Raw genomic sequence first — 57,671 nt, forward strand, 5'->3', positions numbered from 1 at the left:
CTTATGGGGGGATAAGCAGCAGCCGTTAAGTGAGTTATATAGAAAAGAAGTACAGGCGGCTATTCATAGTTTAGGTAGTCAAGCACTTCGAACAATTGCAGTTGCATTTAAGCCTTTAAAAGTCACGGATTCTATTGAACATGAAAGAGATGTTGAAAAAGATTTTATGTTGGTTGGGATACAAGGTATGATTGATCCGCCAAGGCCAGAAGTGGCGCAGGCGGTAAAAGAGTGTAAAGAAGCTGGTATTCGAACAGTAATGATTACAGGTGATCATAAAGTGACAGCAATGGCGATCGCTGAACAATTAGGAGTTTTACCATCAGGTGGACGCGTTGTTGAAGGAGTAGAACTCGCGAATATGGATGTAGAGGAATTAGAAAATGTTGTAGAAGATACGTATGTATTCGCTCGTGTATCACCTGAACATAAATTGAAAATTGTTAAGGCACTGCAAAATCAAGGGCATATCGTAGCGATGACAGGCGATGGAGTGAACGATGCCCCAGCCATAAAAACAGCGGATATTGGGATAGCGATGGGGATTACAGGGACAGATGTTGCGAAAGAAGCCTCTTCACTTGTTTTACTAGACGATAATTTTGCCACAATTAAATCAGCAATTAAAGAAGGAAGAAATATATACGAGAACATACGTAAGTTCATTCGCTACTTATTAGCGTCAAACGTTGGAGAAATTTTAGTCATGTTATTTGCGATGTTACTTGCATTACCACTACCGATGGTTCCTATTCAAATTTTATGGGTGAACTTAGTTACTGATGGTCTACCGGCGATGGCATTAGGTTTGGATAAGGCTGAGGGAGATGTAATGAAAAGAACGCCGCGCCATCCGAAAGAAGGAGTATTCGCTAGAGGGCTTGCGTGGAAAATAATAAGTCGAGGGTTTTTAATTGGGGCAGTGACGTTAGTAGCGTTTATTATTGCGTATAACCAACATCCAAATGAACTGAAATATGCACAAACTGTAGCGTTCGCGACGTTGGTACTTGCTCAGCTTATTCATGTATTTGATTGTCGTAGTGAGCATTCTGTCTTTCACCGTAATCCATTTGGGAACGTGTATTTAGTAGGGGCGGTTATCATTTCGTTACTACTCATGCTAGTGGTTATATATTATCCACCGTTACAACCGATCTTTAGCACAATGCCGATACAAGCAAGAGATTGGTTGTTAATTGGAGGTTTGTCGTCAATCCCGACTTTCTTACTAGTAGGTTCTTTATTAACAGGGAAAAAGGAGAAGAAGAAAAAGCCAGTGTTATATAAGAAGGGATTAAACTTGAAATAGTCAATTTTATGAAAATGTGATATAATTTACAGAAGGTAGTAGAGCCTTGTCTCTATTACCTTTTTCATTGAGTTATTTTATGGCTTGGATGTGATAAAAATGATTTCTAGTATGACAGGATTTGGAAGATCGAAAGTAGAAAGTGATACTTTTCAAATTACAGTAGAAATGAAATCGGTGAACCACCGTTTTTTAGAGATGAGTATTCGACTTCCTAAGCAAATGATGGTATTTGAGGACAAAATTCGTAAAATAATTGCAGAACAAGTTCGACGTGGACGCATTGAAGTGTCTATTAGTATAGCGGGTGAAGGGCTTGTTGAAAGAAAATTAAGTGTGAATTGGCAGCTTCTCAAGCAGTACCAGTCGATGATGGAAGATATAAAAGGGAAATTTCAATTACAAGATTCTATTACACTCGGGCAATTAATGGCAATGCCAGAAGTAACAGCAATTGAAGAAATAGAAAATGTAAATGAACATTTTGAGAACAGTTTATATGAGGCTGTTCGTCAAGCTGCTCATATGTTAAAAACGATGAGAGATGGCGAAGGAGAACGATTACATAAAGATATAGCGTATCGTTTACAAGAGATTAGCAATTGTGTAAATGCAATTATTCCACATGCACCAATTGTTACACAAAAATATCGTGAACGATTAGAGAATCGCTTAAAAGAATTACATAATCAAGATCTAGACGAACAAAGGTTACTAACAGAAGTTGCAATGTTTGCAGAGCGTTGTGATATTCATGAGGAGTTAGTTCGTTTGCAAAGTCATTTAGATCAATTTCGTGAAACACTGCAGATTGAAGAGCCTGTTGGAAGGAAAATGGACTTCATCGTGCAAGAGATGCATAGAGAAATTAATACGATTGGTTCTAAGGCAAATGACTTAACAATTTCAAAATATGTCGTAGAAATGAAAAATAACCTTGAAAAAATTCGTGAACAAGTACAAAATATTGAGTAGCTTTCAAAAAATATATAAAGTTATACGTGGTGGAGAAATCGGATAGACTTACTAGGAGGCGCAAACTATGGCCATGCGGTTTTTAAATATTGGATACGGAAATATTGTATCTGCTCATCGAATTATTGCTATTGTAAGTCCGGAGTCAGCTCCTATTAAACGAACAGTACAGGAAGCACGCGAACATAATGCTTTGCTTGATGCTACGTATGGGAGAAAAACAAGGGCGGTTATTGTTATGGATGATGGGCATGTTGTATTAAGTCCAATTCAGCCAGAGACGATTGCACATCGTTTGAATAATAAAGAAGATTTAAGTGAGGAAGGGTAGGTTTTACATATTTATGAGAAGTAGAAGAGGATTGCTTATCGTTCTTTCAGGGCCTTCTGGGGTCGGAAAAGGGACGGTTCGTAAAGAGCTGTTTAGCCATGAGGATACACGTTTTCAGTACTCTATTTCAGTAACGACACGTAAGCCGCGTGAAGGTGAAGTAGATGGTGTGGATTATTTCTTTAAAGAGAGAGAAGAATTTGAGGAAATGATTCGTAATGAAAAATTACTTGAGTGGGCTGAGTTCGTCGGTAATTATTACGGAACACCGATTGACTATGTTGAAAAAACATTACAAGAAGGAAAAGATGTATTCTTAGAAATTGAAGTGCAAGGAGCAATTCAAGTTAAGAAAGCTTTCCCAGAAGGTGTATTTATTTTCTTAGCACCTCCAAGTTTATCTGAACTAAAGAGCCGAATTGTCGGACGTGGTACAGAGACTGAAGATGTTATTGAAAATCGTTTAACTGTAGCGAAAGAAGAAATCGAGATGATGGACGCTTACGACTATGTAGTAGAAAACGATCAAGTTGAATTAGCTTGTGATAGAATTAAAGCAATTGTGGTTGGCGAACATTGCCGCCGCGAAAGGGTAGCAAAATATTATAAAGAAATGACGGAGGGTCTATAATTATGTTAAATCCATCAATTGACTCATTACTACTAAAAATCGATTCTAAGTACACATTAGTAACAGTAGCTGCAAAGCGTGCGCGTGAAATGCAAATTGTTAACAATTGTGTTATTGATCAACCTGTTTCTCATAAATGTGTAGGTAAAGCATTAGAAGAAATCGATGCGGAAGTATTAAGCTACGTACCAAGTGAAGATAAAGTAGCTGAATAAGCCTTTGCCTTCGACAAAATAAAACATAGACTTTATAATTTTCTATGTAACGGTAACAACCTATTTACAAGTAGGTTGTTATTTTTTTACGAAAGGAATGAAATATTGGTACTGACGAGCTGGAAATTCTATTTCAGTATTATAAGTTTGAAAAAGAAAGAGGACGAGTCATATGCTAAAAGGGAAAAAGATACTTCTATGTGTAACAGGAGGCATTGCGGTTTTTAAAGCAGCTGCGTTAACGAGCAAATTGACACAATCTGGTGCTATTGTAAAAGTGATGATGAGTGAGTCGGCAATGAAATTTGTTACGCCTCTTACATTCCAAGCACTTTCTCGCCATGATGTATATACAGATACATTCGATGAGAAGGACTCAGCTGTTATTGCTCATATTGATTTAGCAGATTGGGCGGATGTTGTACTTGTCGCACCTGCTACAGCCAATTGCATTGGGAAGTTAGCTGGTGGTATTGCAGATGATATGATTACAACTACTTTGTTAGCCACTACAGCTCCGGTATGGATTGCGCCTGCTATGAATGTGCATATGTATGAAAATAAAATTGTTCAAAAAAATATGATGACGTTGAAAACGCTAGGATATACATTTATTGAGCCTGGGGAAGGCTTTTTAGCATGTGGATATGTAGCAAAGGGACGACTAGAAGAACCTGAAGCGATTATTGCACGGTTAGAGGAAGCTTTCTCAGCACACAAACCATTGCAGGGAAAAAGAATATTAATAACTGCTGGCCCAACACGTGAAAAGGTTGATCCAGTTCGTTTTATGACGAATTTTTCTTCTGGAAAAATGGGGTATGCGATTGCAGAAGTGGCGGCGAATTTAGGCGCTGATGTTATACTCGTTTCAGGACCGACAGCATTAAATCCACCGTTACATGTAACAACAATACAAGTGGAATCTGCACAAGATATGTTAGAAGCAGTTCTTCAACATTATCAAAACGTAGACGTTGTCATTAAAACAGCAGCAGTTGCAGATTATCGTCCAAAATATGTTCATGATAATAAAATGAAAAAGCAAAATGGTGATGCTGTAATTGAACTCGAGAGAACGGTGGATATATTAAAAACGTTAGGTCAGAAAAAGGATAAACAGTTACTTATCGGTTTTGCCGCTGAAACGACAAATGTAGAGGAATACGCAACGAAAAAATTACGTGAGAAAAATGCAGATATGATTGTCGCGAATGATGTAAAAGCGCAAGGAGCTGGATTTGGCACGGATACGAACATTGTAACAATGTATAGAAAAGATGGAAAAGTTATTGAGTTGCCACTTTTAATGAAAAAAGAGGTAGCTCGTGAAATATTAAAGCAAATTGAAATGATGTTAGAAGATGATCGTTTATGAAATTTGCAAGTGTAATTGTTGATGTACCTGCCCGTCAGACAGATCGACCATTTGATTACATTATCCCTAAAAAATGGGAAGATATTGTACAGACAGGAATGCGTGTAGTTGTTCCGTTTGGGCCAAGAAAATTGCAAGGTTTTATTATTGGGATTAAAGATTCGGTTGATGTAGAAAGTAAGAAGTTAAAGACAATCCATGAAATATTAGATGTAACACCGGTTTTAAATGATGAATTATTAAAGCTTGGATATTGGCTTACAAGTGAAACGTTATGCTATATGATTTCAGCTTTTCAAGTAATGCTTCCAACAGCGATAAAAGCAACGTATAAAAAACGTCTACAACTTTGTAAACAGGAAGAAATAGCACCTGAAATACTATATTTATTTCAGGATAAAGAAGCAATTGATTTTGAAGTAATCGAGGAACAGCCACATTTATACCGGACTATTCAACAAGAAATTAAAAATGGTACGATTGAAGTCGTTTATCAAGTGAAAGATAAAGTGCAGAAGAAGAAGCAAAGAGTTGTTCTGCCGGAGTTGCCAGAAGATAAATTGGAATTAGCGGCATTTGAACTGAAAAGTAAAAAACAACAAGATGTACTCTATTATTTTGTGGAAAATTATAAAAGTGTACCGTTGAAAGTAATTACAGAAGAGTTACAAATAACAGATGCTCCAATAAAAGCACTTGTTAAAAAGGGATTCATTTCAGAAAAGTATGTGGAAGTATACCGAAACCCGTATGACGATGATGATTTTGAACAAACGAAACCATTTCCACTTACGGAGGAACAAAAACAAGTCATTACACCGATTTTATCATCAATTACAAATGAAACTTATAATCCATTTTTACTATATGGTGTTACAGGAAGTGGAAAGACAGAAGTATATTTACAATCTATAGCAGCAGTGCTCGAGAAAGGAAAAGAAGCTATCGTTCTTGTTCCTGAAATTGCACTAACGCCCCAAATGGTAGATCGTTTTAAAGGTAGGTTTGGCTCGCAAGTTGCAGTTCTTCATAGTGCGTTGTCTGTTGGAGAAAAGTATGACGAGTGGCGTAAAATTTTAAGAAAAGAAGTAAAAGTTGTAGTTGGTGCGCGTTCAGCTGTTTTTGCTCCTTTTGAAAATTTAGGGATTATTATTATTGATGAAGAGCATGAATCAAGTTACAAACAAGAAGATAATCCGAGGTATCATGCAAGAGATGTAGCTGTGTGGAGAGGACAATATCATAAATGTCCTATCGTTCTTGGTAGTGCGACACCGACACTCGAATCGTTTGCAAGAGCGAAAAAAGGTGTTTATGAACTACTAACAATGGAAAAACGTATGAATGAACGAGCTTTACCAACAGTAGAGATTGTTGATATGCGGGAAGAACTTCGTGATGGGAATCGATCAATGTTTTCTAAGGCGCTGCATGAAAAAATAGCAAATCGATTAGAAAAGAAAGAACAAATGGTACTCTTTTTAAATAGAAGAGGTCATTCTACATTTGTTATGTGCCGTGATTGTGGGTATGTTGTACAATGTCCGCATTGTGATATTTCACTGACATATCATAAAATGAATCATCGTTTAAAATGTCATTATTGTAGTTACGAAGAGAATATGCCAACAGAGTGTCCAGCTTGTCAAAGTACATACATTCGTTTCTTTGGTACAGGTACACAAAAGGTAGAAGAGGAAATTACAAAACTATTTCCAGAGGCGCGAGTCATTCGAATGGATGTAGATACGACAAGTCGAAAAGGAATGCATGAAAAATTATTAAAGGCGTTCGGGGAAGAAAAAGCAGATATATTACTCGGAACACAAATGATTGCTAAAGGATTAGATTTTCCGAAAGTAACGCTTGTTGGGGTTTTAACTGCAGATACGATGCTTCACTTACCTGATTTTCGGGCGAGTGAAAAGACATATCAGTTATTGACGCAAGTAAGTGGACGAGCAGGTAGACATGAATTGCCAGGGGAAGTTGTAATTCAAACGTATACGCCAGAGCATTACAGTATAGAGTTAGCAAAGAACCAACAATATGATGTGTTTTTTGACCAAGAAATGCAGATGCGAAGAACGAGACAATATCCCCCGTATTACTATGTTGTACTCGTAACGGTATCTCATCCTGAATTATTAAAAGCGGTGCAAGTGACGGAAAAAATTGCCTCGTATTTACGAACGCATTGCTCACAGCAAACAATGGTGTTAGGACCAGTTGCTTCAGCAATTCCAAGGATAAAAGATAGATATCGTTATCAATGCATGATAAAATACAAACGGGAACCAAACTTAAAGAACGTGCTCAAAATGGTAAATGAACATTATCAAGCAGAAATGCAAAAAGAGCTACAAATCTCAATTGATTTTAATCCAACAATGTTAATGTAGCGGAGGGAAATATGGCAGTTTTAGAAATAGTAAAGCATCCAAATGAAGTATTAGAAACACCATGCGAAAGAGTAATTAACTTTGATAAAAAGTTAGTGAAATTGTTGAAAGATATGCATGAAACAATGTTAATTGCGGACGGAGTCGGTTTAGCTGCGCCTCAAGTAGGCGTAAGCTTGCAAGTAGCGGTTATTGATATCGGTGATGATACTGGGAAAATCGAGTTAATCAATCCATCAATATTAGAAAAACGTGGTGAACAAGTAGGTCCCGAAGGCTGTTTAAGCTTCCCGGGACTTTATGGTGAAGTGGAACGTGCCGATTATATTAAAGTAAGAGCGCAAAATCGCCGTGGGAAAGTATTTTTATTAGAAGCGGAAGGATTTTTAGCGCGTGCAATTCAGCATGAAATCGATCATTTACACGGTGTTTTATTTACATCGAAAGTGACAAGATATTATGAAGAAAACGAACTAGAATAGGTGTTAAAAGGAGCGGTTTTTAAATGATAAAAGTAGTGTTTATGGGAACACCGGACTTTTCAGTGCCGGTGCTTCGTCGTCTTATTGAAGATGGCTATGATGTAGTAGGTGTTGTGACGCAACCTGATCGTCCGGTAGGTAGAAAAAAGGTATTAACACCTACACCTGTTAAAGTTGAAGCGGAAAAACATGGTATCCCTGTGTTGCAGCCGTTAAAAATTCGTGAAAAAGATGAATATGAAAAAGTATTGGCATTAGAGGCAGATTTAATTGTAACAGCTGCATTTGGTCAGATTGTACCAAATGAAATTTTAGAAGCACCAAAGTATGGATGTATTAATGTCCACGCTTCTTTACTACCTGAACTTCGTGGTGGTGCACCAATTCATTATGCAATTATGGAAGGTAAAGAAAAAACAGGTATTACAATTATGTATATGGTAGAAAAATTGGATGCTGGTGATATCTTAACGCAAGTGGAAGTGGAAATTGAAGAGCGTGAAACGACAGGCTCATTATTTGATAAATTAAGTGAAGCAGGAGCACATCTTCTATCTAAAACAGTACCTTTATTAATTCAAGGTAAGCTAGAACCGATTAAACAAAACGAAGAAGAAGTAACGTTTGCGTACAATATAAAACGTGAGCAAGAGAAGATTGATTGGACAAAAACAGGTGAAGAAGTATACAATCACATTCGCGGATTGAATCCATGGCCAGTTGCTTATACAACTTTAGCAGGACAAGTTGTTAAAGTATGGTGGGGAGAAAAAGTACCTGTAACTGAACCGGCTGAAGCAGGTACGATTGTTGCAGTCGAAGAAGATGGTTTTGTTGTAGCAACTAGTAATGAAACAGGTGTTAAAATTACTGAATTGCAACCTTCTGGTAAAAAGCGTATGAGTTGTTCACAATTTTTACGTGGAACAAAACCTGAAATTGGAACGAAGTTAGGAGAAAATGCATGAGACAAAATGTGCGTGAATTAGCTCTTGATGGTTTAATTCAAGTGGAAAAAAGTGGTGCATATAGCAACTTACTTTTAAATAATCTAATTGAAAAAAGTGCAATTGATAGAAAAGATATTGGTTTATTAACTGAAATTGTATACGGAACGATTCAACGTCGTGACACATTAGATTATTATTTACAGCCTTTTTTAAAAAAGAAGGTTGAGGCGTGGGTAAGAGTATTGCTTCGCTTATCTTTATATCAAATGATTTATTTAGACCGAGTGCCAGAAAGAGCGGCTATTCATGAAGCTGTTGAGATTGCAAAGCGTCGTGGGCATAAAGGGATTTCAGGCATGGTGAACGGAGTATTACGTTCAATTCAGCGAGAAGGTGTACCTTCATTAGATGAAATCAAAGATCCAGTAGAACGTCTTGCAATTGCAACAAGTCATCCAGTTTGGCTTGTCCAAGAGTGGACTTCTGCATATGGTTTAGAGACTGCAGGGAAAATGTGTGAAGTAAACATGTTACCTCCTGTACCTACAGCACGTGTGAATATTGATAAGGTAACGGTAGAAGAAGCGATTGAGTTGTTGGCAAGTGAAGGTATAGAAGCAAAACGTGGTGACTTGTCAGATGATGCAATTCAGATTGAAAGAGGGAATGTAGCGCATACAGAAGCGTTTAAAAAAGGATTTCTTTCTATTCAAGATGAAAGCTCTATGCTTGTAGCACGCGCTTTAGAACCGAATACGGGAGATGCAGTTCTTGATAGTTGTGCTGCTCCGGGCGGAAAAACAACGCATATCGCAGAACGATTAAAGGGAACTGGTAAGGTCATGTCTCTTGATTTACATGCACACAAAGTGCGCTTAATTAAACAGCAAGCAGAGCGACTTGGTCTAGAAAATGTCGAAACAAAAGCGCTAGATGCTAGAAAAGTGCAAGAGCACTTTGCAAATGAAACGTTTGATAAAATATTGGTAGATGCACCGTGTTCTGGATTTGGTGTAATTAGACGTAAACCTGATATTAAGTTAGGAAAAGATAAAGGTGATAGTGAAAGATTATCGACGATTCAAATTGCAATACTAGAAAAAATAGCACCATTATTAAAACAAGGCGGTCGTCTTGTTTATAGTACGTGCACAATTGAAAAAATAGAAAATGAACAAGTAATAGAGAAATTTTTAAAAGAACATCCTGAATTTGAATGGGATACTACGATAAAAGAACGTATGCCAGAAAAATTAAGTCCGTATATTGATGAAGGTCAAGTACGAATTTTACCGCATTATTTTGCAACGGATGGCTTTTATATTGCTTGTTTAAGGAAGAAGGTGTAGCATCATGGAAACGACTGTAAGAAAACAAAAGAAAAATGTAGAAACGAAGAAACCATCAATTTACTCTTTACAACTTCATGAAATGCAAGATTGGTTAAAGGAACAAGGAGAACCGAAGTTCCGCGCTGGACAAATTTTTGACTGGCTATATAAAAAACGTGTGAAAAATTATGAGGATATGTCAAACCTTTCTAAAGGATTGCGTGATAAATTGTCGAATTCCTTTGATATTACTACTTTAAACACGTTAGTAAAACAAACGTCTTCGGATGGAACGATTAAATTCTTATTCCAATTATATGACGGATATTCTATTGAAACGGTATTAATGCGACATGAATATGGAAATTCCATTTGTGTAACAACGCAAGTTGGTTGTCGTATTGGATGTACGTTCTGTGCTTCGACACTTGGTGGACTGAAACGAAACCTAGAAGCTGGAGAAATCGTAGCGCAAGTAGTAGAAGTTCAGCGTGCGCTTGATGAAACAGAAGAACGTGTAAGTTCTCTTGTTGTTATGGGAATTGGAGAACCATTTGATAACTACGATAATTTAATGGGATTCTTACGCATCACTAACCATGAAAAAGGACTTCATATTGGCGCGAGACATATGACTGTTTCGACGAGTGGAATTATCCCGAAAATTTATAAGTTTGCTGAAGAAGAACTACAAATTAATTTTGCGATTTCATTGCATGCTCCAAACTCAGAATTACGTTCAAAATTAATGCCGATTAACCGTGCTTATAAATTACCGGATTTAATGGAAGCTATTAAATACTATGTAAATAGAACAGGGCGTCGTATTACTTTTGAATATGGATTATTTGGAGGAGAAAATGACCAAGTTGAGCACGCTGAAGAGCTTGCTGCGCTCTTAAAAGGTGTAAAATGTCATGTGAACTTAATTCCGGTAAACTACGTACCTGAACGTGATTATGTACGTACGCCACGTGAGCAAATTTTCTTATTCGAGAAAACGTTAAAAGATCGTGGAGTGAATGTAACGATTCGCCGTGAACAAGGTCATGATATTGATGCAGCCTGCGGTCAGTTGCGTGCGAAGGAGCGCAAAGAAGAGACGAGGTGACGAGATGAAAGCCGTATTTCTATCGGATAAAGGAAAAGTTCGTCAACATAATGAAGATAGTGCAGGAGTTTTTCACAATTTAGATGGAAATGTTTTAGCGGTAGTAGCAGATGGAATGGGAGGTCATCGAGCTGGTGATGTAGCTAGCTCGATGGCCATTCAATTATTCCATGATTATTGGAAGCAAACGCATAATATGAATGAACCGAAAAAAGTAGAACAATGGTTACATACTAGTGTTGGGATTATTAATGAGCGTATATATGAATACGCTCAGCAAAATGTAGAATGTAATGGTATGGGAACAACGCTTATAATAGCTGTTTGTACACCAAGTTTTGTGACAATAGGGCATATAGGAGATAGTCGTTGCTATATGGTATCAGAAGGAGAAATGACGCTTGTAACGGAAGATCATTCGCTTGTAAATGAGCTTGTGAGACATGGTGAAATTTCAAAGGAAGACGCAGAGTATCATCCGAAAAAGAATGTCTTATTAAGAGCGTTAGGAACAGAAGAAAAAGTTGGATTAGATGTTAAAACGTTGGTGCTTGAGGAAGATGATCAGTTGCTTCTTTGCTCTGATGGGTTATCAAACAAAGTTTCTATTGATGATATGAAACAAATTTTACAGTTAAATGAACAGCTTGAAGGTAAAGGGCAGCGTCTCATTCAATTGGCGAATGATCGTGGTGGAGAAGATAATATCACACTTGTTCTTATTGATTATGCGGGTTCGACAAACGAAAGTAGGTGAAGTGCAACGTGCTGATTGGAAAACGCTTAAATGACCGTTATAAGCTGCTGAAAATGATAGGTGGTGGCGGAATGGCCAATGTATATTTAGCTCATGATGATATACTTGGCCGAGATGTAGCGGTAAAAATATTAAGACTCGACTATTCAAATAACGAAGAGTTTATTAAACGTTTCCATCGAGAAGCGCAGTCTGTTACAACGTTGTCGCATCCAAATATTGTGAATATGTATGATGTCGGAGAAGAAGATGGTATATATTATCTTGTCATGGAATATGTACCTGGGCAAACATTGAAGCAATACATAATTGAGCAAGGGATGTTACCTATAGGAGAAGCTCTTGATATTATGGGGCAGCTAACATCCGCCATGGCACACGCCCATCATTTTGAAATTGTGCATCGTGATATAAAACCGCACAATATTTTAATTCGAGCTGATGGAATAATAAAAGTAACAGATTTTGGAATTGCGACAGCTACAAGTGCAACAACAATTACACATACAAATTCAGTACTCGGTTCAGTCCATTATTTATCACCAGAACAGGCACGCGGCGGGATAGCAAATAAACAATCGGATATTTATTCTCTTGGAATAGTTATGTTTGAATTGTTAACAGGAAGACAACCGTTTTCTGGCGAATCTGCTGTTGCTATAGCTTTAAAACATTTACAAAGTGAAATCCCATCACCAAAAAGATGGAATGAAAATATTCCGCAAAGTGTTGAAAATATTATATTAAAGGCAACTGCAAAAGATCCGTTCCATCGATATCAATCTGCCAATGCGATGAAGCGAGATATTGAAACTGCGCTATATCCAGAGAGGATAAATGAGCAACCATTTTACATACCGGAAGATATGGAAGCGACGAAAGCGATTCCGATTATTCAACAAGAACAATTATTTGGAAATGTAAGTGATGAAACGATTGTTTTAAAAGGGAGTAAAGCGGAGGAACCAATAAGAGCAGAAGCAGCTGAGTTAGATAAGAAGAAAAAACGGAGTAACAAGTGGCTTAAAGTTTTAATTTCAACATTTTTATTTTTAGCAATAGGAATAACATTAGCACTTACGGTTATTCCAGGATTATTTATTCCGAAAGATGTGAAAGTTCCTGATGTGGCTGGTATGAAATACACGACAGCTGTAAATACATTAGTAGAAAAAGGCTTTGAGGTGACGGAGCCTAATATTGTATATACAGATGATGTTGAGGTTGGGGATGTAATAAAAACAGATCCTGTAGCAGGAAGAGTCGTAAAAGAAAACGCTAAAATCACTATCTATCAATCAGGTGGAAAAAAGAAAAGTAAGATGAAGAATTTCACAGGACAAAACTTTGAGAGTGTAAAAACTGAGTTAGAAGAAAAATATAAACAAGTTACAGTAAATTATATTGAAAATGATAAGCCGAAAGGTGAAATTGTAGAGCAAATTCCGACGCCTGATCAAATGGTTATAGAAGCGGAGCAAGAACTGAAAATCTGGGTAAGTAAAGGTCCTTATCAAATTAGACCAGGTGATTTTTCGGGGTGGACCGAAAATAGTGTAACTGGTTATTTGAATGAGAGAAAACTAACTTCGGATATAAAACGAGAGTATTCAGATACAGTTGAAAAAGGACTTGTAATTTCACAATTTCCAAAGCCAGGTACACCATTAAAAGAGGGAGATAAAGTAACTATTATTATCTCTGATGGTCCGAAGCCTAAAGTGACTAAAACGGTAAAAGTGGACAATATTTCTGTCCCATATGAGCCTGCTGTAACAGGTGAGAAAAAGCCGCAAACAATAGAAATTTATAAAGAAGATATGCAGCAAAAAATGGATAGACCGGTTGAAACGAGAACAATTACTGAATCAGCGACTATTTCTTTAGAATTTGTAATTCAAGAAGGTTCAAAGGGACACTATAAAATTGTACGAGATGGAGTAACAATCATTGACAAAGAAGTACCATATCCAACTCAATAATAGTGAAAGTCTACTTATTATTATTGCCTGTTATGCTGTCTACAAAGTGGACGGTATAGCAGGCAAAAATATATGATTCAAAAAGCTAGTAAAGTGATGCAACTGTAAATGTTTTTTGCATTTAATGGAAGATTTATTGTATATTAGCGAAAGTATATAGGATAGGTATTGAAATCGTTATTTGAAAAATTTAAATCCATTCATTTTTAAATTCAGCATCACCTTATACGAAAAAGGAGAATTCTATGCCAGAAGGAAAAATTATAAAAGCTTTAAGTGGGTTTTATTACGTGCAGCATGAAGAAGGGGTTACGCAATGTCGTGGGCGAGGTGTATTTAGAAAAAATAAAATTACACCACTTGTAGGAGATCAAGTTGTTTTTCAGGCAGATAATCCAACTGAAGGTTATGTGCTTGAAGTATTTGATCGAAAAAATGAACTTGTTAGACCGCCTATTGCTAATGTTGATCAAGCGATCCTCGTGTTCTCTGCAGTAGAACCAGATTTTAATCCTGGACTGTTAGATCGATTTTTAGTGCTGATTGAATATCATAACATTAAGCCAATTATTTGTATTAGCAAGATGGATTTAGTGAATGAAAAGATGAAAGCAACTGTTGAAGCTTATGCGAAAGATTATCGCGAGATGGGTTATGATGTGTTATTTACTTCTATTAACACGTCAGAAAGTATTGATATATTAAAACCATACTTAGAAGATTGTGTTTCTGTCGTTGCAGGTCAATCTGGTGTTGGGAAATCTTCGATGCTTAATGTGTTACGTCCAGAATTAGAACTGAAAACAAATGATATTTCCTCACATTTAGGACGCGGGAAGCATACGACAAGGCACGTAGAATTAATTGCAATTGGGAGTGGGCTAGTTGCGGATACACCTGGTTTTAGTTCACTAGATTTCATAGATATAGAAGTAGAAGATCTTACATATTGTTTTCCAGAGTTGAAAGAAGCGAGTCAATACTGTAAATTTAGAGGGTGTACACATCTTTCTGAACCGAAATGCGCAGTGAAAGCAGCGGTTGAAGAAGGTAAGATTACAGAATATCGTTATAAGAATTATAAACAATTCGTAGAAGAAATTAGAGAGAGAAAGCCGAGGTATTAGTTATGATTAAAATTGCACCATCGATCTTATCAGCAGATTTTTCAAAATTAGGGGAAGAGATTAAAGATGTAGAAAAAGGCGGAGCGGATTACATTCACGTTGATGTAATGGATGGACATTTCGTACCGAATATTACGATTGGACCGTTAATTGTAGAAGCTATCCGTCCGATTACATCATTACCATTAGATGTACATTTAATGATTGAAAATCCTGATAACTATATCCCGACTTTCGCACAAGCGGGAGCGGATATTATTACTGTTCATGTAGAGGCGTGTCCTCATCTACATCGTACAATTCAGTTAATTAAATCTCATGGCATTAAAGCGGGCGTTGTATTAAATCCGCATACGCCGGTTTCAGTGATTGAGCATGTATTAGAAGATATAGATATGGTATTACTTATGACAGTAAACCCTGGATTTGGTGGACAGAAATTTATCCATTCTGTATTACCGAAAATTAAACAAGTAGCAGAAATGGTGAAAGAGCGCAATCTAGAAGTGGAAATTGAAGTTGATGGTGGTGTAAATGCTGAAACAGCAAGACTTTGTGTGGAAGCAGGAGCAAATGTACTTGTAGCTGGGTCAGCAGTATATAATCAAAAAGACCGCGGTGAAGCAATTCGCGTAATTCGTGGGTAGTGATGAACTTTTATCCTAGAAAAGTATTTATATGATAGGGTAAAAATATGTAAAAAGGCAATCTACCGAGTGGCAGATTGCCTTTTTACAATGGAAGGGGAAGAAAAATGATTATTCATATTTTAGCAGGAGGACCTTCGGAATATTACGCAGATTTTTCTCGATATGAGAGTGAGGAAGTAGTGTGGGCAGCGGTTGATAGGGGAGTATACCGTCTATTAAAGAAAGGAATTACTCCGGCTGTTGCGTTTGGAGATTACGATTCAGTTACTGAAGAGGAATTAGTATGGATGGGACAGCAAACGAACGAATTACATATTGTCCCGCGGGAAAAAGATCAAACGGATTTAGAAATTGCGATTAATTGGGCGTTAGAACAGAAGCCGGCACTAATTCGTATTTTTGGTGCTACCGGTGGAAGGCTTGATCACGGTTTAGCAAATATACAGATGCTTTTAAAAGGGTTAGAAGTAGAGATAGAAATGTGTATTGTGGACAATAAAAATGAAATAACTGTTAAAAAAGTGGGTACACATATAATTGAAGAAAATAAAAATTTCCCTTATGTATCTTTTGTGCCAGTTACTGAAATAGTGGAAGGGATTACATTACTTGCTTTTAAATACCCTCTTACTAATAAAACAATAGAATGGGGATCCACACTTTGTATTAGTAACGAACTCGTTGAGGAAAAAGGTACTTTTTCATTTACTTCTGGCATATTAATGTTGATAAGAAGCACTGATTGAAGAAACAATTTTGCTCCTTACATCATATAGTGACCAAGTGGAGTAATGGGGATTAGGAGGGAAACCATGAGATTTTATACAATTAAGTTACCTAAATTTCTTGGTGGAATTGTTCGTGCAATGTTAAATACCTTCAAAAAAGATTAAAAAAAGCACCTATTACCGGTGCTTTTTCCATTGGTATAGTAAAAAAAGAGCCTAGCGGCTCTTTTTTTTATTATTAAACACGTTCGATTTTGCCAGATTTTAATGCTCTAGCAGAAACGTAAACACGTTGAACTTTTCCGTCGATGCGTACGCGAACTTTTTGAAGGTTAGCGCCCCACTTACGTTTTGTAGCGTTCATTGCGTGAGAACGAGAGTTACCAGAACGAGCTTTTCTTCCAGTAATAGCACAAACACGAGCCATTTATATTTCCCTCCCTTGATACCTTACCATACGTAATTTTTCAATGTTAGTCTTTTATGCGATGCTAAAAACACTACTATAATTTAACACAACTAAAAAGAGAATGCAACACCGTAGAAAAAAGAAATCAAGAAAATTTACTTGACACTATATGTCAATGAAGAAAAGTTGAAATCCATAAAAATTGCTTGACATATTATAGTGGTACATGTTGTATAATAACAATGGACTATTTTGCTCATCATAAAAAAGTGTAATTTAAAACATAAAATATGAGAGTGAAAAGAAAGAACGATGGAATTTTCTTTAAAAAGATTATATGATAGTAACTAAAGTAGTCTAGCTCACTTTCACCATTTATGAAGGGGGAAACGAGATGTCAATTGAAATTAAAACGAAGTACGGTCAAATTGATATTAGTACAGATGTAATTGCAACAATTGCTGGAGGTGCCGCGGTAGATTGCTACGGTATCGTAGGTATGGCATCAAAAAATCAGTTAAAAGATGGATTAACAGACATTTTACGAAAAGAAAACTTCACTAGAGGTGTTATTGTTCGTAAAGATGAAGATGAAGTACATATTGATATGTATATTATTGTGAGCTATGGTACGAAAATTTCAGAAGTGGCACATAACGTGCAGACGAAAGTGAAATATACATTAGATCAAACTGTAGGACTAGCAGTAGATTCTGTAAACATCTACGTACAAGGAGTTAAAGTAATAAACTTGTAATGTGCATTAAGGAGGAAAATCTGTGTCAATTCAAAAAATTGATGGAAAACGTTTATCACAAATGATCATGCAAGGAGCGAATAATTTAACAAATAATGTTCAGCTTGTTGATGCATTAAACGTATTTCCAGTTCCAGATGGCGATACCGGTACAAACATGAACTTATCTATGACTTCAGGCGCGCGTGAAGTGAAAGAAAACCCTTCACAGCATGCTGGTAAAGTCGGCGTAAGTTTAGCCAAAGGATTATTAATGGGAGCTCGTGGTAACTCTGGAGTTATTTTATCTCAGTTGTTCCGTGGTTTCTCTAAATCCATTGAACAAAAAGAAGAATTAACAACAGTTGATTTTGCTGCAGCTTTAGAAGCTGGAGTAGAGGCAGCTTACAAAGCGGTTATGAAACCGATTGAAGGAACGATTTTAACGGTCGCAAGAGAAACGGGTAAATATGCAGTAACAGTTGCGAAAAAACAGCGCGACTTTGTTTTGTTTATGGAAGACGTTGTGAAAGAAGCGAATGCATCGTTAAATCGTACGCCAGATTTATTACCTGTATTAAAACAAGTTGGCGTTGTAGATAGCGGTGGTAAAGGTCTTGTTGTTGTATACGAAGGATTTTTAGCTGACTTAAAAGGAGAAACGATTTCTTCTGATGCGCCGAAGCAACCATCTATGAATGAAATGGTGCGCGCAGAACATCACCGTAGTGTACAAAGCCAATTGAGTACAGAAGATATTAAGTATGGATATTGCACGGAGTTCATGGTGAAATTAGAGCCTGAAAAAATGAAGGAACATAATTTCTCTGAACAAAAATTCCGTGAAGATATAAGTGTATACGGAGATTCCCTACTTGTTGTATCGGATGATGAGGTTGTAAAAGTTCATATTCATGCGGAACACCCTGGAGATCCTATGAACTATGGTCAACGTTACGGTAGTTTAATTAAGATTAAAGTAGAGAATATGCGTGAACAGCATACTGCTTTATTGGATGAACCTACTATGATTCCTGAACAACCAGCTCAATCGAAAGAAAAACAACCATATGGTATCGTAACTGTAGCTATGGGATCTGGTATTAAAACTTTATTTGAGAGCATCGGCGCAACGAAAGTTATCGAAGGTGGTCAAACGATGAATCCAAGTACGGAGGATATCGTGAAGGCAATCGAAGAAGCGAATGCTGAAAAAATCATTATTTTACCGAATAACGGAAATATTGTAATGGCAGCAGAACAAGCGGCATCAGTTGTAGATCAAGAAGTTATTGTTATTCGTTCGAAAACAGTTCCTCAAGGTATGGCAGCAATGTTAGCATTTAACCCAGTTGGAACATTAGAAGAGAATGAAGAAAACATGAAAGAAGCTTTATCTCATGTGAAAACAGGTCAAATTACGTATGCTGTACGTGATACGGAAATTGATGGTGTAGCAATTCAAAAAGATGACTTCATGTGTATTGCAGATGGGAAAATTGTATCTACAAATGCTGAAAAAGTAGGGGCTGCGAAGCAATTACTAGAAGCGCTTATTGATGAAGATTCTGAAATCGTAACGATTCTACAAGGTGAGGATGCAACTGACGAAGAAGTAGCGGAGTTAGTTGAATTTGTAGAAGAGAAATTTGAAGATGCAGAAGTAGAAGTGCATGCTGGAAACCAACCAGTGTATTCTTTCATCTTCTCTGTAGAATAAGATAAAATTCGTTTTGAAAATAAATGGATTACTTACTTGCTAATGGATAAGAAGTAGTAATATGAAGTTTATTACTAGTTTTTATTCAAAAGGCTAGCATATTGAATAAAGAAAAGAGCCTTGCTGCTAATAGTGAGGCTCTTTTTTACTTGTTTTATATAAGGGATTTGAGTAGTTTCTCTTAGAATGCCTATGATAGAATATATAAGGTGAAAGAGAGCGATTGCAGATGCTAATTGATACTCAAATAGAATGCAAGAAAGAAAATAATGTGACGGGGTGTGAGAATCTTGAATGATGTTGTACAAGTTCCTGTTACGGATGTAAAGGGAATCGGAGGAGAAACATCTGAATTACTACATGAGATGGGGATTTATACAGTTTCTCATCTATTAGAACATTTTCCGTACCGTTATGAAGATTATGCGATGAAAGATCTTGCTGAAGTAAAGCATGATGAACGTGTAACGGTTGAAGGGAAGGTTCATAGTGCTCCTTTGCTGCAATATTATGGTAAGAAGAAATCGCGTCTAACAGTTCGTGTTCTCGTCGGTCGTTATTTAATTACGGCGGTATGTTTTAATAGGCCTTACTATAAGGAAAAATTAAAGTTGGATGAAACGGTAACGATTACTGGTAAATGGGATCAACATCGTCAAACAATTGCTGTATCAGAACTTCATTTTGGGCCGGTTGTACGTCAACAAGAAGTGGAACCTGTTTATTCAGTGAAGGGGAAACTTACAGTAAAACAGATGCGTCGTTTTATTGCTCAAGCGTTAAAGGAATATGGAGATTCTATAGTCGAAGTGTTACCGGAGGGTTTGTTAGGCCGATATAAATTATTACCAAGATATGAAGCGCTCAGGGCGTTGCATTTTCCGGTAGGACAGGAAGATTTAAAGCAAGCGCGTCGCCGTTTTGTATATGAGGAATTTTTCTTATTTCAGCTGAAAATGCAAACGCTTCGGAAAATGGAGAGGGAAAATTCAAAAGGGACGAAGAAAGAGATTCCGTCAGTAGAATTACAAGAATTTATCGATGCACTACCGTTTCCCTTAACGGGTGCGCAACGCCGAGTTGTAGATGAAATTTTAAAAGATATGATCTCTCCTTATCGGATGAACCGACTATTGCAAGGTGACGTTGGTTCAGGGAAAACAGTTGTTGCTGCGATTGGTCTTTATGCGTCGAAATTAGCTCATTATCAAGGTGCTTTAATGGTTCCTACAGAAATTTTAGCTGAGCAACATTATCAATCGCTTGCTGAAACGTTTTCGCATTTTGGTATGAAGGTGGAACTGTTAACAAGTTCTGTTAAAGGTGCGAGACGTCGAGAAATTTTAGCGAAGTTAGAACAAGGGGAAATAGATATTCTTGTTGGAACGCATGCTTTAATTCAAGATGAAGTTATATTTCATAGGCTGGGTCTTGTTATTACAGATGAACAGCATCGATTTGGTGTAGCGCAGCGCCGAGTTTTACGGGAGAAAGGTGAAAGTCCAGATGTATTATTTATGACAGCGACACCGATTCCGCGTACGCTAGCAATTACTGCGTTTGGAGAGATGGATGTTTCGATAATCGATGAGATGCCAGCAGGTAGAAAGGTGATTGAAACATACTGGGCAAAGCATGATATGTTAGATCGCGTTCTCGGTTTTGTTGAGAAGGAGATAAAAAAAGGAAGACAGGCATACGTTATATGTCCTCTAATTGAAGAATCTGAGAAACTTGATGTGCAAAATGCTATCGACTTACATAGTATGCTGACGCATCATTACCAAGGGAAATGCCAAGTTGGATTGATGCATGGGAGATTATCTTCTCAAGAAAAAGAAGAGATAATGGGACAGTTTAGTGAAAATAAAGTGCAAATTCTTGTATCGACAACAGTTGTTGAAGTAGGTGTGAACGTACCGAATGCGACTGTAATGGTTATTTATGATGCGGAACGTTTCGGTTTATCGCAGCTTCATCAGCTTAGAGGGCGTGTCGGGCGTGGTAGTGAACAATCATATTGTTTATTAATAGCAGACCCTAAATCAGAAACAGGAAAAGAAAGAATGCGCATAATGACTGAAACAAATGATGGATTTGTATTGTCAGAAAAAGATTTAGAATTACGAGGTCCTGGGGATTTCTTTGGGAGTAAGCAAAGTGGTTTACCGGAATTTAAGGTTGCTGACATGGTACACGATTATCGAGCGTTAGAAACAGCAAGGCAAGATGCGGCGATACTAGTAGATTCAGAAGCGTTTTGGCACAATGATCAGTACGCTGCCTTGCGTACGTATCTTGATGGGACAGGTGTGTTCCAAGGAGAGAAGCTCGATTAAAGGGAGTCAACAAAAATTTTTGTTGCATTCTACTTTTAATGATTATATACTACTGTTAGTACCTAGTCATAAAAAATGGATGGTGCGGTATGAAAAAAAGAAGAAGTAAAAAAGAAAGACAAGAGTTATTACAACAAACAATCGAATCAAATCCTTTTATTACGGATGAAGATTTAGCGGAAAAATTTCAAGTGAGTATACAAACAGTACGACTTGATCGTATGGAATTGTCTATTCCTGAATTAAGAGAGAGAATTAAACATGTAGCTACAAAGCAACATGAAGAAGATGTAAAATCTTTACCGCTAGAAGAGGTTGTTGGAGAAATTATTGACATTGAATTAGATAGACATGCAATCTCTATCTTTGAAGTGAAGGTAGAACATGTATTTAAAAGAAATCAAATTGCCCGTGGGCATCATCTGTTTGCGCAAGCAAACTCACTAGCTGTTGCGGTTATTGATGAAGAATTAGCTTTAACTGCAAAGTCTACCATTCGATACATTCGTCCTGTAAAATTAGGAGAGCGTGTTGTTGCAAAAGCGCGCGTTGAAGATGTAGAGAATGATAAGGGACGGACGGTTGTCAAAGTGCGTAGCTTCGTTGGAGAAGAACTTGTTTTTACAGGCACTTTTGAAATGTATCGATCTAGTAATTATAGTGAGGAAGGTAACAACTTATGAAAATCGCAATAGATGCAATGGGTGGAGATCACGCTCCAAAGGCTGTCGTATTAGGGGCAATGAAAGCTATTAAGGAATATTCTGATTTACATATTACGTTAGTAGGGAAAGAAGAGGAAATTCGTCAATACTTAACGAGTGATGAACGAATTACTATTCTTCATACAGACGAAAAAATAGAATCGACGGAGGAACCAGTAAGAGCGGTTCGTCGAAAAAAGCAAGCTTCAATGGTACTTGCGGCACAGCAAGTAAAGGATGGAGAAGCAGACGCTTGTATATCCGCAGGTAGTACAGGAGCTTTAATGGCAGCTGGATTATTTGTTGTTGGTCGTATGGAAGGAATTGAACGACCAGCTTTATCGCCTACAATGCCAACTGTTGATGGAAAAGGTTTTGTTATGTTAGATGTTGGAGCAAATGTTGATGCAAAACCAATTCATTTATATCAATATGCAGTAATGGGATCTGTTTACGCTGAGAAGGTAAGAGGAATTGAAAATCCTCGCGTTGGACTATTAAACGTTGGAACAGAGGATGGAAAAGGAAACGAGCTTTCAAAGCAAGTATTTGCAATGCTTAAGGATGCGCCAATTAATTTCGTTGGGAACGTTGAATCAAGAGATTTATTGCAAGGTGTAGCAGATGTTGTTGTATGTGATGGTTTTACAGGGAATGTAGCGTTGAAATCATTAGAGGGAACAGCACTTGCGCTATTCTCTATGTTGAAAGAACAACTAATGAGTTCGTTTACGAGCAAATTAGCAGCGGCGGTATTAAAGCCGAAACTTATGGTATTAAAAGATAAAATGGATTATTCGGAGTATGGGGGAGCTGCATTATTTGGATTGAAAGCACCTGTCATTAAGGCTCACGGTTCTTCTAATGACCAGTCGATATTTAGTGCGATTCGTCAAACGAGAGAAATGGTAGCGAAAGAAGTAATTCCTACGATTTCAAGCGTAATGGAGAAAGAGTCACTCCAATAAGAGGAGGATTTGAAATGGGAAAAATAGCATTTCTTTTTCCGGGCCAAGGTTCACAGGCAGTTGGAATGGGTAAACAATTAGCAGAGGATAATAAAGAAGTTGCAAAAGTGTTTGCAAAAGCAGATGAGGTGTTGCAAGATTCACTTTCAGAAGTGATTTTTGAAGGGCCGCAGGAAAAGCTTACATTAACGACAAATGCGCAGCCTGCATTATTAACAACGAGTTTTGCTATTTTGACAGCCTTGAAAGAGTATGACATTACACCTGACTTTGTCGCTGGTCATAGTTTAGGTGAATATAGCGCTCTTGTAGCGGCTGGTGCATTAACTTTTGAAGATGCTGTATACGCTGTAAGGAAACGTGGCGAATATATGGAAGAAGCTGTACCTGGTGGAGAAGGTGCAATGGCGGCTATATTAGGTGCTGACCCAGGTATGCTGAAACAAGTTACAGAAGAAGTAACAAGTGAAGGATATGCAGTGCAAATCGCTAATATGAATAGTACGAAGCAAATTGTGATTTCTGGAACGAAGCAAGGAGTAGAGGTTGCTTCTCAAAGAGCAAAAGAAAATGGTGCAAAGAGAGCAATTCCGCTAAAAGTAAGTGGACCATTCCATTCTTCACTTATGAAGCCGGCAGCTGAGAAGTTCCAAAGTGTTTTAAATGAAATTACGATTCACGACACGAATATTCCTGTTATTGCAAATGTTACGGCGGATGTTATTACACGTGGTGCAGACATTCAAGAAAAGTTAATCGAACAGCTTTATTCGCCTGTATTATGGTACCCGTCCATTGAATGTATGGTGAACCAGGGAGTAGATACATTTATTGAAATTGGACCTGGAAAAGTACTTGCTGGACTTATGAAGTCAATTGATTCATCAGTGAAAGCATATGCGATATACGATGAAGAGACATTAAAAGATACCATTTCAAATTTGAGAGGAGAAAACTGATGTTAAAAGGGAAGGTAGCATTAGTAACTGGTGCTTCACGTGGAATTGGTCGCGCGATTGCGATCGATTTAGCGAAACAAGGGGCAAATGTAGTAGTAAATTATGCTGGTAATGAACAAAAGGCAAATGAAGTAGTTGATGAAATTAAGAAATTAGGTTCGGATGCAATTGCAGTAAGAGCAGACGTTGCAAATGCTGATGATGTTACAAATATGGTGAAACAAACAGTAGATACATTTGGACAAGTTGATATTCTTGTAAATAATGCTGGTGTAACAAAAGATAATTTATTAATGCGTATGAAAGAAGAAGAATGGGATACAGTTATTAATACAAACTTAAAAGGTGTATTCTTATGTACGAAGGCAGTATCTCGTTATATGATGCGTCAACGTCATGGACGTATTGTTAACATCGCTTCTGTTGTCGGAGTAACAGGAAACCCAGGACAAGCGAATTATGTAGCTGCTAAAGCTGGTGTAATTGGATTAACAAAAACATCAGCAAAAGAATTAGCGAGCCGAAATATTACAGTGAATGCAATTGCTCCAGGGTTTATTGCGACTGATATGACGGATGTATTAGATGAAAATATAAAAGCTGAAATGTTAAAGTTAATTCCTGCAGCTCAGTTTGGTGAAGCGCAAGATATCGCAAATACTGTAACATTTTTCGCTTCTGATCAAAGCAAATATATTACAGGACAAACGCTAAATGTTGATGGCGGAATGGTAATGTAATAAAAGAATCGATTTCAACTAGTTTTTTTGGACAATATTTAATATAATATTTGAGGGGAGGTGAATGGAATGGCAGATGTTTTAGAGCGTGTAACAAAAATCATCGTTGATCGTTTAGGTGTAGAAGAAACTGAAGTAGTACCAGCTGCGAGCTTTAAAGAAGATTTAGGCGCAGACTCCCTAGATGTAGTAGAACTTGTAATGCAATTGGAAGATGAATTCGAAATGGAAATTTCTGATGAAGATGCTGAAAAGATTGCTACTGTTGGCGATGCTGTGACTTACATAGAGAGTCATCTATAATGCTTAAGTGAAGTCCCGTTTTTTAGCGGGGCTTCTCGGCTTATATCTGGAGGGACCTATGCCGTACCGAAAACATAGAGAAAAAAAATACGAAACAAAATATCGTGAAGCATTTAAAGTATTTCAAGAAAAGATAGGTATTACGTTTACTGATGAAAAATTATTGATTCAAGCATTTACGCATTCATCGTATGTGAATGAGCATCGAAAAAAACCGCATGAAGATAATGAGCGTCTTGAATTCCTTGGAGATGCAGTATTGGAACTCACTGTATCGCAGTATCTGTTTCAAAAATATCCGACAATGAGCGAAGGCGAGTTAACAAAACTACGTGCAGCTATTGTATGTGAGCCATCTCTTGTTCGTTTTGCGAACGAATTGTCATTTGGTAGCCTAGTTTTATTAGGAAAAGGTGAAGAAATGACAGGTGGACGTGAACGACCAGCTTTATTAGCGGATGTCTTTGAAGCGTTTATTGGTGCCCTTTATCTTGATCAAGGGCTAGAAACAGTTTGGGAATTCTTAAAAGAAATTGTATATCCGAAAATTAATGAAGGTGCTTTTTCTCATGTGATGGATTATAAGAGTCAGTTGCAAGAATTGATTCAGCGTGATGGTAGTGGTAATGTTGAGTATCAAATTTTGCAAGAAAAAGGACCAGCTCACAATCGAGAATTTGTGTCACGTGTTACGTTAAATAACGTAGCTTTAGGTCTTGGTAGTGGTAAGTCGAAAAAAGAAGCAGAGCAACAAGCTGCTGCAGAAGCATTAAAAAAATTAAAAGAACAACTATAAGGAATCCCCCTTTGAATGAGGGGGATTCCTTATGCATAGAATGAAACTTTCTTTTTTTTGTAAATAAAAAGAACGTAAATCCGTATAATAGCTTGTTTTTGTATAGAGAACATTTATAACGACGGAGAATAGGAGGAAGGCCTTTCGTGTTTTTAAAAAGATTAGAAATAGCAGGGTTTAAGTCTTTTGCTGAGCGTGTATCTGTTGATTTTGTCCCAGGTGTAACTTCTGTAGTAGGACCTAATGGAAGCGGGAAAAGTAATATTACTGATGCAATTCGCTGGGTACTTGGTGAACAATCTGCAAAGTCATTACGTGGTGCAAAGATGGAGGATATTATTTTTGCAGGTAGTGATACGAGGAGAGCAGTTAATGTTGCTGAAGTAACATTAACTTTAAATAATGAAGATCAACGATTACCAATTGAATACAATGAGGTGTGTGTAACACGTCGTGTATCTCGTTCAGGTGATAGTGATTTTTATATTAATAAACAATCATGTAGATTGAAAGATATTATCGATTTATTTATGGACTCTGGTATGGGAAGAGAAGCTTTTTCGATTATTAGCCAGGGGAAAGTGGAAGAGATTTTAAGTAGTAAGTCAGAAGAGCGTCGAGGTGTATTTGAAGAAGCGGCAGGTGTACTGAAATACAAACTTCGCAAAAAGAAAGCTGAAGGGAAATTAGCAGAAACACAAGAAAACTTAAATCGTGTACAAGATATAATTCATGAATTAAGTAGTCAAGTAGAACCTTTAGAAAGACAAGCTTCTATTGCGAAAGATTATCTCGAGAATAAAGAAGAATTAGAGAAAGTAGAAGCGGCGCTTATTGTCCATGAAATTGAAGAATTGCATGAGAAATGGGAAGCGCTTCGAAATCAGTTTGGGCATAATAAAAACGAAGAAGTTAAAATGTCAACGAATTTACAAAAAAGTGAAGAAGAGCTTGAGGAATTACGAGGACAATTACAAGCCGTAGATGAGTCTGTAGACTCGTTGCAAGAAGTACTTCTTCTTTCTAGTAAAGAGCTAGAAAAACTAGAAGGGCAGCGCGAGTTGTTAAAAGAGAGGAAGCAAAATGCTACGACGCATTGTGCGCAACTTGAGCAGTTAATTGTTGAATTAACAGAGAAAGCTAAAAGTTATGATGGTGAAATTGAGTCAAGTACAGAAGCTTTAATGCAATTTGTGAATGAAGTAAAAGAGTTGGAGCAAAAATTGCATGATAATGAGCAATTGCTCGCTACTTTTGCTGACAATTTAGAGGAACAGATTGAGAATTTAAAAGGTGACTATATTGAACTTTTAAATCAACAAGCTAGTCATCGTAATGAATTATCTATGATCGAAGAACAATCTAAACAGCAAACGTCTAAAAACGAGCGTCTGGATGAAGAAAATGCGAAATATGTAGAAATGCGTATGGAAATTACAGCGAAAAAGACGAAACTTGTAGAAAGTTACGAACAAGTGAAAGAAAAAGTAGCTGGCATTATCTCGAACATACAGAAGACAGAGGCGGCGCTTGGGAAATGTAAGACGCAGTATAGTGAAAATGAAACAAAACTGTATCAAGCATATCAATTTGTGCAACAGGCACGTTCTCGAAAAGAAATGCTTGAAGAGATGCAAGAAGATTATTCTGGCTTCTATCAAGGTGTACGTGAAGTATTGAAAGCTAGAGAAAATAGGTTGCAAGGTATCGAGGGTGCTGTTGCGGAACTGTTAACGGTACCGAAAGAATATGAAGTTGCAATGGAAATCGCTCTAGGTGCAGCAATGCAGCATATTGTTGTACAAACAGAGGAACATGCTCGTAATGCGATTGCATTTTTAAAGCAAAATAAACATGGACGTGCAACGTTTTTACCGCAAGCTGTTATTAAAAGCAGATCGTTATCATTTGAGCAATTACGTATTGTAAATCAACACCCATCGTTTGTAGGTGTGGCGGCAGAACTTGTGCAGTACAACAATAAATATGAAAATGTAGTTTCAAATTTATTAGGAACTGTTATTGTTGCGAAAGATTTACGCGGAGCAAATGAGTTAGCGAAACAACTGCAATACCGTTATCGCATTGTAACAATCGAAGGTGACGTAGTGAATCCTGGCGGTTCTATGACTGGTGGGGCGGTAAAACAAGCGAAATCTTCTTTATTAGGACGCCAACGTGAACTAGAAGAGTGGACTCGCAAGTTAACTGATATGGAAGAAAAAACAACGAAGTTAGAAAACTTTGTTAAAGCAGTAAAACAAGAGATTCAAGAAAAAGAAGTGAAAATACGCGAACTAAGGCAAACTGTAGAAGCAGAGCGTGTAGATGAGCAGAAATTAAGAGAAGAGATTAATCGTTTAGAATTAGAAGAACATCGTATTAATGACCGCTTATCTATTTATGATTTAGAGATTGAAGGGTTTTTACAAGATCGAGTAAAAATACAAGGGCGTAAAGAGGAGTTAGAAGGGATTTTAACGAATCTTCAAGCTGATATCACTGAGTTAGATAGTAAAATTGTAGCTTTAACAAAACAAAAAAGTGAGCAACATTCTTCGAAAGAAAAAGTTCAAAAAGAAATGACTGAGTTAAAAGTACTGGCAGCTGAAAAGCAACAACGCTTATCTAATCAAAAAGAAAAAGTTGAACGATTGACGAAGGAAAAAGAAGAAACGGATGCGACACTTGTAAAAACGAAAGAGGATTTAGCGTTCTTAAAACAAGAAATGACATCTAATTCAAGTGGTGAAGAGCAAATTACGAATATGATTGAGAAGAAAGCGTATGATCGTAATCAAACTTCAGAGTTAATTCGCTCTCGTCGTGAACAACGTATATCGTTGCAAGAGAGAGTAGAACATTTAGAACGCGATTTGAAAGAAACGACAGGTAAACATAAATATATTCTTGAAATGTTGAAAGATCAAGAAGTGAAAATAAACCGACTTGATGTCGAGTTGGAAAATAGATTACAACATTTGCGTGAAACATATACGATTTCATTTGAAGCAGCAAAACTAAAATATACAATGACAATGCCTGCAGAAGATGCACGTAAGAAAGTAAAATTAATCAAATTATCCATAGAAGAGTTAGGTACAGTGAACCTAGGGGCAATTGATGAATATGAACGTGTAGCGGAGCGTCATACATTCTTACTAGAGCAGAGAGACGACCTAGAAGAAGCGAAAACGACATTGCACCAGCTGATTACCGAAATGGATGAAGAAATGAAAAAACGCTTTTCTACTACGTTTGAAGGCATTCGAATGGAGTTTCAATCGGTATTCTCTGAATTATTTGGAGGCGGTAGAGCGGATTTAGTAATGACCAATCCAGAGGATTTACTAAATACGGGTATTGATATTGTAGCGCAACCGCCAGGGAAGAAACTGCAGAATTTAGGTTTACTTTCAGGTGGAGAGCGTGCTTTAACGGCAATTGCGCTTTTATTTGGTATTTTAAAAGTGCGCCCAGTACCGTTCTGTGTACTAGATGAGGTAGAGGCGGCCCTTGATGAGGCGAATGTAGCTCGTTTTGCACAGTATTTAAAGAAATTCAGTGATGAGACGCAGTTTATTGTAATTACACATAGAAAAGGTACAATGGAAGAGTCTGATGTATTGTACGGTGTAACAATGCAAGAATCAGGGGTATCTAAACTTGTTTCGGTTCGTTTAGATGACGGAGAAGAACTTATTGCAAGTGAATAGAAAGGACGGGAAAGTATGAGTTTTTTTAAAAAACTAAAAGAAAAAATTTCAAAACAAACGGATACAGTTACTGAGAAATTTAAACAAGGATTAGAAAAAACGAGAAATTCATTTGCGGATAAAGTGAATGATTTAGTGTATCGTTACCGTAAAGTGGACGAAGATTTCTTCGAAGAGCTAGAAGAAATCTTAATCAGTGCAGATGTCGGAGTTGCGACGGTAATGGAATTAATTGATCAATTGAAAGAAGAAGTGCAACGCCGTAATATTCAAGATCCAAAAGAAGTACAAGCTGTTATTTCAGAAAAGTTAGTAGGAATTTACAAAGGCGACAGCGATTTTAGTAACGAAATTAATATGCAAGAGGACCAATTAACGGTTGTTTTATTTGTTGGTGTTAACGGTGTAGGAAAAACGACGACAATTGGTAAACTGGCACATAAGTTTAAATCAGAAGGTAAGTCTGTTCTATTAGCGGCAGGAGACACATTCCGTGCTGGAGCGATTGAACAATTAGAAGTATGGGGCGATCGCGTTGGTGTAGAAGTAATTAAACAAGGATCTGGCTCTGATCCAGCGGCGGTTATGTATGACGCTGTACAAGCTGCGAAAGCACGTAAGGTAGACGTATTACTATGTGACACAGCAGGACGCTTGCAAAATAAGGTCAACTTAATGAAAGAGTTAGAGAAGGTGAAGCGTGTAATTGAGCGTGAAGTACCAGGTGCTCCTCATGAAGTATTGCTTGTTATTGATGCAACAACAGGACAAAACGGTTTAAGCCAAGCGAAAACATTCCGCGAGGCAACGAATGTTACTGGTATTGTGTTAACGAAGTTAGATGGAACTGCTAAAGGTGGTATTGTATTAGCGATTCGTAACGAAATGGATGTACCGGTGAAGTTTGTTGGATTAGGAGAGCAAATGGATGACTTGCAGCGGTTTGATCCAGAACAATATGTGTATGGTTTATTTGCGAACTTAGTAGAAACAGAAGAAGTATAAGCGAAAGAAGCGGTATTTCCGCTTCTTTTTCTATAAAAATATATGATGTTAAGAAAAAAACTTGACACTCTTTTGTACTCCATGTAAACTAATTCATGTAAAGGGAAATCACTTAACAAAGGATGATCCAACATGCTCGAAAAAACAACGAGAATGAACTATTTATTTGATTTTTATCAATCGTTGTTAACGCAAAAACAAAGAAGTTATATGTCGCTTTATTATCTAGATGATTTATCTCTTGGTGAAATTGCGGAAGAATTTGATGTAAGTCGCCAAGCCGTGTATGATAACATTAAACGGACTGAAGCGATGCTTGAAGAATATGAAGATAAATTAGTATTACTTCAAAAGTTTCAAGAGCGACAGCGACTTGTTGCAAAGCTAAAACAGCTAATCAGCGAAGAAGAGCATGTGAATGAAGAAATGAAACAAGTTGTTGAAGCTATCGAAAAATTAGATTAGGAGGGCGGCAATATGGCATTTGAAGGATTAGCCGACCGACTTCAACAGACAATGCAAAAAATCCGCGGTAAAGGAAAAGTTTCTGAAGCCGATGTGAAAGAAATGATGAGAGAAGTTCGTCTGGCTCTTTTAGAAGCAGATGTTAACTTTAAAGTAGTAAAAGATTTTATAAAGCGTGTGTCTGAGCGTGCTGTCGGACAAGATGTAATGAAAAGTTTGACACCTGGACAACAAGTAATTAAAATCGTACAGGAAGAACTTACAGAACTTATGGGCGGAGAGCAAAGCAAAATTGCTGTTGCTAATAAGCCACCGACTGTTATTATGATGGTTGGTCTGCAAGGTGCGGGTAAAACGACGACGACAGGTAAGCTTGCGAATTTGCTTCGTAAAAAGCATAATCGTAAACCGATGCTTGTTGCAGCGGATATTTACCGTCCAGCAGCAATTAAACAGCTTGAAACATTAGGGAAGCAATTGGACATGCCTGTATTTTCTTTAGGAGATCAAGTAAGTCCTGTTGAAATTGCGAAACAAGCGATTGCAAAAGCAAAAGAAGATCATCACGATTATGTTTTAATCGATACAGCGGGTCGCCTGCATATTGATGAAGAACTAATGGATGAATTAGCGAAAGTTAAAGAAGTTGCGAAACCGGATGAAATTTTCCTTGTTGTCGATGCGATGACGGGACAAGACGCGGTAAATGTTGCGCAAAGTTTCCATGAACAGTTAGGTTTAACAGGTGTTGTATTAACGAAATTAGATGGTGATACGCGCGGTGGTGCTGCATTATCTATTAAGGCTGTAACAAACACACCGATTAAATTTGCTGGTATGGGTGAAAAACTAGATGCAATTGAAGCGTTCCATCCAGAGCGTATGGCATCCCGTATTTTAGGGATGGGCGATGTCTTAACATTAATTGAAAAAGCGCAAGCTACAGTTGATGAAGAGAAAGCAAAAGAACTTGAGCAAAAAATGCGTACGCTTTCGTTTACGCTTGACGATTTCCTAGAACAACTTGGACAAGTGCGTCAACTTGGACCGCTTGATGAATTGTTAGGAATGCTTCCTGGTGCAAATAAAATTAAAGGGCTGAAAAATGCGCAAGTTGATGAAAAACAAATTGGGCATATTGAGGCAATTATTCGTTCTATGACTAAATTAGAACGAGAACAACCGGAAATAATCAATGCTAGTCGCAAAAAGCGCATTGCCAAAGGTAGCGGTACAACTGTACAAGAAATCAATCGTCTAATCAAGCAATTTGATGATATGAAAAAGATGATGAAGACGATGACGGGAATGCAAAAAGGTAAGAAAAAAGGACTAGGTGGATTGAAGTTTCCATTCATGTAAGGAAAAAAGATGGCTCTGTTAAGAAAAAATACTTTACAAAGCAATAGTCTTTTTGCTAATATAATTATCTGTGTGAAATAAATTCGGAGGTGCTTTATAAATGGCAGTTAAAATTCGTTTAAAACGTATGGGAGCTAAAAAAACTCCTTTCTATCGTGTAGTTGTTGCAGATTCTCGTTCTCCTCGTGACGGACGTTTCATTGAGGAAATCGGAACTTACAATCCAGTTGCTCAACCAGCTGAAGTTAAGATCAACGAAGAAGCAGCATTAAAATGGTTAGGAAATGGTGCTAAACCATCTGATACAGTTCGTAACTTATTCTCTAACCAAGGTATCATGGAGAAATTCCACTTATCTAAACAAGGTAAGTAATTGAGGCAATGACTATGAAGAAGTTAGTCGAGACGATTGTCAAGCCTCTTGTCGATCATCCTGAAGATGTAAAAGTTACACAGGAACTTTGCAACGGAGAGATAAAGTATCGATTAACTGTACATCCTGAGGATGTTGGAAAAGTCATTGGAAAGCAAGGGAGAGTTGCGAAAGCGATTCGAATGCTCTTGTATTCAGTGGGACATCATAATGATGAAAAAGTAACACTGGAAATTCAATAAACGTAAAAAGGGCGAGGAGTTATTCCTCTCCCTTTTTTAACATTTAAATAGAGATTGCATGTTCCATCTGTGAAATGGAGATGCTTAATTTATATAGAAACCAGGGGTGACATACTATTTATGACAAAATGGTTTAATGTAGGGAAAATTGTAAATACTCATGGCGTAAGAGGAGAAATCCGTGTTATTTCTCGTACTGATTTTCCAGAAGAGCGATATAAAGTAGGAAACACGCTATACATATCGAATGAGAAAGACACAGACTATCTTCCGGTGAAGGTAACTTCTCATCGTCAACATAAGACATTTGATTTATTAACACTTGAAGGATACAACAATGTAGATGAAGTAGAGAAGTTTAAAGGTTCTTTAATAAAAGTACCAGAAGAGCAGTTAGGCGAACTAGCTGAAGGTGAATACTACTATCACGAAATTATTGGTTGCAACGTTGTAACGGAAGAAGGAGAAGCGCTAGGGACAATCAAAGAGATTCTATCTCCTGGTGCAAATGATGTTTGGGTGATTAAACGTCCGAAGGGTCAAGATCTCTTAATTCCTTATATCGATGACGTTGTACTTCAAGTTAATATTGAAAATAAATTAGTAACCATTCATGTAATGGAAGGGCTGCTATAATGAAAATTGATATTTTAACGTTGTTCCCAGACATGTTTACCGGTGTATTTGGATCTTCTATATTAAAGAAGGCGCAAGAAAAAGAAGCGGTAAACCTTCGTGTTGTTAACTTTCGTGACTATACAACAAGTAAGCATAATAGCGTAGACGATTATCCTTACGGCGGAGGAGCTGGTATGGTGCTTACTCCTCAGCCTATTTTTGATGCTGTAGAAGATTTGACGAAAGAGACAGAGCGTAAGCCAAGAGTTGTCTTAATGTGTCCACAGGGCGAAAGGTTTACGCAGAAGAAAGCGGAAGAGCTTGCAGGAGAAGAACATTTGATCTTTGTATGTGGGCATTATGAAGGGTATGACGAACGAATTCGCGAGCATCTCGTAACGGATGAGATTTCTATTGGTGACTATGTATTAACAGGCGGAGAATTAGCCTCTATGGTTATTACTGATAGTGTTGTACGTCTCTTGCCAGGCGTGCTAGGAAATCATGCTTCACAAGTAGAGGATTCGTTTAGTACAGGTTTATTAGAGCATCCTCATTATACACGTCCGGCTGATTTTCGTGGTATAAAGGTACCGGATGTATTAATGTCAGGGAATCATAAAAACATTGATGAATGGCGACATAAGGAATCTTTGCGCCGAACGTATACGCGTAGACCTGATTTGTTAGATGAGAGAGAGTTATCTAAACAAGAGAAAAAATGGCTTGAGGAAATAAAGCGAGAGCAGTAATAACTTCATATATTTGCTATTGCAACAGGCCTAGTAATATGCTATTATAACATTTGTGCTACTGAAATCAGTAGCCGTATTAACGATGTTCCGCTGTAATTTATTAAGACTTTATAAGAGCATCTGTTTAAAGGAGAGAATTTAATATGCAACAATTAATCGCAGAAATTACAAAAGGCCAATTAAAAACTGACCTTCCTTCATTCCGTCCTGGTGACACTTTACGTGTACACGTAAAAGTTGTTGAGGGAACTCGTGAAAGAATTCAGCTTTTCGAAGGTGTTGTAATTAAACGTCGTGGTGGCGGAATCAGTGAAACATTCACAGTTCGTAAGATTTCTTACGGTGTAGGTGTTGAGCGTACATTCCCAGTTCACACGCCAAGAATCGCGAAAATCGAAGTACTTCGCCGTGGTAAAGTACGTCGTGCTAAGTTATACTACTTACGTAACCTTCGCGGTAAAAAAGCACGTATTAAAGAAATTCGATAAGACATGTATGGGAGCTTGTAAATGCACAAGCTCCCTTTTTCCAATCTATATGAAATTTTGGTATAATACGATCAGCTTACATAACCGTGGAGGGGAAATGCATGAAAAAAGAGAAGAGTTCACTTTGGGAATGGATTAAAGCAATTTTGATTGCTGTTGTATTAGCTGGTGTTATTAGACAGTTTTTCTTTGCGCCAATTCTCGTAGATGGGGTATCGATGGCACCTACTTTACATGATCGTGATCGAATGATTGTGAATAAAATTGGTTATCACATTGGAGACCCAAAACGCTTTGATATTATCGTATTTCGAGCAACAGAAGATAAAGATTACATTAAGCGTATTATTGGCCTGCCAGGCGATGAAATAGAGTATCGTAATGATAAACTGTATGTTAACGGAAAGGCTTATGAGGAGCCGTATTTAGACAAGCAGAAAAAGCAAATTGCTGACGGACCGCTTACATATGATTTTAATCTTGAAGAAATGACAGGCAAGAAAACCGTTCCAAAAGATCAATTATTTGTTTTAGGTGATAATCGTCGTTTTAGTAAAGATAGCCGTTCGATCGGTACGATTTCAATAGATCAAGTAATTGGTAAAGCTAATATGTTATATTGGCCGTTAAAAGACGCACGTATTGTGAAATAAATGAAAAAGAAGGTGGCAACATGGTAATTCAATGGTTTCCAGGGCATATGGCAAAGGCTAGACGCCAAGTAACGGAGAAATTAAAATTAATTGATGTTGTAATTGAACTTGTAGATGCTCGATTACCATTATCATCTAGAAACCCAATGATTGATGAAATCATTACACATAAGCCGAGGCTTGTTGTTTTAAATAAAGCGGATATGGCAGATGACCGTTTAACAAAACAATGGATCGCATATTTTAAAGAAAAAGGCCATATGGCAATTTCGATTAACGCGCAAGCTGGACAAGGTATGAAGGAAATTGCAGCAGCTTGTAAAGTGCTTGTTAAAGAAAAATTTGATAAAATGGTTGCAAAAGGTATTAGACCGCGAGCGATTCGTGCATTAATTGTAGGTATACCGAATGTTGGTAAATCTACATTAATTAATAAATTGGCAAAGAAAAATATTGCTAAAACAGGAGATCGTCCAGGTGTGACAACAGCTCAACAATGGATTAAAGTTGGGAAAGAAATGGAATTGTTAGATACACCAGGTATTCTGTGGCCTAAATTTGAAGATCAATTAGTAGGTCTTCGTTTAGCGACAACGGGTGCAATTAAAGATTCAATTTTAAATTTACAAGATGTAGCTGTTTACGCATTACGTTTTATGGAGAAACATTATCCAGAGCGCTTGAAAGAACGCTATAATTTAAATGAGATTCCAGAAGATATTGTGGAATTATTCGATGCAATTGGAAAAAATAGAGGCTGCTTAATGGGCGGCGGAATGATTGATTATGATAAGACATCTGAGCTTGTACTTCGTGAGCTTCGTGGTGGCAAACTTGGAAAAATGACGTTTGAAACACCGGAAGAGTTTGCAGAGCAAGTAGAAGATGTGGAAAAAATAGAAGAAGTATAAGACGTGCGTTTGTGCGTCTTTTCTTTTTGGATACGTTTAAAAAGGAGCTTGTATATATGCAAAAAATGACGATAAAAGAAGCGGAAAATGTATTGCAAGAAATTATGAATGAAGAAGAAGATCGCTTTCAACTGTTAATGAAAGATGAGAGAAAAGGGATTCAAAAACTCATTTTGAAGTGGTATAAACAAAAAGAGTTAGAACAGAAAGAAAAAGAGAAGTTTTTTGAAATGTCCAAGTATGAAAATGCTTTGCGTGAAAAAGGGATCACATATATCGCGGGTATTGATGAAGTGGGGCGCGGGCCATTGGCTGGGCCTGTTGTGACGGCGGCTGTCGTTCTTCCTGAGGATTTTTATATTCCAGGGTTAAATGACTCGAAAAAGCTGAGTGAAGCGAAACGTGAGCGTTTTTATGATGAAATAAAAGAACAAGCAATGGCAATTGGAGTAGGAATTGTATCACCGCAAGTTATTGATGACATTAATATTTACCAAGCGACGAAACAAGCGATGTTAGATGCTGTTGCAAATTTATCTTGTACGCCCCAACATTTATTAATTGATGCGATGAAGCTTCCTACACCAATTTCGCAAACTTCAATTATTAAAGGTGATGCGAAAAGTGTTTCGATTTCAGCTGCATCCATTATCGCAAAAGTGACGAGAGATCGTATGATGAAAAAACTGGGAGAGAAGTATCCTGAATACGGATTTGAGCAACATATGGGATATGGCACAAAGCAACATTTAGAGGCAATTGAAGTGCATGGAGTATTAGATGAACACCGCAAATCATTCGCGCCAATTAAAGATATGATTCAAAAATAAGCTGTAAATATACAGCTTATTTTTTATTTTGGCATATAAACATTACTATTTTCGAAAAAGAATAAAGCGATTTCAGTTTTCTGACACTTTATTGTAGACAGCGTGCCAATCATCTTATACAATGGCAATGTAATGTTTTTTAAACATTAAAAAACTTTTCGAGTAAAACAGGAAAACAGGGGAGGATGGGACCATGAATATCCATGAGTACCAAGGTAAGGCAGTCCTTAGAAGCTATGGGGTTAGCGTTCCGAACGGGAAGGTTGCATTTACAGTAGAAGAAGCTGTAGAAGCAGCGAAAGAATTAGGAACAGATGTATGTGTAGTGAAAGCGCAAATTCACGCTGGTGGACGCGGCAAAGCTGGCGGAGTGAAAGTTGCAAAAAATTTAGATGAAGTTCGTACATATGCAGAGAGCATTTTAGGAACTACACTTGTGACACATCAAACAGGTCCTGAAGGTAAGGAAGTAAAACGCTTACTTATCGAAGAAGGTTGCGATATTAAAAAAGAATATTATGTAGGTCTAGTTTTAGATCGTGCAACTTCTCAAGTTGTTTTAATGGCGTCTGAAGAAGGCGGAACAGAAATTGAAGAAGTAGCAGAAAAAACACCTGAAAAAATCTTTAAAGAATATATTGATCCAGCGGTAGGCTTACAAGGTTTCCAAGCACGCCGAATCGCATTTAACATCAATATTCCAAAAGAGCTTGTAGGACAAGCTGTGAAGTTTATGATGGGCCTATACCGTGCGTTTATCGAAAAAGATTGCTCTATCGCTGAGATTAACCCACTTGTTACAACAGGTGAAGGTAAAGTTATGGCATTAGATGCAAAATTAAACTTTGATTCTAATGCGTTATATCGCCATAAAGATATTTTAGAGCTTCGTGATCTTGATGAAGAAGATGCAAAAGAAATTGAAGCTTCAAAATACGACTTAAACTACATTCCTTTAGATGGAAATATCGGTTGTATGGTTAATGGTGCAGGTTTAGCGATGGCTACAATGGATATCATTAAACATTACCACGGTGACCCAGCTAACTTCTTAGATGTTGGTGGCGGTGCAACTGCTGAAAAAGTTACAGAAGCATTCAAAATTATCCTTTCTGACAAAAATGTAAAAGGTATCTTCGTTAACATTTTTGGTGGCATTATGAAGTGTGATGTTATTGCAGAAGGTGTTATTGAAGCAACGAAACAAGTAGGTCTTGAGTTACCTTTAGTTGTACGTCTTGAAGGTACAAACGTAGAACTAGGTAAGAAAATTTTAAATGAGTCTGGCTTAAATATTGTTGCAGCAGAATCTATGGCAGACGGTGCACAAAAAATTGTTTCACTAGTGGGCTAATAGAAAGCGGGGGAGAAAAATGAGCGTATTAGTTAATAAAGATACAAAAGTTATTGTTCAAGGTATTACAGGTTCTCAAGGTTTATTCCATACAAAACAAATGATTGAATACGGTACGAAAATTGTCGGTGGTGTAACGCCAGGTAAAGGTGGCACTGATATTGAAGGTGTACCAGTATTTGATACTGTAGAAGATGCAGTGAAAGCAACAGGCGCAAACGCTTCAGTTGTATACGTTCCACCCGCTTTTGCGGCTGATGCAATTATGGAAGCAGTTGATGCAGAAATTGATTTAGTAGTATGTATCACTGAAGGAATTCCTGTATTAGATATGGTAAACGTAAAGAGATATATGGCTGGTAAACATACACGTTTACTTGGACCAAACTGCCCAGGTGTTATCACGCCTGATGAATGTAAAATCGGTATTATGCCAGGATACATTCATAAAAAAGGTCATGTAGGTATCGTATCTCGATCTGGTACATTAACGTATGAAGCTGTACATCAGTTAACACAAGAAGGTATTGGCCAATCTACTGCTGTAGGTATCGGCGGGGACCCTGTTAACGGTACAGACTTTATTGATGCGTTAAAAGCATTTAATGAAGATGAAGAAACACATGCTGTAATTATGATTGGTGAAATCGGTGGTACAGCAGAAGAAGAGGCAGCTGAATGGGTAAATGCTAATATGACAAAACCTGTTGTAGGCTTCATTGGTGGTCAAACAGCGCCTGCTGGCAAACGTATGGGTCATGCTGGTGCAATCATTTCTGGCGGTAAAGGAACTGCTGCTGAAAAGATTAAAACAATGGAAGCTTGTGGCATTAAAGTAGCTGAAACTCCAGCAGTTATGGGAGAAACGCTAATCTCTGTTTTAAAAGAAAAAGGTCTATTTGAGACTTGCAAAAACTATTAATCTGTTGAAAGACACCTTCTTGCTTGAGGGTGTCTTTTTACACTTTTTTCTGTTTACATAATAAAAATTATGGGTAAGGAGAATTGAGATGAAAAGAGAGCGATTATTACATCTTCATTACTTGCTAGCAGATTATTGGAAAGCGATGGAGAGGCTACTATACGTCGATCCAGAATTAAAGAACATATATACTTTTAACGAAAAACAAATGGAACACTACACTGGAATATCCTCGAAAAAATCTTCAGAACTAGTGAAATTTCTTCAAAGTTCAAATCTTCCGCAATATATATCTTATTTAGAGGAAAATCGTATCTTTTATATAACAATATGGGATGAAAATTATCCGCAATTATTACGTGAAATACAAGACCCTCCCTTCGTTTTATATGGAAAAGGAGAGAAAGACTTTCTGAATAAAGTAAATAAATTGGCAGTTGTTGGAACGAGAGAACCATCATTATATGGTCATGAGAGTTTGAAATTTATTTTACACCCTTTATTAGAAAGAGAATGGCTTATTGTCAGTGGGTTTGCAAAAGGGATAGATACAATGTCTCATGAGGTTACAGTAAGGCAGCGTTGCCCGACTATTGCGATATTAGGACACGGATTATCTTTTATGTATCCGAAAGAAAATAGGCATTTATATGAAATGTGGAAGGAATATATATTGTTATTGACAGAGTATCCGCCGCACTATGCACCGAAAAAGTGGTATTTTCCAAAAAGGAACCGGATTATTAGTGGCATAAGTAAAGGTGTTTTAGTTGTAGAAGCGAAATCGAGAAGTGGAACACTTATTACTGCAGACCTTGCGTTAGAGCAAAATAGAGAGGTGTTTGCGCTCCCTGGACCTATATTTATAGAGGGGGCATCGGGAACGAATCACCTTATTCAACAAGGAGCAAAACTAGTAAGAAATGCAGAAGATATCTTTGAAGAGATTTTAAATTAACCTTATATTTTTATGTTTTTATTAAACAATTATTGACAAATGGTAGATTGGCGCTGTATGGTATATTCATTCTTGATTGACAAAAACAAGAGAAATCAATAAGATTAATGAAGACTTGAATCCACCTCTTAAGGAGGCACTAGCATGTCAGATTACCTCGTAATCGTGGAGTCGCCTTCTAAGGCGAAGACCATTGAGAAATATTTAGGGAAAAAATACAAAGTTGTCGCGTCTATGGGACATGTTCGCGATTTGCCAAAAAGTCAAATGGGGATAGAAGTAAAGAACAACTTCACCCCGAAGTATATTACCATTCGTGGTAAAGGTCCCGTCTTAAAAGATTTAAAATCAGCGGCGAAAAAAGCAAAGAAAGTCTATCTCGCGGCCGATCCAGACCGCGAAGGGGAAGCAATTGCTTGGCATTTAGCGAATACGTTAAATGTGGACGTTGAATCAGATTGTCGGGTTGTGTTTAATGAGATTACGAAAGATGCAATCAAAGAATCATTTAAACATCCTCGTGCAATTAATATGGATTTAGTAGATGCACAACAAGCAAGACGTATACTTGATCGTCTTGTTGGTTACAATATTAGTCCTTTATTATGGAAGAAAGTAAAAAAAGGATTAAGTGCAGGGCGTGTACAATCTGTAGCAGTTCGTTTAATCATCGAACGTGAAAAGGAAATTCAAAGCTTTGAACCTGAAGAATTCTGGACAATTAAAACAGAATTTGTAAAAGGAAAAGACACATTTGAAGCAAGCTTTTACGGTGTAGATGGTGAAAAAGTTCAATTAACGAATGAAACGCAAGTGAATGAAATAATTGAACAGATGAAAGACAATGCGTTTTCAGTTGAAAATGTAACGCGCAAAGAGCGAAAACGTAATCCTGCATTACCGTTTACAACATCTTCCTTGCAACAAGAAGCAGCACGTAAGTTAAATATGCGGGCAAAGAAAACGATGATGCTTGCACAGCAATTGTATGAAGGGATAGATCTTGGAAAACAAGGAACTGTAGGTCTTATTACGTATATGAGAACCGATTCAACACGTATCTCAGAAACAGCTCAAACAGAGGCTCGTACTTACATCACTGAAGCGTATGGTACGGAATACATAGGAACAGAAAAGAAGAAAGAAACGAAAAAGTCAAATGCACAAGATGCGCATGAGGCAATTCGTCCTACTTCGGTAATGAGAAAGCCAGAGGAACTAAAAAGTTTCTTAAGTCGTGATCAACTTCGATTATATAAATTGATTTGGGAGCGATTTGTTGCAAGTCAAATGGCGTCTGCTATAATGGATACTGTGACAGCGAGACTCATTAATAATAATGTTCAGTTCCGTGCAAGTGGATCGGTTGTCAAGTTCCCAGGATTTATGAAAGTGTATGTAGAGTCAAAAGATGATGGTGCGGAAGAAAAGGATAAGATGTTGCCACCGTTAGAAGTGGGAGAAACGGTATTTTCAAAAGATATAGAGCCGAAACAACACTATACTCAACCACCGCCACGTTATACAGAGGCTCGTTTAGTAAGAACACTTGAAGAACTTGGAATTGGAAGACCGTCGACTTATGTACCTACACTTGAAACAATTCAAAAGCGTGGGTATGTAAGCTTAGATAATAAACGCTTTGTTCCGACTGAACTTGGTGAAATTGTAATTGAACTTATTTTAGAATTTTTCCCGGAAATTATTAACATTGAATTTACTGCCAATATGGAGCAAAGCCTTGATGAAGTGGAAGAAGGAAATGCCAATTGGGTAAAAATTGTTGATGATTTCTACGTAGGATTTGAACCGCGCTTAGAAAAAGCGGAAAAAGAAATGCGTGAAGTGGAAATTAAAGATGAGCCAGCTGGAGAAGACTGTGAATTATGCGGACATCCAATGGTCTTTAAAATGGGTAAATATGGGAAGTTTATGGCTTGTTCGAATTTCCCTGATTGTCGTAATACAAAACCGATTGTGAAAGAAATCGGTGTAACTTGTCCGAAATGTGAAGAAGGACAAATTATTGAGCGTCGTAGTAACAAAAAGAAACGTCTTTTCTATGGATGTGGTACGTATCCAGAATGTGACTTTGTATCTTGGGATAAGCCGATTGGTCGTAAATGTCCGAAGTGTGAAGGCATGCTTGTAGAGAAGAAGTTGAAAAAAGGCGTGCAAGTACAATGTATTTCGTGCGATTATGAAGAAGAACAACAAATGTGAGCGTAACTGCTCACATTTTTTTCGGGAAGAAAAGGAAAGGTGATATATATGACAACACAAGTAGTAAACGTCATTGGCGCAGGTCTTGCAGGGAGTGAAGCAGCTTACCAAATTGCAAAACGTGGTGTCCAAGTAAAATTATATGAAATGAGACCAGTAAGGCAAACGCCAGCTCATCATACAGATAAATTTGCTGAATTAGTGTGCAGTAACTCATTACGTGCAAACACATTAACAAATGCTGTTGGAGTTATTAAAGAAGAAATGCGTTTGATGGATTCTGTCATTATTCGTGCAGCTGATGAGTGCTCTGTACCAGCTGGAGGAGCTTTAGCAGTTGACCGTCATGAGTTCGCAGCTAAAGTGACTGAATACGTAAAGAATCATCCGAATGTAACTGTAGTGAATGAAGAGCTTACTGAAATTCCAGAAGGACCAACAATTATTGCAACAGGTCCACTTACATCTCCTGATCTTGCTGCGCAATTAAAAGAACTAACAGGTGAAGATTATTTCTATTTCTACGATGCAGCAGCGCCAATCGTTGAAAAAGACAGCATTGATATGAACAAAGTATATTTAAAGTCTCGTTATGATAAAGGGGAAGCGGCATATTTAAACTGTCCGATGACAGAAGAAGAATTTGATCGTTTTTATGAGGCTTTAATTGCTGCTGAGACAGTGCCTTTAAAAGAATTTGAAAAAGAAATTTTCTTTGAGGGTTGTATGCCAGTAGAAGTTATGGCAAGTAGAGGGAGACAGACGCTAGTATTTGGACCTATGAAACCTGTTGGATTGGAAGATCCAAAAACAGGGAAAACGCCATATGCTGTTGTTCAGTTACGTCAAGATGATGCGGCGGGAACTTTATACAATATCGTAGGTTTCCAAACACATTTAAAGTGGGGACCGCAAAAAGAAGTGTTACAGTTAATTCCGGGACTGGAAAATGCAGAGATTGTACGTTATGGTGTAATGCATCGTAATACGTTTATTAATTCACCTAATTTGCTTCGTCCAACATATCAATATAAACAACGTGATGATTTATTCTTCGCTGGTCAAATGACTGGAGTAGAGGGATATGTTGAATCAGCAGCATCAGGGTTATTAGCAGGAATTAATGCTGCACGTCTTGTGCAAGGTGAAGAGCCAGTTGTATTACCGCCAGTAACTGCGATGGGTAGCATGGCAAATTACATTACGGCAACGAATGCTAAAAACTTCCAACCGATGAATGCGAACTTTGGTCTATTTGCACCGTTAGAGAAGAAGCTCAAAAAGAAAGCGGAGCGAAATGAAGCGTACGCAACACGCGCTTTAGAGACGATTCAAAATTTTGTAAATATTTAGTTAAATTTCTTGCAAAGGCTACTAAGTTGTGATACGATTTAGTAGCCTTTATTGAGGTGAATTGTGTGAATGTGAAGAAATTGTTACAATTATTCGTTGGATATTTACAAATTGAAAGAAATTATTCAAAATATACAATTGCAAGTTATCAAAATGATTTAGAACATTTTGTGCAATTTATGGAGCGAGAAGGCATATCCTCTTTTTTAGATGTTACATACGCGGATGTTCGTTTGTACTTAACGACGTTGCACGATGAAAAGTTAGCCCGTAAATCTGTCGCAAGAAAAGTATCAAGCTTACGAAGTTTATATCGTTTTTTGATGCGTGAAGGTTATCGGAAGGATAATCCGTTTGCACTTGCGTCACTCCCCAAAAAAGAATTGTCAATCCCAAAGTTTTTATATGCTGAAGAGTTAGAGGAATTATTCGAAGTTTCTGACACGGGAACGCCACTTGGTCAAAGAAATCAAGCTTTATTAGAGTTGATGTATGCGACTGGAATCCGTGTGAGTGAATGTGTCAATTTACAACTTACCGATATTGACTTTGCGGTGGGAACAATTTTAGTAATGGGAAAAGGAAAAAAACAAAGGTATATTCCGTTCGGAAGCTATGCGCAAGATTCTTTAATTACCTATATAGAAAATGGGAGAAAACAGTTAATTAATAAGACTGAAGAAGACTCTCATATGGTATTTTTAAATGCGAAAGGTACGCCGCTAACAAGTCGTGGAGTTCGTTATGTTTTAAACGAACTCATTAAAAAGGCTTCACTGACAATGCGGATAAGTCCCCATATGTTAAGGCATACATTTGCTACACATATGTTAGATGAAGGGGCGGATTTACGTACTGTACAGGAGCTATTAGGCCATGAGAATTTGTCGACGACACAAATTTATACGCATGTCTCAAAAGAAAGATTGCGTTCTGTTTACATGAAGCATCACCCGCGGGCATAAATTGCTTTAAAAGCTATAAAAACAAATAAAGGAGTTTTTTCTATGGGGAATTTCCACGCTACAACGATATTTGCAGTTCATCATAATGGAGAATGTGCAATGGCTGGAGATGGCCAGGTGACAATGGGAAATGCTGTTGTAATGAAACATACAGCTCGTAAAGTTCGCAGGCTTTTCCAAGGTAAAGTTTTAGCTGGTTTTGCAGGTTCAGTTGCTGATGCATTTACTCTTTTTGAAATGTTTGAAGGGAAATTAGAAGAGTATAATGGCAACTTGCAGCGTGCTGCTGTTGAAATGGCAAAACAATGGCGTGGCGATAAAATGTTACGTCAGCTAGAAGCGATGCTCATTGTCATGGATAAAACAACTATGCTTCTTGTTTCAGGTACAGGAGAAGTGATTGAACCGGATGATGGTATTTTAGCAATTGGATCTGGTGGGAATTATGCACTTTCTGCAGGTCGTGCTTTAAAGCAATATGCAAGTGAACACTTAACAGCGAAACAAATTGCGAAAGCGAGTTTAGAGATTGCTGGCGATATTTGTGTTTATACGAACCACAACATAATTGTTGAAGAATTGTAGAATCGTAAGGGAGGCATTTTATATGCATTTACATTTTACTCCGCGCCAAATTGTGGAAAAATTAGATCAATACATCATCGGTCAAAAAGATGCAAAGAAAGCGGTTGCTGTAGCGTTGAGAAATCGATACCGTCGCAGTAAATTAGCTGAAAATTTACGTGATGAAATAGCACCTAAAAACATTTTGATGATTGGACCGACAGGTGTTGGGAAAACAGAGGTAGCACGACGAATGGCGAAACTCGTTGGAGCACCTTTTATTAAGGTTGAGGCTACAAAATTCACAGAAGTTGGATATGTGGGTAGAGATGTAGAGTCGATGGTACGTGACCTTGTGGAAACATCGGTTCGTATCGTAAAAGAAGAAATGGTAGTGAAAGTTCAAGATAAAGCAGAAGAGCAAGCGAATCAACGTCTTGTTGAAATTTTAGTACCGAGTCCGGAGAAGCAATCTGGATTTAAAAACCCATTAGAGATGCTCTTTGGGGGCGCTCAAAATTCGAGTCAGACGTCTGATACACAAGAAGATGGTGAAATCGAAAAGAAACGTCAAGACGTGGAGAGAAAGCTTGCTGCAGGGCTTCTTGAAGACGAAATTGTATCGATTGAAGTGACTGAGCAACAGTCTTCTATGTTTGATATGTTACAAGGAACTGGCATGGAGCAAATGGGAATGAATTTCCAAGATGCATTAGGAAGTTTTATGCCGAAAAAAACGAAAAAACGTAAACTTTCTGTAAAAGAAGCAAGAAAACTCTTGACAAATGAAGAGGCACAGCGCTTAATTGATATGGATGAAGTTACACAAGAGGCTGTTTATCGTGCTGAACAGCTCGGGATTATTTTTATCGATGAAATTGACAAAATTGCTGGTAAGCAGTCGAATAGCGTAGATGTATCACGTGAAGGTGTGCAACGTGACATTTTGCCAATTGTAGAAGGGTCGAATGTTGCGACAAAATACGGATCAGTAAAAACGGATTATATTTTATTCGTTGCAGCTGGAGCGTTCCATATGTCTAAACCGTCGGATTTAATTCCGGAATTGCAAGGGAGATTTCCGATTCGAGTAGAATTAACAAAATTATCAACAGACGATTTTGTTAAAATATTAATCGAGCCTGACAATGCGTTAATTAAACAATATATGGCATTATTAGCGACTGAAGGTATAGAAATTGAATTTTCAGACGAAGCTATTCGTAAGATTGCTGAGATTGCTTATCAAGTTAATCAGGATACAGATAATATTGGAGCAAGAAGACTTCATACGATTATGGAGAAGCTCCTTGAAGATTTATCGTTTGAAGCATCTGAAATTACGTTAGAGAAAATAACGATAACACCTCAATACGTTGAGGAGAAATTAGCAACAATTGCTAAAAATAAAGATGTGAGCCAGTTTATTTTGTAATAGTGTCATCAGGTGACTCGCCCTAGTTTCCAAGTGATGAAAAAATATGTAAGTAACATGTAGGAGGAACTTTTGAAATGGAATTATTAGCAAAAACGAGAAAATTAAATGCGTTATTACAGAGCGCAGCAGGGAAGCCTGTAAACTTTAGAGAAATGTCTGACACAATGTGTGAAGTAATTGAAGCAAACGTGTTCGTTGTAAGTCGTCGTGGTAAATTACTAGGTTATGCAATTCACCAACAAATCGAAAATGAGCGTATGAAACAAATGCTTGCAGAGCGTCAGTTCCCAGAAGAATATACACAAAGCTTATTCAACATTACGGAAACATCTTCAAACTTAGATGTGAACAGTGCTTACACAGCATTCCCGGTAGAAAACAGAGAATTATTTGGTCAAGGTTTAACTACAATCGTACCAATCGTTGGTGGCGGTGAGCGTCTAGGTACATTAGTATTAGCTCGTCTTGGTCAAGAGTTCTTAGATGATGATTTAATCCTTGCTGAGTACAGCTCAACTGTTGTAGGCATGGAAATCTTACGTGAAAAAGCAGAAGAAATCGAAGAGGAAGCACGTAGTAAAGCTGTTGTTCAAATGGCGATCAGCTCATTATCTTACAGTGAGTTAGAAGCAATTGAGCACATCTTCGAAGAATTAAATGGAACAGAAGGTTTACTTGTTGCAAGTAAAATTGCTGATCGCGTAGGAATTACTCGCTCTGTAATCGTAAATGCACTACGTAAATTAGAAAGTGCTGGTGTTATTGAGTCTCGCTCTTTAGGTATGAAAGGAACATACATTAAAGTGCTAAACGACAAGTTTCTACAGGAACTTGCTAAATTAAAAACAAACTAATTTATAAAAAACTCTCCTCGGTTGAGGAGAGTTTTTTTGTGCAATGGATCGATAGTGCCTGTAAAGAGTGCCATAAGCGTGTTTTCTGGGAAAACTATCAATTGGATTTTGATTTTTTGCTTAGAAGAAATGAAGGTTGGTAATACTAGAATTCGAGTATGAACAAAGAAAGTTTTACATTGTTCGCATTTTCGACTTGATTGTAATATTTCAGTATGATATAGTAAGCAGTGGTGTCAGTACAAAGTACACACGTTTACTGATTTAAGTGTTGGTGCTACGTTTGTAGTTTCGCTTAGAGATGAAGTAAACGGAGGATATCAAAAACCATTTAGGAGGAACTAAATTATGTCAGTAATTTCTATGAAACAATTGCTTGAAGCTGGTGTTCATTTCGGACATCAAACTCGTCGTTGGAACCCAAAAATGAAGCGTTACATCTTCACAGAGCGTAACGGTATCTACATCATCGACTTACAAAAAACTGTGAAAAAAGTTGAGGAAGCTTACAGAACGATGCGTGACATCGCTGCTGAAGGCGGAGACATCTTATTCGTAGGTACTAAAAAACAAGCACAAGAAGCTATTAAAGAAGAAGCAACTCGTGCTGGTATGTACTTCGTTAACCAACGTTGGTTAGGTGGAACTTTAACAAACTTCCAAACAATCCAAAAGCGTATCAAGCGTCTTAAAGACATCGAAAGAATGCAAGAAGATGGTACTTTCGAAGTACTTCCTAAGAAAGAAGTTGTTCAACTTAAAAAAGAGTTAGAGCGTCTTGAGAAATTCTTAGGCGGTATTAAAGATATGAAAGGTCTTCCAAGTGCATTATTCGTAGTAGACCCTCGTAAAGAGCGTATTGCAGTTGCTGAAGCACGCAAATTACACATTCCAATCATCGGTATCGTTGATACAAACTGTGATCCAGACGAAATCGATCACGTTATCCCAGCAAACGATGATGCAATTCGTGCTGTAAAACTTCTTACATCTAAAATGGCAGACGCGATCCTTGAAGCAAAACAAGGTGAAGAAACTGTTACTGCGTAACAAATTTGGAAAGGTGATAAGGGGTTCGGCCTTTTATCACCTTTTTTAAGGTATAAACACCTTTTTAAAAGGTATAAATACATATTTTAGGAGGATGAAAAGTATGGCAATCACTGCACAAATGGTAAAAGAATTACGTGAAAAAACTGGCGCAGGTATGATGGACTGCAAAAAAGCTTTAACAGAAACTAACGGCGACATGGAGAAGGCAATTGACTTCTTACGTGAAAAAGGTATTGCGAAAGCTGCTAAAAAAGCAGACCGCATCGCTGCTGAAGGTTTAACTTTCATCGAAACAAACGGTAACGACGCTTTAATCTTAGAATTAAACTCTGAAACTGATTTCGTTGCGAAAAACGAAGGTTTCCAAGCATTAATTAAAGAGCTAGCTGCTCACTTATTAGCTAACAAACCTGCTAACGTTGAAGAAGCTATGGCTCAAACAATTGAAGGCGGCAAAACAGTAGAAGAGCACATCAATGAAGCAATCGCTAAAATTGGTGAAAAACTTACACTTCGTCGTTTCGAAATCGTATCAAAAACTGATGCAGATGCATTCGGCGCTTACCTACACATGGGTGGACGTATTGGTGTATTAACAGTTCTTGAAGGTTCTACTGATGAAGCAGCTGCTAAAGATGTAGCAATGCACATTGCAGCAGTTAACCCTAAATACATCGACCGCGATGCTGTAACAGCTGAAGAAGTTGAGCATGAGCGTCAAGTATTAACACAACAAGCATTAAACGAAGGCAAGCCTGAAAAAATCGTTGCAAAAATGGTTGAAGGCCGTTTAGGCAAATTCTTCGAAGAGATTTGCTTACTTGACCAAGCATTCGTTAAAAACCCTGATATGAAAGTTCGTCAGTTCGTTGAGTCTAAAGGCGGAACATTAAAAGGATTCGTTCGCTACGCTGTTGGTGAAGGTATCGAAAAACGCGAAGACAACTTTGCTGAAGAAGTAATGAACCAAGTAAAAGGTAGTAACTAATACAGATTAGGGAACACATTGTGTTCCCTTTTTTAAAATAAAGATGTAAGCAATTGGAGGTTCATTATGAGTAAACCGAAATATAATCGTGTCGTTTTAAAGCTAAGTGGAGAAGCTTTAGCTGGAGAGCAAGGATTTGGAATTGATCCAACTGTTATTAAGTCAGTTGCAGAACAAGTAAAAGAAATTGCAGAACTTGATGTAGAGGTTGCTGTTGTTGTTGGTGGCGGTAACATTTGGCGTGGGAAAATTGGAAGTGAAATGGGCATGGATCGTGCAGGAGCAGATTACATGGGCATGTTAGCTACAGTTATGAATTCATTAGCTCTTCAAGATAGCTTGGAGAATATTGGAATCCAAACTCGTGTACAAACTTCAATTGAGATGCGTCAAGTGGCAGAGCCTTACATTCGCCGTAAAGCAGTTCGTCACTTAGAGAAAAAACGTGTTGTTATCTTTGCTGCAGGTACTGGTAACCCATACTTCTCTACAGATACAACAGCAGCATTACGTGCAGCTGAAATCGAAGCGGACGTTATTTTAATGGCGAAAAATAATGTGGATGGCGTATATAGTGCAGATCCATCTATTGACCCAACAGCTACGAAATACGAAACGCTTACTTACTTAGATGTATTAAAAGAAGGTTTAGGTGTAATGGATTCTACAGCTTCTTCTCTATGTATGGATAATGACATTCCATTAATTGTATTCTCAGTTATGGAAAAAGGTAATATTAAACGTGCCGTTTTAGGCGAAAATATTGGAACAGTTGTAAGGGGGAAATAAATATGGGACAACAAGTATTGAAGTCTTCAAATGAAAAAATGGAAAAAGCAGTTGCTGCTTATTCTCGTGAATTAGCAACAGTTCGCGCTGGTCGTGCAAGCTCGTCTGTATTAGATAAGGTACAAGTTGATTACTATGGTGCACCAACACCAGTTGTGCAATTAGCGAACATTACAGTTCCAGAAGCACGTTTGCTTGTAATTCAACCTTATGATAAAACTTCTATCGGTGATATCGAAAAAGCAATTTTAAAAGCTGATTTAGGCTTAAACCCTTCTAATGATGGAACTGTAATTCGTATTGCATTCCCTGCATTAACAGAAGAGCGTCGTCGTGATCTTGTTAAAGTTGTGAAAAAATATGCTGAAGAAGCAAAAGTAGCTGTTCGTAACGTACGTCGTGACGGAAATGATGATCTTAAGAAGCTTGAAAAAGCTGGCGAGATTACAGAAGATGATTTAAGAGGATATACTGAAGATATCCAAAAAGAAACAGATAAATATATTGCAAAAGTTGACGAAATCGCAAAAAACAAAGAAAAAGAAATCATGGAAGTGTAATAGCGATAACTTCGCAAATATGACCCTCTTCTTAAGGGGGTCTTTTTACACTTTTAGGCATACGTCTGCTTGCTGGAGGGTATGAATGATGTTTAAAAACTTTCCTTTTTTTAAAGGTAAAAAGGACACATCGTTTGATCATCTCGTTGAAGAAGTGAAAAAAGGATATATCCCAGAACATATTGCCATCATTATGGATGGGAATGGAAGATGGGCAAAGAGGAGAGCAATGCCTCGTATTGCGGGACATCATGAAGGTATGCAAGTTGTAAAGAAAATTACAAAATTTGCAAGTAAACTTAATGTGAAAGTGTTAACTCTCTATGCTTTTTCAACTGAGAACTGGAAAAGACCGAAAAAGGAAGTTGATTATTTAATGAAGCTTCCAGAAGAATTTCTAGGTACATTTTTACCAGAATTGATTGAAGAAAACGTACAAGTCCGAGTAATAGGGCAAAAAGATCGTCTTCCTACGCATACACGCAGAGCGATGGAGAAGGCCATGGAAAATACGAAAGAGAATACGGGATTAATTCTTAATTTCGCGTTAAACTATGGAAGTCGAGATGAAATCGTTTCTGCTGTGCAACATATGATGAAAGATAATGAAGAAGGAAAAATTCGTTCTGAAGAGGTAAGTGAAGAAATGCTTTCTTCCTACTTAATGACGAGTTCTTTACCTGATCCAGAGTTGTTAATCCGTACAAGCGGAGAGCTACGTATTAGTAATTTCATGTTATGGCAAATTGCGTATTCAGAATTTTGGTTTACAGATGTGTATTGGCCAGACTTCAAAGAAGAACATTTGCTAAATGCAATTACTGACTTTCAACATAGAGGGCGCAGATTCGGAGGCGTGTAGAAAGAGAGGGTTTGGTAGTGAAACAGAGAATTATTACTGGAGTGGTTGCTGCCGCGCTATTCATTCCCATCGTAATATACGGTGGCGTGCCTTTTACGGTTTTAGTGTATGCACTTGCTTCTATAGGTTTATATGAATTAATTCGTATGAATAAGCTTACGCTTATTTCAGTACCGACAGTTTTAGCTGCAGTATTATTGTGGATTCTTTTAATTCCAAGTAGTGCATCAGAACTGTTTACATGGATTGGATTAGGTAAATTGGAAATCACATTTGTGATTGTTTTATTACTTTTATCATATACAGTCCTTTCTAAGAATACATTTACTTTTGATAATGCTTCATTTTTACTGATGGCAACGACATATGTGGCAATGGGATTCTTATATTTAAATGAAACGAGAATATTAGGAATTAAATATGTGTTTTGCGCATTATTTGTTATATGGGCTACTGATTCAGGCGCATATTTCGTAGGAAAAGCATTGGGCAAGAGAAAATTGTGGCCAGAAATTAGTCCAAATAAAACGATTGAAGGTTCATTAGGCGGCATCGTTTGCGGAATTATCGTGGCACTTGTTTACAACATGTTCTTCCCAGTTGAATCGAATGTAGTAATTTTAATTGTGCTGACAATTATCATTTCTATTTTTGGACAAATTGGTGATTTAGTACAATCTGCTTTTAAACGTCATTATGGCGTAAAGGATTCAGGTACAATTTTACCTGGACATGGTGGTATATTAGATCGAACAGATAGTTGGTTATTCGTTTTACCAATTCTCTACTTCTTATTACAATACAATTAATAAATGAACGAGGGGTTGGAGTCATGAAAAACATTAGTTTATTAGGTGCAAGCGGATCAATTGGTACACAAACTTTAGATGTATTACGCTCGCACCCAGACCAATTCCGTCTCGTTGCTTTTTCTGTAGGGAAAAATATTGACTACGCAGTAAAGGTAATTCAAGAATTTTCTCCGCAAATCGTCTCTGTGCAAAGAGAGGAAGATGTTTTAAAATTACAAGCTGTTTCTGGTAATACAAAAATTGTATATGGTAGTGAAGGACTTTTAGAAGTAGCATTACATCCAGATTCGGAGATTGTAGTAAATGCTGTTGTAGGTAGCGTAGGGTTGTTACCAACACTTCGTGCAATTGAGGCGAAAAAAACAATTGGAATTGCAAATAAAGAAACGTTAGTAACTGCAGGACATCTTGTAATGGAAGCAGCACGAAAACATAATGTTTCGTTACTTCCAGTAGATAGTGAACATTCAGCTATTTTTCAATGCTTGAATGGTGAAAATGAGAAAAGAATTTCTCGTCTTATTATAACGGCTTCTGGTGGAAGTTTCCGTGATAAAACGAGGGATGAATTGCATCATGTGACCGTAGAAGATGCGCTTCGACATCCAAACTGGTCAATGGGTTCGAAAATTACAATTGATTCTGCTACAATGATGAATAAGGGACTGGAAGTAATTGAAGCACATTGGCTTTTTGGTATCCCTTACGAGCAAATCGATGTTGTTTTACATAAAGAAAGTATTATCCATTCTATGGTTGAATTTGAAGATCGTAGTGTAATGGCGCAGCTTGGTTCACCTGATATGCGAGTACCAATTCAATACGCACTTACATATCCTGATAGATTGCCTCTTTCAGACACAAAACAGTTAAACTTATGGGAAATAGGGACGTTGCATTTTGAGAAAATGGACCAAGAGCGATTCCGTTGCCTACGTTTTGCGTATGAAGCTGGAAAAGCAGGTGGAAGTATGCCAGCTGTAATGAACGCAGCGAATGAAGTAGCTGTTGAAGCCTTTTTACAAAAGAGAATTGGTTTCTTAACAGTAGAAGACCTCATTGAAAAAGCAATGAACCATCACAATGTCATTGCACGTCCGAGCTTAGAGGAAATTCTGGAAATTGATGCAGCCACAAGACGGTTTGTGATGGAACAAATTTAGCAAAGGTGGTTATGGAATTGAATACAGCGATTGCCTTTATATTAATTTTCGGTGCACTCGTATTTTTCCATGAGCTAGGGCATCTATATTTCGCAAAAAGAGCAGGTATTTTATGCCGCGAGTTTGCGATTGGGTTTGGTCCGAAAATATTCTCATTTGAAAAGAATGAAACGGTGTATACGATTCGATTACTGCCCCTTGGTGGCTATGTAAGAATGGCTGGCGAGGATGCGGACACAGTTGAGTTAAAGCCTGGGAAAAAGGTTGGCCTTGTATTAAATGAAAAAGACGAAGTTGTGAAATTAGTTTTTGATGGATATGAAAAGTATCCAAATGTTCGTGTCATTGAAGTCGAACAAGCTGATTTGGAGCACAATCTAACAATTTCGGGCTATGAAGAGTACGAGGAAGAGCTTCAAACGTTCCGAGTGAATGAAAAGGCTCGTATTATTACTGCGGGGGAAGAAATTCAAATTGCTCCGTATAATAGACAATTTGGTTCAAAAAAACTAGGGCAACGCGCTTTAACAATCTTTGCGGGTCCTGCAATGAACTTTATTTTAGCATTTGTTATTTTTGTGATTCTTGGATTTGTACAAGGGGTTCCCGTTGACAAACCAATGGTCGGAAAAGTGATGGATAATAGTGCAGCACAGCAAGCTGGATTGAAAGAGAATGATACAATTCAAGCGATTGATGGGAAAAACACAAGTACATGGAAAGATGTTGTTGCCATTGTACGTGAAAATCCGAATAAAGAAATTACGTTACAAGTAAAGCGTGATAATGAACAGTTTAATGTGAAAGTAACGCCAACACTCGATAAAGAAGGTAAAGACGAAGTTGGTAGAATTGGTGTTTATTCCCCTGTAGAGAAAACAGTAATGGGTTCTATTAAATCAGGATTTGAACAAACATACCAATGGACGAAACTAATTTTTGAATCTCTTGTGAAATTAGTAACTGGTCAATTTTCTATTAATGAGTTATCAGGTCCAGTAGGAATTTATAATCTAACAGATCAAGTTGTGGATTATGGATTTACGCGTGTACTAAGTTTAGCGGCAGTTTTAAGTATTAACCTTGGTTTATTCAATTTATTACCAGTTCCTGCTTTAGACGGTGGCCGTTTATTCTTCTTCTTAATTGAAGCGTTACGAGGAAAACCAATTGACCGTCAAAAAGAAGGAATGGTTCACTTTATTGGTTTTGCATTATTAATGTTATTAATGTTAGTTGTAACATGGAATGACATTCGTAAGTTTTTCTTGTAAAATAGAAGGAAACTTATAATGAAATAGAGCTCGTAGAATAAAATCCCTCACCTAATTCGAGGTGAGGGGTTTTACTGCGTGTAAGAGTAAAATGAAGAGGTGCAAATAAATGAAACAAAGTATGGTATTCAGTCCTACATTACGTGAAGTTCCAGCTGATGCTGAAATTAAGAGTCATCAATTATTACTTCGCGCAGGTTTTATGCGTCAAAATGCTTCTGGTATTTATAGTTTTCTACCATTTGGGTTAAAAGTATTACACAAAGTAGAACGTATCGTTCGAGAAGAAATGGAGCGCGCAGGAGCTGTAGAATTATTAATGCCAGCTATGCAAGCTGCAGAATTATGGCAAGAATCAGGTCGTTGGTATTCTTACGGATCTGAATTAATGCGTATGAAAGATCGTAATGCTCGTGAGTTTGCTTTAGGAGCGACGCATGAAGAAGTAATTACTGATCTTGTACGTGATGAAATCAAATCATATAAAAAATTACCGTTAACATTATATCAAATTCAAACGAAGTTCCGCGATGAACAGAGACCTCGTTTCGGTTTATTACGTGGAAGAGAGTTTCTAATGAAAGATGCATACTCTTTCCATGCTACACAAGAGAGCTTAGATGAAGTGTACGATCGCTTATATAAAGCATATTCTAACATTTTTGCTCGTTGTGGTTTGAACTTCCGTGCGGTTATTGCTGATTCTGGAGCAATGGGCGGAAAAGATACACATGAATTCATGGTATTATCTGATGTCGGTGAAGATACAATTGCATACTCTGATACATCTGATTATGCAGCGAACATTGAAATGGCTCCTGTTGTAGCTACGTATACGAAGAGTGACGAAGCGGAAATGGCACTTGAAAAGGTTGCAACGCCAGATCAAAAAGCGATTGAAGAAGTATCTGCATTCTTAAACATTGAAGCTGACAAGTGCATTAAGTCTATGGTATTTAAAGTAGATGATAAATTAGTAGTTGTACTTGTTCGTGGTGATCATGAAGTAAATGATGTAAAAGTGAAAAATGTATACGGCGCTTCAGTTGTTGAGCTTGCTTCTCATGAGGAAGTAAAAGAATTATTAAATTGTGAAGTTGGTTCATTAGGACCGATTGGTGTAACAGGTGATATTGAAATTATCGCTGACCATGCTGTGGCATCAATTGTCAACGGATGTTCAGGAGCGAACGAAGAAGGATTCCATTATGTAAATGTAAATCCAGAACGTGACTTTAAAGTAAGTCAGTATACAGATTTACGCTTTATTCAAGAAGGAGACCAATCTCCAGACGGAAACGGAACAATTCTTTTCGCACGCGGAATTGAAGTTGGTCATGTATTCAAATTAGGAACTCGTTATAGTGAAGCAATGAACGCAACATTCCTAGATGAAAATGGGAAAACACAACCACTTATTATGGGTTGTTACGGTATCGGTGTATCTCGTACAGTGGCAGCAATTGCAGAGCAGTTCAATGATGAGAACGGCTTAGTTTGGCCAAAAGCTGTAGCACCGTTCCATGTGCATGTCATTCCAGTAAATATGAAATCTGATGCACAACGTGAAATGGGTGAAACTATTTATAACTCATTACAAGAACAAGGCTACGAAGTGTTACTAGATGACCGTGCAGAACGTGCAGGTGTTAAATTTGCCGATGCGGATTTATTCGGACTTCCAGTACGCGTTACGGTTGGTAAAAAAGCAGACGAAGGTATTGTAGAAGTGAAAGTGCGTGCTACAGGCGAGTCTGAAGAAGTGAAAGTAGAAGAACTTCAAACATATATTGCTAATATTTTAAAATAAGAAGAGGTACCTCGTAATGAGGTACCTTCTCTTTCTTTGTAAATGTATTTTGTAAAAGAAGAAGGGAGAAATCTTTCTTTGTAGTACGTTTCAATTTATAATAGCAAATGGAAGGAGAGTGCTTATGTCATTAACAAATGAACAACAAGAGCGATTTCAAATTTTGCTCCAGCAGTTGCAAATACCAGAAGACCTTATAAATCAATATTTGCAAGGCGGTGGTATTGAAAGGCTAGTTATTGATAAAGCGAATAAAAGTTGGCATTTTGATTTAC

Annotated in this window: 58 protein-coding genes (2 of these 58 cut by a window edge); 57 read left to right on the top strand and 1 reads right to left on the bottom strand. The window is 37.5% G+C overall.

The genetic code is table 11. From position 1 onward, the window contains the following. The 17 genes from COK05_RS23905 to spoVM all read left to right on the top strand — a co-directional run. A protein-coding gene (locus tag COK05_RS23905; RefSeq protein ID WP_098614525.1) for a calcium-translocating P-type ATPase, SERCA-type crosses the window boundary here: on the top strand, nt 1–1,312 show its final stretch. Its footprint begins 1,412 nt before the window's first position; only the last 1,312 of its 2,724 coding nucleotides appear in the window; its start codon lies beyond the left edge, outside the window; its stop codon occupies nt 1,310–1,312. A gap of 99 nt (nt 1,313–1,411) precedes the next feature. After that, nucleotides 1,412–2,287, top strand: coding sequence for a YicC/YloC family endoribonuclease (locus COK05_RS23910; protein WP_098614526.1), 876 nt, complete (start codon nt 1,412–1,414; stop codon nt 2,285–2,287). 67 nt (nt 2,288–2,354) lie between these two features. Continuing rightward, on the top strand, nt 2,355–2,618 hold the full coding sequence (gene remA, locus COK05_RS23915) for an extracellular matrix/biofilm regulator RemA (RefSeq protein WP_001251456.1): 264 nt from the start codon (nt 2,355–2,357) through the stop codon (nt 2,616–2,618). A 13-nt stretch (nt 2,619–2,631) separates the two neighbouring features. Then, nucleotides 2,632–3,249, top strand: a complete 618-nt coding sequence (gene gmk / locus COK05_RS23920; protein WP_001257741.1) for a guanylate kinase — start codon at nt 2,632–2,634, stop codon at nt 3,247–3,249. 2 nt (nt 3,250–3,251) lie between these two features. Further along, complete coding sequence (gene rpoZ, locus COK05_RS23925) at nt 3,252–3,464, top strand: DNA-directed RNA polymerase subunit omega (RefSeq protein ID WP_098614527.1); 213 nt, start codon at nt 3,252–3,254, stop codon at nt 3,462–3,464. Between the two features lie 172 nt (nt 3,465–3,636). Next, on the top strand, nt 3,637–4,842 hold the full coding sequence (coaBC, locus tag COK05_RS23930) for a bifunctional phosphopantothenoylcysteine decarboxylase/phosphopantothenate--cysteine ligase CoaBC (protein WP_098614528.1): 1,206 nt from the start codon (nt 3,637–3,639) through the stop codon (nt 4,840–4,842). Next, complete coding sequence (gene priA, locus COK05_RS23935; protein ID WP_098614529.1) at nt 4,839–7,244, top strand: primosomal protein N'; 2,406 nt, start codon at nt 4,839–4,841, stop codon at nt 7,242–7,244. The genes coaBC and priA overlap by 4 nt, the downstream gene beginning before the upstream one ends. Nucleotides 7,245–7,255: 11 nt before the next feature. Next, nucleotides 7,256–7,726 carry a peptide deformylase gene (def, locus tag COK05_RS23940; protein WP_098614530.1) on the top strand — a complete coding sequence of 157 codons (471 nt, stop codon included), beginning with the start codon at nt 7,256–7,258 and terminating at the stop codon, nt 7,724–7,726. Nucleotides 7,727–7,749: 23 nt separating this feature from the next. Further along, nucleotides 7,750–8,694, top strand: a complete 945-nt coding sequence (gene fmt, locus COK05_RS23945) for a methionyl-tRNA formyltransferase (RefSeq protein ID WP_098614531.1) — start codon at nt 7,750–7,752, stop codon at nt 8,692–8,694. Next, nucleotides 8,691–10,025, top strand: a complete 1,335-nt coding sequence (rsmB, locus tag COK05_RS23950) for a 16S rRNA (cytosine(967)-C(5))-methyltransferase RsmB (RefSeq protein ID WP_098614532.1) — start codon at nt 8,691–8,693, stop codon at nt 10,023–10,025. Before fmt ends, rsmB begins: the two co-directional genes overlap by 4 nt. 4 nt (nt 10,026–10,029) lie before the next feature. Beyond that, a complete protein-coding gene (gene rlmN, locus COK05_RS23955) occupies nt 10,030–11,118 on the top strand; it encodes a 23S rRNA (adenine(2503)-C(2))-methyltransferase RlmN (RefSeq protein ID WP_000450550.1) in 1,089 nt (362 codons plus the stop codon). 4 nt (nt 11,119–11,122) lie between these two features. After that, a complete protein-coding gene (locus COK05_RS23960) occupies nt 11,123–11,875 on the top strand; it encodes a Stp1/IreP family PP2C-type Ser/Thr phosphatase (RefSeq protein WP_098614533.1) in 753 nt (250 codons plus the stop codon). Between the two features lie 8 nt (nt 11,876–11,883). Beyond that, on the top strand, nt 11,884–13,857 hold the full coding sequence (gene pknB, locus COK05_RS23965) for a Stk1 family PASTA domain-containing Ser/Thr kinase (RefSeq protein ID WP_098614534.1): 1,974 nt from the start codon (nt 11,884–11,886) through the stop codon (nt 13,855–13,857). A 245-nt stretch (nt 13,858–14,102) separates the two neighbouring features. Then, nucleotides 14,103–14,984, top strand: coding sequence for a ribosome small subunit-dependent GTPase A (gene rsgA, locus COK05_RS23970; protein ID WP_098614535.1), 882 nt, complete (start codon nt 14,103–14,105; stop codon nt 14,982–14,984). A gap of 2 nt (nt 14,985–14,986) precedes the next feature. Continuing rightward, nucleotides 14,987–15,631, top strand: a complete 645-nt coding sequence (rpe, locus tag COK05_RS23975; RefSeq protein ID WP_006928335.1) for a ribulose-phosphate 3-epimerase — start codon at nt 14,987–14,989, stop codon at nt 15,629–15,631. A gap of 107 nt (nt 15,632–15,738) precedes the next feature. Beyond that, complete coding sequence (locus tag COK05_RS23980) at nt 15,739–16,380, top strand: thiamine diphosphokinase (RefSeq protein WP_098614536.1); 642 nt, start codon at nt 15,739–15,741, stop codon at nt 16,378–16,380. Nucleotides 16,381–16,446: 66 nt separating this feature from the next. Next, the gene (spoVM, locus tag COK05_RS23985; RefSeq protein WP_001213599.1) at nt 16,447–16,527 is read left to right on the top strand and encodes a stage V sporulation protein SpoVM; all 81 of its coding nucleotides are present in this window, start codon (nt 16,447–16,449) and stop codon (nt 16,525–16,527) included. A gap of 73 nt (nt 16,528–16,600) precedes the next feature. On the opposite strand, the gene rpmB is transcribed toward spoVM, so the two are convergent. Continuing rightward, nucleotides 16,601–16,789: a 50S ribosomal protein L28 gene (gene rpmB / locus COK05_RS23990; protein ID WP_000124776.1), complete on the bottom strand. Its 189-nt coding sequence runs from the start codon at nt 16,787–16,789 to the stop codon at nt 16,601–16,603. 376 nt (nt 16,790–17,165) lie between these two features. On the opposite strand from rpmB, the gene COK05_RS23995 reads away from it, so the two are divergent. The 40 genes from COK05_RS23995 to COK05_RS24195 all read left to right on the top strand — a co-directional run. Beyond that, on the top strand, nt 17,166–17,528 hold the full coding sequence (locus COK05_RS23995) for an Asp23/Gls24 family envelope stress response protein (RefSeq protein ID WP_000021109.1): 363 nt from the start codon (nt 17,166–17,168) through the stop codon (nt 17,526–17,528). Nucleotides 17,529–17,550: 22 nt separating this feature from the next. Beyond that, nucleotides 17,551–19,227: a DAK2 domain-containing protein gene (locus tag COK05_RS24000; RefSeq protein WP_098614537.1), complete on the top strand. Its 1,677-nt coding sequence runs from the start codon at nt 17,551–17,553 to the stop codon at nt 19,225–19,227. Between the two features lie 290 nt (nt 19,228–19,517). Then, complete coding sequence (recG, locus tag COK05_RS24005; RefSeq protein ID WP_098614538.1) at nt 19,518–21,566, top strand: ATP-dependent DNA helicase RecG; 2,049 nt, start codon at nt 19,518–19,520, stop codon at nt 21,564–21,566. An 89-nt stretch (nt 21,567–21,655) separates the two neighbouring features. Then, entirely contained in the window at nt 21,656–22,249 is a 594-nt protein-coding gene (fapR, locus tag COK05_RS24010) for a transcription factor FapR (protein ID WP_000747349.1), read from the top strand. Beyond that, nucleotides 22,246–23,238, top strand: coding sequence for a phosphate acyltransferase PlsX (gene plsX / locus COK05_RS24015; RefSeq protein ID WP_000684100.1), 993 nt, complete (start codon nt 22,246–22,248; stop codon nt 23,236–23,238). Before fapR ends, plsX begins: the two co-directional genes overlap by 4 nt. A 14-nt stretch (nt 23,239–23,252) precedes the next feature. Beyond that, a complete protein-coding gene (gene fabD / locus COK05_RS24020) occupies nt 23,253–24,197 on the top strand; it encodes an ACP S-malonyltransferase (RefSeq protein WP_098614539.1) in 945 nt (314 codons plus the stop codon). Continuing rightward, complete coding sequence (gene fabG, locus COK05_RS24025; RefSeq protein WP_016080521.1) at nt 24,197–24,937, top strand: 3-oxoacyl-[acyl-carrier-protein] reductase; 741 nt, start codon at nt 24,197–24,199, stop codon at nt 24,935–24,937. The genes fabD and fabG overlap by 1 nt, the downstream gene beginning before the upstream one ends. 69 nt (nt 24,938–25,006) lie before the next feature. Next, nucleotides 25,007–25,240 carry an acyl carrier protein gene (gene acpP / locus COK05_RS24030; protein WP_000786062.1) on the top strand — a complete coding sequence of 78 codons (234 nt, stop codon included), beginning with the start codon at nt 25,007–25,009 and terminating at the stop codon, nt 25,238–25,240. 58 nt (nt 25,241–25,298) lie between these two features. Further along, a complete protein-coding gene (gene rncS / locus COK05_RS24035) occupies nt 25,299–26,036 on the top strand; it encodes a ribonuclease III (protein ID WP_016080522.1) in 738 nt (245 codons plus the stop codon). 146 nt (nt 26,037–26,182) lie between these two features. Then, nucleotides 26,183–29,752 carry a chromosome segregation protein SMC gene (gene smc / locus COK05_RS24040; RefSeq protein ID WP_098614540.1) on the top strand — a complete coding sequence of 1,190 codons (3,570 nt, stop codon included), beginning with the start codon at nt 26,183–26,185 and terminating at the stop codon, nt 29,750–29,752. Between the two features lie 15 nt (nt 29,753–29,767). Beyond that, the gene (gene ftsY, locus COK05_RS24045; RefSeq protein ID WP_098614541.1) at nt 29,768–30,757 is read left to right on the top strand and encodes a signal recognition particle-docking protein FtsY; all 990 of its coding nucleotides are present in this window, start codon (nt 29,768–29,770) and stop codon (nt 30,755–30,757) included. Between the two features lie 132 nt (nt 30,758–30,889). Next, nucleotides 30,890–31,222 (top strand): putative DNA-binding protein, encoded by a 333-nt coding sequence (locus tag COK05_RS24050; RefSeq protein WP_000891061.1) that lies wholly within the window; start codon nt 30,890–30,892, stop codon nt 31,220–31,222. 12 nt (nt 31,223–31,234) lie between these two features. Next, on the top strand, nt 31,235–32,584 hold the full coding sequence (ffh, locus tag COK05_RS24055) for a signal recognition particle protein (RefSeq protein ID WP_002173106.1): 1,350 nt from the start codon (nt 31,235–31,237) through the stop codon (nt 32,582–32,584). Between the two features lie 100 nt (nt 32,585–32,684). Next, a complete protein-coding gene (rpsP, locus tag COK05_RS24060) occupies nt 32,685–32,957 on the top strand; it encodes a 30S ribosomal protein S16 (RefSeq protein ID WP_000268750.1) in 273 nt (90 codons plus the stop codon). Between the two features lie 14 nt (nt 32,958–32,971). Continuing rightward, complete coding sequence (locus tag COK05_RS24065) at nt 32,972–33,199, top strand: KH domain-containing protein (protein ID WP_000737393.1); 228 nt, start codon at nt 32,972–32,974, stop codon at nt 33,197–33,199. A gap of 120 nt (nt 33,200–33,319) precedes the next feature. Then, nucleotides 33,320–33,835 carry a ribosome maturation factor RimM gene (gene rimM, locus COK05_RS24070; protein WP_098614542.1) on the top strand — a complete coding sequence of 172 codons (516 nt, stop codon included), beginning with the start codon at nt 33,320–33,322 and terminating at the stop codon, nt 33,833–33,835. After that, nucleotides 33,835–34,569, top strand: a complete 735-nt coding sequence (gene trmD / locus COK05_RS24075) for a tRNA (guanosine(37)-N1)-methyltransferase TrmD (RefSeq protein WP_098614543.1) — start codon at nt 33,835–33,837, stop codon at nt 34,567–34,569. The genes rimM and trmD overlap by 1 nt, the downstream gene beginning before the upstream one ends. 146 nt (nt 34,570–34,715) lie before the next feature. Beyond that, nucleotides 34,716–35,060 carry a 50S ribosomal protein L19 gene (gene rplS / locus COK05_RS24080; protein WP_001186516.1) on the top strand — a complete coding sequence of 115 codons (345 nt, stop codon included), beginning with the start codon at nt 34,716–34,718 and terminating at the stop codon, nt 35,058–35,060. A gap of 101 nt (nt 35,061–35,161) precedes the next feature. Next, complete coding sequence (lepB, locus tag COK05_RS24085; protein ID WP_098614544.1) at nt 35,162–35,713, top strand: signal peptidase I; 552 nt, start codon at nt 35,162–35,164, stop codon at nt 35,711–35,713. A gap of 20 nt (nt 35,714–35,733) precedes the next feature. After that, on the top strand, nt 35,734–36,624 hold the full coding sequence (gene ylqF / locus COK05_RS24090; RefSeq protein WP_000236702.1) for a ribosome biogenesis GTPase YlqF: 891 nt from the start codon (nt 35,734–35,736) through the stop codon (nt 36,622–36,624). 56 nt (nt 36,625–36,680) lie between these two features. Beyond that, nucleotides 36,681–37,454 carry a ribonuclease HII gene (locus tag COK05_RS24095; RefSeq protein ID WP_098614545.1) on the top strand — a complete coding sequence of 258 codons (774 nt, stop codon included), beginning with the start codon at nt 36,681–36,683 and terminating at the stop codon, nt 37,452–37,454. Nucleotides 37,455–37,647: 193 nt separating this feature from the next. Continuing rightward, nucleotides 37,648–38,808, top strand: coding sequence for an ADP-forming succinate--CoA ligase subunit beta (sucC, locus tag COK05_RS24100; RefSeq protein WP_001020790.1), 1,161 nt, complete (start codon nt 37,648–37,650; stop codon nt 38,806–38,808). Between the two features lie 19 nt (nt 38,809–38,827). Beyond that, nucleotides 38,828–39,730, top strand: a complete 903-nt coding sequence (sucD, locus tag COK05_RS24105; protein ID WP_098614546.1) for a succinate--CoA ligase subunit alpha — start codon at nt 38,828–38,830, stop codon at nt 39,728–39,730. An 88-nt stretch (nt 39,731–39,818) separates the two neighbouring features. Continuing rightward, entirely contained in the window at nt 39,819–40,688 is an 870-nt protein-coding gene (gene dprA, locus COK05_RS24110; protein ID WP_098614547.1) for a DNA-processing protein DprA, read from the top strand. 144 nt (nt 40,689–40,832) lie between these two features. Further along, entirely contained in the window at nt 40,833–42,911 is a 2,079-nt protein-coding gene (gene topA, locus COK05_RS24115; protein ID WP_016080527.1) for a type I DNA topoisomerase, read from the top strand. Nucleotides 42,912–42,959: 48 nt separating this feature from the next. Beyond that, entirely contained in the window at nt 42,960–44,264 is a 1,305-nt protein-coding gene (trmFO, locus tag COK05_RS24120) for an FADH(2)-oxidizing methylenetetrahydrofolate--tRNA-(uracil(54)-C(5))-methyltransferase TrmFO (protein ID WP_098614548.1), read from the top strand. A 65-nt stretch (nt 44,265–44,329) separates the two neighbouring features. Then, nucleotides 44,330–45,229 carry a tyrosine recombinase XerC gene (gene xerC / locus COK05_RS24125; protein ID WP_098614549.1) on the top strand — a complete coding sequence of 300 codons (900 nt, stop codon included), beginning with the start codon at nt 44,330–44,332 and terminating at the stop codon, nt 45,227–45,229. A 42-nt stretch (nt 45,230–45,271) separates the two neighbouring features. Further along, a complete protein-coding gene (gene hslV / locus COK05_RS24130; protein WP_000526274.1) occupies nt 45,272–45,814 on the top strand; it encodes an ATP-dependent protease proteolytic subunit HslV in 543 nt (180 codons plus the stop codon). 22 nt (nt 45,815–45,836) lie between these two features. Continuing rightward, the gene (hslU, locus tag COK05_RS24135; RefSeq protein WP_000550084.1) at nt 45,837–47,228 is read left to right on the top strand and encodes an ATP-dependent protease ATPase subunit HslU; all 1,392 of its coding nucleotides are present in this window, start codon (nt 45,837–45,839) and stop codon (nt 47,226–47,228) included. A gap of 77 nt (nt 47,229–47,305) precedes the next feature. After that, on the top strand, nt 47,306–48,085 hold the full coding sequence (gene codY / locus COK05_RS24140; RefSeq protein WP_000421290.1) for a GTP-sensing pleiotropic transcriptional regulator CodY: 780 nt from the start codon (nt 47,306–47,308) through the stop codon (nt 48,083–48,085). A gap of 348 nt (nt 48,086–48,433) precedes the next feature. Then, a complete protein-coding gene (rpsB, locus tag COK05_RS24145; RefSeq protein WP_000111485.1) occupies nt 48,434–49,135 on the top strand; it encodes a 30S ribosomal protein S2 in 702 nt (233 codons plus the stop codon). 103 nt (nt 49,136–49,238) lie between these two features. After that, nucleotides 49,239–50,126 (top strand): translation elongation factor Ts, encoded by an 888-nt coding sequence (gene tsf / locus COK05_RS24150; RefSeq protein ID WP_001018575.1) that lies wholly within the window; start codon nt 49,239–49,241, stop codon nt 50,124–50,126. Between the two features lie 66 nt (nt 50,127–50,192). Next, nucleotides 50,193–50,915, top strand: coding sequence for a UMP kinase (gene pyrH / locus COK05_RS24155; RefSeq protein ID WP_098614550.1), 723 nt, complete (start codon nt 50,193–50,195; stop codon nt 50,913–50,915). 2 nt (nt 50,916–50,917) lie between these two features. Beyond that, nucleotides 50,918–51,475 (top strand): ribosome recycling factor, encoded by a 558-nt coding sequence (gene frr / locus COK05_RS24160; protein WP_000531505.1) that lies wholly within the window; start codon nt 50,918–50,920, stop codon nt 51,473–51,475. Between the two features lie 85 nt (nt 51,476–51,560). Further along, a complete protein-coding gene (uppS, locus tag COK05_RS24165) occupies nt 51,561–52,337 on the top strand; it encodes an isoprenyl transferase (RefSeq protein WP_098614551.1) in 777 nt (258 codons plus the stop codon). A 17-nt stretch (nt 52,338–52,354) separates the two neighbouring features. Beyond that, nucleotides 52,355–53,146: a phosphatidate cytidylyltransferase gene (cdsA, locus tag COK05_RS24170; protein ID WP_098614552.1), complete on the top strand. Its 792-nt coding sequence runs from the start codon at nt 52,355–52,357 to the stop codon at nt 53,144–53,146. 23 nt (nt 53,147–53,169) lie between these two features. Further along, entirely contained in the window at nt 53,170–54,312 is a 1,143-nt protein-coding gene (gene dxr, locus COK05_RS24175; protein WP_098614553.1) for a 1-deoxy-D-xylulose-5-phosphate reductoisomerase, read from the top strand. 17 nt (nt 54,313–54,329) lie between these two features. After that, nucleotides 54,330–55,586, top strand: a complete 1,257-nt coding sequence (rseP, locus tag COK05_RS24180; RefSeq protein ID WP_141539235.1) for an RIP metalloprotease RseP — start codon at nt 54,330–54,332, stop codon at nt 55,584–55,586. A 109-nt stretch (nt 55,587–55,695) separates the two neighbouring features. Next, the gene (locus COK05_RS24185; RefSeq protein WP_098614555.1) at nt 55,696–57,396 is read left to right on the top strand and encodes a proline--tRNA ligase; all 1,701 of its coding nucleotides are present in this window, start codon (nt 55,696–55,698) and stop codon (nt 57,394–57,396) included. A gap of 124 nt (nt 57,397–57,520) precedes the next feature. Continuing rightward, nucleotides 57,521–57,671, top strand: the 5' end (the start) of a protein-coding gene (locus COK05_RS24195) for a PolC-type DNA polymerase III (RefSeq protein WP_098614556.1). 4,151 nt of this gene lie beyond the right edge of the window; 151 of the gene's 4,302 nt are visible here — the first part of the coding sequence; it begins with the start codon at nt 57,521–57,523; its stop codon lies beyond the right edge, outside the window.

This window comes from Bacillus cereus (genome assembly GCF_002567495.1).
GTDB classification, from domain to species: Bacteria; Bacillota; Bacilli; order Bacillales; family Bacillaceae_G; genus Bacillus_A; species Bacillus_A cereus_AQ.

What these genes read in the sequence shown, in the direction of transcription:
- COK05_RS23910 (WP_098614526.1), top strand. Translation starts at nt 1,412, where the DNA reads ATGATTTCTAGTATGACAGGATTTGGAAGATCGAAAGTAGAAAGTGAT.
- remA (WP_001251456.1), top strand. Translation starts at nt 2,355, where the DNA reads ATGGCCATGCGGTTTTTAAATATTGGATACGGAAATATTGTATCTGCT.
- gmk (WP_001257741.1), top strand. Translation starts at nt 2,632, where the DNA reads ATGAGAAGTAGAAGAGGATTGCTTATCGTTCTTTCAGGGCCTTCTGGG.
- rpoZ (WP_098614527.1), top strand. Translation starts at nt 3,252, where the DNA reads ATGTTAAATCCATCAATTGACTCATTACTACTAAAAATCGATTCTAAG.
- coaBC (WP_098614528.1), top strand. Translation starts at nt 3,637, where the DNA reads ATGCTAAAAGGGAAAAAGATACTTCTATGTGTAACAGGAGGCATTGCG.
- priA (WP_098614529.1), top strand. Translation starts at nt 4,839, where the DNA reads ATGAAATTTGCAAGTGTAATTGTTGATGTACCTGCCCGTCAGACAGAT.
- def (WP_098614530.1), top strand. Translation starts at nt 7,256, where the DNA reads ATGGCAGTTTTAGAAATAGTAAAGCATCCAAATGAAGTATTAGAAACA.
- fmt (WP_098614531.1), top strand. Translation starts at nt 7,750, where the DNA reads ATGATAAAAGTAGTGTTTATGGGAACACCGGACTTTTCAGTGCCGGTG.
- rsmB (WP_098614532.1), top strand. Translation starts at nt 8,691, where the DNA reads ATGAGACAAAATGTGCGTGAATTAGCTCTTGATGGTTTAATTCAAGTG.
- rlmN (WP_000450550.1), top strand. Translation starts at nt 10,030, where the DNA reads ATGGAAACGACTGTAAGAAAACAAAAGAAAAATGTAGAAACGAAGAAA.
- COK05_RS23960 (WP_098614533.1), top strand. Translation starts at nt 11,123, where the DNA reads ATGAAAGCCGTATTTCTATCGGATAAAGGAAAAGTTCGTCAACATAAT.
- rsgA (WP_098614535.1), top strand. Translation starts at nt 14,103, where the DNA reads ATGCCAGAAGGAAAAATTATAAAAGCTTTAAGTGGGTTTTATTACGTG.
- rpe (WP_006928335.1), top strand. Translation starts at nt 14,987, where the DNA reads ATGATTAAAATTGCACCATCGATCTTATCAGCAGATTTTTCAAAATTA.
- COK05_RS23980 (WP_098614536.1), top strand. Translation starts at nt 15,739, where the DNA reads ATGATTATTCATATTTTAGCAGGAGGACCTTCGGAATATTACGCAGAT.
- spoVM (WP_001213599.1), top strand. Translation starts at nt 16,447, where the DNA reads ATGAGATTTTATACAATTAAGTTACCTAAATTTCTTGGTGGAATTGTT.
- rpmB (WP_000124776.1), bottom strand. Translation starts at nt 16,789, where the DNA reads ATGGCTCGTGTTTGTGCTATTACTGGAAGAAAAGCTCGTTCTGGTAAC.
- COK05_RS23995 (WP_000021109.1), top strand. Translation starts at nt 17,166, where the DNA reads ATGTCAATTGAAATTAAAACGAAGTACGGTCAAATTGATATTAGTACA.
- fapR (WP_000747349.1), top strand. Translation starts at nt 21,656, where the DNA reads ATGAAAAAAAGAAGAAGTAAAAAAGAAAGACAAGAGTTATTACAACAA.
- plsX (WP_000684100.1), top strand. Translation starts at nt 22,246, where the DNA reads ATGAAAATCGCAATAGATGCAATGGGTGGAGATCACGCTCCAAAGGCT.
- fabD (WP_098614539.1), top strand. Translation starts at nt 23,253, where the DNA reads ATGGGAAAAATAGCATTTCTTTTTCCGGGCCAAGGTTCACAGGCAGTT.
- fabG (WP_016080521.1), top strand. Translation starts at nt 24,197, where the DNA reads ATGTTAAAAGGGAAGGTAGCATTAGTAACTGGTGCTTCACGTGGAATT.
- acpP (WP_000786062.1), top strand. Translation starts at nt 25,007, where the DNA reads ATGGCAGATGTTTTAGAGCGTGTAACAAAAATCATCGTTGATCGTTTA.
- rncS (WP_016080522.1), top strand. Translation starts at nt 25,299, where the DNA reads ATGCCGTACCGAAAACATAGAGAAAAAAAATACGAAACAAAATATCGT.
- ftsY (WP_098614541.1), top strand. Translation starts at nt 29,768, where the DNA reads ATGAGTTTTTTTAAAAAACTAAAAGAAAAAATTTCAAAACAAACGGAT.
- COK05_RS24050 (WP_000891061.1), top strand. Translation starts at nt 30,890, where the DNA reads ATGCTCGAAAAAACAACGAGAATGAACTATTTATTTGATTTTTATCAA.
- ffh (WP_002173106.1), top strand. Translation starts at nt 31,235, where the DNA reads ATGGCATTTGAAGGATTAGCCGACCGACTTCAACAGACAATGCAAAAA.
- rpsP (WP_000268750.1), top strand. Translation starts at nt 32,685, where the DNA reads ATGGCAGTTAAAATTCGTTTAAAACGTATGGGAGCTAAAAAAACTCCT.
- COK05_RS24065 (WP_000737393.1), top strand. Translation starts at nt 32,972, where the DNA reads ATGAAGAAGTTAGTCGAGACGATTGTCAAGCCTCTTGTCGATCATCCT.
- rimM (WP_098614542.1), top strand. Translation starts at nt 33,320, where the DNA reads ATGACAAAATGGTTTAATGTAGGGAAAATTGTAAATACTCATGGCGTA.
- trmD (WP_098614543.1), top strand. Translation starts at nt 33,835, where the DNA reads ATGAAAATTGATATTTTAACGTTGTTCCCAGACATGTTTACCGGTGTA.
- rplS (WP_001186516.1), top strand. Translation starts at nt 34,716, where the DNA reads ATGCAACAATTAATCGCAGAAATTACAAAAGGCCAATTAAAAACTGAC.
- lepB (WP_098614544.1), top strand. Translation starts at nt 35,162, where the DNA reads ATGAAAAAAGAGAAGAGTTCACTTTGGGAATGGATTAAAGCAATTTTG.
- ylqF (WP_000236702.1), top strand. Translation starts at nt 35,734, where the DNA reads ATGGTAATTCAATGGTTTCCAGGGCATATGGCAAAGGCTAGACGCCAA.
- COK05_RS24095 (WP_098614545.1), top strand. Translation starts at nt 36,681, where the DNA reads ATGCAAAAAATGACGATAAAAGAAGCGGAAAATGTATTGCAAGAAATT.
- sucC (WP_001020790.1), top strand. Translation starts at nt 37,648, where the DNA reads ATGAATATCCATGAGTACCAAGGTAAGGCAGTCCTTAGAAGCTATGGG.
- sucD (WP_098614546.1), top strand. Translation starts at nt 38,828, where the DNA reads ATGAGCGTATTAGTTAATAAAGATACAAAAGTTATTGTTCAAGGTATT.
- dprA (WP_098614547.1), top strand. Translation starts at nt 39,819, where the DNA reads ATGAAAAGAGAGCGATTATTACATCTTCATTACTTGCTAGCAGATTAT.
- topA (WP_016080527.1), top strand. Translation starts at nt 40,833, where the DNA reads ATGTCAGATTACCTCGTAATCGTGGAGTCGCCTTCTAAGGCGAAGACC.
- trmFO (WP_098614548.1), top strand. Translation starts at nt 42,960, where the DNA reads ATGACAACACAAGTAGTAAACGTCATTGGCGCAGGTCTTGCAGGGAGT.
- hslV (WP_000526274.1), top strand. Translation starts at nt 45,272, where the DNA reads ATGGGGAATTTCCACGCTACAACGATATTTGCAGTTCATCATAATGGA.
- hslU (WP_000550084.1), top strand. Translation starts at nt 45,837, where the DNA reads ATGCATTTACATTTTACTCCGCGCCAAATTGTGGAAAAATTAGATCAA.
- codY (WP_000421290.1), top strand. Translation starts at nt 47,306, where the DNA reads ATGGAATTATTAGCAAAAACGAGAAAATTAAATGCGTTATTACAGAGC.
- rpsB (WP_000111485.1), top strand. Translation starts at nt 48,434, where the DNA reads ATGTCAGTAATTTCTATGAAACAATTGCTTGAAGCTGGTGTTCATTTC.
- tsf (WP_001018575.1), top strand. Translation starts at nt 49,239, where the DNA reads ATGGCAATCACTGCACAAATGGTAAAAGAATTACGTGAAAAAACTGGC.
- pyrH (WP_098614550.1), top strand. Translation starts at nt 50,193, where the DNA reads ATGAGTAAACCGAAATATAATCGTGTCGTTTTAAAGCTAAGTGGAGAA.
- frr (WP_000531505.1), top strand. Translation starts at nt 50,918, where the DNA reads ATGGGACAACAAGTATTGAAGTCTTCAAATGAAAAAATGGAAAAAGCA.
- uppS (WP_098614551.1), top strand. Translation starts at nt 51,561, where the DNA reads ATGATGTTTAAAAACTTTCCTTTTTTTAAAGGTAAAAAGGACACATCG.
- dxr (WP_098614553.1), top strand. Translation starts at nt 53,170, where the DNA reads ATGAAAAACATTAGTTTATTAGGTGCAAGCGGATCAATTGGTACACAA.
- COK05_RS24185 (WP_098614555.1), top strand. Translation starts at nt 55,696, where the DNA reads ATGAAACAAAGTATGGTATTCAGTCCTACATTACGTGAAGTTCCAGCT.